Raw genomic sequence first — 57,671 nt, 5'->3', positions numbered from 1 at the left:
GGCGGAGGCGGCGATCGCGCGGAGATCCAGGATGCCGGGGCGGCAGGGAATGAGGACGAAGTCGGCCGCCCGGGCGGCGGCAAGGGACGCGCTCTCGGCGTGCGGGGCGGTGTCGATGATCGCGAACTTCGCGCCATGCTCGGCCGCGAGCTTCAAGGCTTCCGCCAGCCTGGCGGGCTGGACCGAAGTCACCAGCGGGGCTTCGGCTTCGCGGGCATCGTGCCAGCCCTTGGCGCTGGCCTGGGGATCCAGGTCGATGACCAGGGCAGTGTCACCCGCCTGTTCGGCGGCGATGGCAAGATTGAGGGAGAGGGTGGTTTTGCCCGTTCCGCCCTTCTGGGAGAGGATCGCGAGTGTATGCATGGTGATGTGTCGCCATGTAGACATTAGACATGTATACATGACTACACTGGTTCGGGGCGTCTGTCATGGATCTTTTGGCGTGGTTGCTGGGCGCAAAAGACCGGCCGTGGGCTACACATGCCGACATGTCGGCATGTCGTCTCTTTCTCATTGCCGCGACAGGGTTGGCGAGATGATAGCAGCGGGGCAGGGGACCAGTCGGCATGTCGGGCTGCCGGCTTGCCGGCATGCAGACTTGCATACGGACCGGCGTGTCGACATGCCTGCATATCGGCACACACGGCGATCCCGTAGCCGGGGAAGCGATCGGTTACGATCCGATCACGGGCGGGGAGGGGACCATCGGCCTGACAAAGTCGGGCGGGAGAGAGTAGGGCGGTGCTTTCTGCGCACACAGCAGCGCCGCAGCGACGATTGCGTTCTGGGGTGCCTCATGGAGCGCCTGGAGTTCGGAGACCAGGTGCGCCTCGGCCTCTGTTAAAGGCACCCAAAGACGGGCATTGCGGGCCGGGAGCTGCGGCAGCCGGGGATAGGTGCACAGCAGGCGCAGGCCGATGGAGAGGACCGGGAGCCAGGGTTCGAGCGCGGCAGGGAGACGCATTCGGATGCGGTCGGTCATCGGACGGCTCCGGCGGTCGATCACGGTTGTGGATCAGAACGATTGGTCGGACGGCTCCGCAAGCAGACGGTCGAGCGTGGCACGAACATCGGCCAGCGCCTCACGGATCGCCGCGGCGGCCTGGCCGCCCGTTGGGATCTGATAGCCGAGATAGCTTTCCAGGGCGGCGCGCGCAGCTTCGTTCGGATCGGTATCGGTGTAGAGGCACCAGGCCCGCCAGTGCTTCCAGAGACGGCGGGTGAGCTTAGGCCTGAGCTGAGTGAGCCGATCCGGATGAACTTGCAGATGTCCGTCCCGGACAAACCCGCCGGCAGGGGCGGGGAGAGCGTCGTCAACGGCACGCGCCGGTCGGGTGGTGCCGTCATGATTGGCGTAGAGGGTCGCGAGCGCCTCCAGCTCCGCCAGCTTCGCCGTGGCCCGGCGCAACCTGTCCAGGCGGCCTGAAGGCCGCTGCGGCGGCGGTTCCTGAAGCCAGTCGGCGAGGGCGGTCTCCAGCGCGTCGCTGACAACGTCGGTGACGTCGCGACGGGTCGCAACCGCATGGACGCGGACGCGAAGCCAGAGGTGGTGCGGTAAGCGGAACGCCGTGGCGATCGCGTCGGCCATGTGCTCCAGGAGCGTGGTGGGACGAAAGTTCCATTGTAGGCCCGTTGGGTTCGCTGCTCTGCCTGCACAAATGCGGAATTTGAAGCTGTATTTGCCAGAGACAGCCGTTGTTGCATAATCTCGCCTGTTAGGCGAACTACCGCTATCGCGGTATGGCTTGTGTGAAAGGGGCACGGCAGTCTGCCCCCCTGACAGGTCGCAACAACTGAGGGTTTCCCGGCGATGTGGAAGGATTCTGAACAATCGACGCGCCTGGCGGCATTCCTGCTGGCAGTCGCTTTGGTTGCAGTGATGGCCCCGGATCTTGCCTTGGCGCAGGCCGAGGACCCCTTCGCGAAGTCGACGACGTTCCTGAACGAGACCGCGACCTCCGCCAGGAACGTGGTCACGGCGCTGGCCGGAGTGGGCCTGGTCATCGTGATCGCGATGGCCATGGTCGGAAAACTGGCGGTGGGCTGGGCCGTCAAGATCGTCTCAGGTCTGATCGTGCTGACAGGCACGGGCTGGATCGTGACGGCGATCACCGGGCAATAGGCGGGCAGGGCGATGCGCAGGTCGCCGTTGCGGAAAGCCGTGGCGTCGCCGCTGCGTATTGCCGGCGTTTCGCCGGTCACAGGCTGCCTGGGGGTCCTGGCAGCCTTCCTTGGCGGGATTGCCTCCGGGCAGGTGCTCGTGGGTGTCGGGATCGGGGTGATCGGCTACGGCCTGGCGGCCCTGGCCAGTCACCGGGAGCCGCACATCGATATCGTTCTCCAGGAGTGGGGCCGGCGGGTGCTTGCGGTTCCGGGGCGCGGATTGCGGGGATATCCGCCGGCCAGAATGCCACGGCCCTGGGGCGACCGGTCGAACCGGTACGATGCTTGAGACGGCGGACATTGCCCGGGCCTTGGCCCCCCTCGGGATCGCGGCGCTCGGCTATGGGCTGGGAAGCTGGCTGTTGGGGCAGAACGGCGGCCCCCAGGCCGACGGCCGCTTGTCGGATTACCTGCCCTGGCTGGGCCTGGAAGAGGATGGGCGCACGCTCCGTCTCGACAGGGGCGGTCTTGCACAGGTTCTCGAACTGGAGGGAACGGTCTATCTGGGCCGGTCCAGTGACGCGGTGGAGGGGCTGATCGCCCAGCGCGGCGACTGGGTGCGATCGCTGGAACGGCAGGGCGTAAACATCAGAAGCCTGTCGCGACAGAGGCCCCTGGCGTTCGGGGCGGTGGAAGAGGGCGAGGGATATCTGGGCGCGGTGAACGCTGCCTGGAGCGACTATCTCGCCGGCTCCTACGAGCGCAGCCACCACCTGATCGTGACCTCGCCGGCCGGCGAGAAGGCAGCCCTCGAAAAGGCTGTCGCCGGCGTGATCGCGTTGCTCAGCCCTTACGGGCCAAGGGTGCTCGAAAGAGGTGCCGGCAAAGAGCGGTCGGAACTCTTGTCGTTTCTGGCCGAGCTCGTCGGCGGGTTCGATACCGACATCCCGGCCGACGCGCCGTTTCCCGGGGCGTTGGCGGGCGTGTCGCTGGAATATCGGCCGGACGGCGTGTGTATCGCCCGGGACGGCGCCCGGGAGCGCTGGACATCTGTTCTGGGTGTGCAGGGCTGGCCGGAGTTCACCAGCGGGGACCTGGTCAGGGGTGTCATGCGCCGGCGGCTGGACGTTTGCCTGGTGGTCCGCGGGCATCCGGTCCCGCACGGACAGGCGGTGACATGGTCGCTCTACCGGGCGCGCCAGGCGAGGATCTTCCGGACCAACCGCCTGACGATGGACGAGTGGGCGGAGACGAGCGATGAGCTCGGGGCCGGGAAGACCGCTCTTGTCAGAGCCGAAGTGCAGCTCTTCGTGACCGGCGGGAGCGAGGAGGAGATGCGGGCCTCGGTGCGCGAGGTGCGCGAAGAGCTCGGCCGGGCGAGGGTCGCCGTCGTCCCGGAAGGTCAGTTCGGGGAACGAGGCAGCTGGGCCCGGCTGCCGGGCTACGACTATCCGGTACGGCCCTATGAGCTGACGGCGCACAACGTCGCGGATCTTCTGGTGTGGGAAGCGGAACCGAAAGGCTCTGCGAGCTGCGATTTCGGGCCGCGGCCGGCGCGGGTGATCCCGACCGCCTACGGCCGGTCTCCCTACAGCTTCGTCTTCCAGGCCAGCTCGGCCGACCTGGCGCCGCCGCACTGGATGCTGTTCGGCGGAACGGGCGGGGGCAAGACAGTGGCCAGCGCGTTCCTGCTTTCGGGGGCGCTGAGCGCCTATCCGGACTTACGGATCTACGCCTTCGACCGCGATGCAGGTCTTGAGGTTCTCACCCAGGCGCTCGGCGGGCGCTATCTCATGAAGCGCGACGGGCTTGAACTGAACCCGTTCGACGTACCGAACACGCCGGAGCATCGTGCCAGCCTGGAGCGCTTCCTCGCGCTGCTGGCAGAGGTCGATGACGACAAGAGCCTGGTGCAGATCCGGGATTCGGTGATCGACATCATGGGGTCGACCCGCGACGGGAAGAGGCGCCTGGCGGTTGCTATTGGCTGGGCATTTCCGCCGGACTCCGCTGTCCGTCGCGGCCTGGACAAATGGGCCCGCGGTGAACGCTATGGGCATGTGTTCAACGGGCAGCGGGATGCCTTCGATCCGGATGCAGCCCGGTGGACCTGTATTGCCCTGGACGGGGTGGCCAATGACCCCCGGCTCGCAGGGGCCCTGACCTACTACCTCTTCGAGCGGATCCAGGTGGCGGTGGCGAATGCCGGCCGGCCGCATGTGGTGTTCGTGGATGAGTCGGCGACCCTCCTGCAGGAGCCGAGCTTCCGGACGCGGATCGAGGCGCTGCTTCGGACCGCGCGGAAGAACCGCGGGAGCGTCGGCCTGGCGTTCCAGGAAGTCTCCGGGCTGCCGGAGGAGATCGCGCCGACGATCCGGGGGAATGTCTCCAGCATCCTGTTCCTGCCTGGCTCGGCGAAGTACGCCGAGGAACTCCGCCCCTATGGGCTCTCGGATGCTGAAATCGAGTTCGTGCTCGGCAAGGCCGAGACCGCCATCCCGAAAGATATCGCTCGGTATCCGGTCCTTCTGAAGCGGGCCGCCGAGACCGTGTTCCTGGACTTCGACCTTCAGGCATTGGGGCCGTTGCTGCGGCCGTTTCAGGGCGGGCCGCCGGCGGCGGCGCGCATGGTGAAGCTCATGGACGAGCTGGGAGAGGACAAATGGCTGGACGCGTTCATTCGCGGCTGATCTGTGCCGCTGTTTTCGCTGCGATCGGGATGGGGGCGCCCTGGAGTCAGGCCCGGGCGGCGATGGAGGTCCACGATTCACAGAACATTGTGGAATCAGCGAAGGCCGCGGCCGAAGCGGTCAAGCAGACGAAGGAACTGGTGGCCATCAAGGGCTTCATCACCGACGCCAAGGAGACCTTGGGTCCGGCGGTTTCACTGGCGATGTCGATCCCGGGCTGGGTGCGTGAGAGCAGGAACATCCTGCAATGCATCGTTCCGGATCCGGGGACCTGGCTGCCACAAGGGGATGGCGGCCTGGGAAGCCTGTGCGACGCCCAGGAGGCCGTGCGGGAGCATCTGGGGCTGCCGACGTCGGGACAGCTCCAGGGGGTGATCGACAGCGCCTCCGGAGAGGTGAGGGGGGTCTTCTCGGTTGGTGGGGCCAAGAAAGGGATGTGGTCCGAAGAGGCCGACGCGCCGATCGACAGGACGAAGGTGGCGGTGATCGAGGGGCGCCGCAGGGTCGCCTACGAGGATGCGGTGTTCTCGGCTGCAGCGACAGCTCTGGCGCTGCAGAACTCGGTTGGAGCCGTGTCCGGCGAGGTGGAGGCGATCGTCAGTGACACCGCTGGCGTGGACAACATCAATTCGAGGGTCGCGCAGACGAACAGGGCTCTTGCATCGGTCCTGCAGGAGCTGGCGGCCACCCGCGCGATCCTGGCGAAGCTGCTGGAACTGCAGGCGCTGGAACAGCTGAACCGGTTGCCGGTGATGTACCGCGGCATGCCGACCTTCGTGCAGGCCGACAAATGACAGGGCAGGTCGGCCGCCTGATCCTGGCGATAGCTGTGGCAACCGCTGTGGCGGGCTGCTCAGACAAGCAGGGCGTGGTGCAGCCGGGATCGGGCACAGACGACTTCAAGCAAAGCCCCTGCGCCTGCGGCCCTGAGATTCCCCAGCCCGGCCTCGAAAAGTATCGGCAGGAATCCGATGCGCAGCGGGCATGACGATCTGGTGCCGGCCGGCCTGCCCCCGACGAAGGGGCGGGTCCGGGGGAACAGGGTGCGCAGCCAGGACGAGGCATATGTGCGCCGGCTGGAACGGCTGGTGAAGGCGAGCTGGGCCCTGGCGGGCCTGGGCGTCGGCCTGGCGGGATCCATGGGGACGGTGGTCCTGGGGCTCTTCCCGCTGAAGTCCACAGAGCATGTGCTTGTGCAGTTCGACCAGCCCTCAGCCCAGCTTGTCCGGCTGATCCCGGAGCGGATCGATCGCCGGACCGAGGAGCTGCTGACCGAGGACGTGCTGCGTCGATACGTGGATGACAGGGAGACCATCAATCTGGTCGACGAGAACCTGCGCTACGGCTGGGTCCAGGCGCATTCCACCGACCGGGTCTACGCGGAGTTCCGCGATCGGATGACGACCTCCAACGCAGACAGCCCGCTGAACGAGTTCGCTGAAAAGAAGCTGGTCCGCGAGGTGCACATCCTGTCGGCCGGTCCGGTGCCCGGTTCTTCGGGCACCTGGCAGGTCGAGTTCACGACGATCGATCGCCGGGACAAGACGGCGGTGCAACGCGGCGAATGGGTGGCAACGATGCGGGTGTATCGGACCGCGATCGAGGGGGTAGCGGACCGTATAAGGCTGAATCCTCTCGGGCTGCGGGTGGCGGGCTATGCGGTGCGCAAGCGGAGCCTGGGCGGGGAGGCGGGGCTGTGAGGGGGCGATGGGTAGCCGTCGTCGGCCTCGCGTTCGCCCTCGGTGCGGGAGCCGTTGGAGAGGCGGCGGGCCAGAACCTGTCTCCGCCGCAGCCGGGTTCGACGGGGCAGGGGGTGCAGGAGCTGCCGCCGCTGCCGCCGCCCAATCCGGCGGTCGAGGCCCAGATGCGGGGCGAGTTTCCCGCAATGGATGCCGATACCGGGCCCAGCGGACTGATCCAGGAAGCATGGACCACGGCCCGTCCGGAGCGCGGCGTGTACCGCCCGAAATGGGCCCCGACGCGGGTGGTAAAGGTCCATCTTCGGGAGTTCATCACGACCACGATTTCGCTGCCGCGCCACGAGCGGATCGCGGAGTGGGTGATCGGCGATGAGACGCATTTCGGGACCAGGGCCGCGAAGCTTCCATACCAGCAGCATGTCTGGGTGAAGAAGGCCGGCGCGGACTCCAACCTGAACGTCATCACCGAAGCCGGGACCATCTATAGCTTCTACCTGCGCGGCGAGACGTGGAACTCGGGGAACATCGGCTACCAGGTGGTGGAGATCGACCCGGTCGTGCCGGGGTTCAGCACGGAAGAGGTGACACCGGAGAAAAGCGGTCAGGACATCGGGCCGGCAGAGCCGGCGCGGTCTGGTTCGTACATGGAAGCGAGCCTGTCGTCTGCTGCCGGTTCGAGCGGCGGCGAGTGGCTGGCCGACAATCCCTATGACCCGGCGAAGATCCGTCTGGACCGGGTAATGTTCGGGGATGCGTCGATCGCGCCGCAGGCCGTGTTTCGCGACGATCGCTTCACCTACTTGGACTTTGGCGGAAACACAGGGCAGCCCTGGCCTGCGGCTTGGGCTGTGTTCGACGGCATCGATCAGCCGGTCAACACCCGGAAATCCAAGGATGGTCGCTTCTTCATCGTGGAGACGGTGCAGCCGATCACCCTGCGCCACGGCCAGCAGGTCGTCTGCATCCTGCCGGCTGAGGAAGCAGCCCGGCGGGAAGGCAACAAATCGAATGGGCGGACGGCTGGCGGCTACGCGCCCGGTGTGGTCACCGGGCTATGAGCAAGGGCAGCAGCATCGGCGGGGCTCTGGCGCTAGGCCTTGTGTTGCTGTTGGCCGGCTGTGGCGATGATGAGGAGACACCGCCAGAAGATGTCGACGCGGCGCTGAGCGCGGAGCTCTACGAGGTGCCCGAGCTGCCCGAACCGGAGCCTGAGCCCCGGATCGTCCAGCCGCCGGCTCCGCCGCCGCAGCCTGTGATCGTCATGCCGGCGCAGCCCGAGCCGGCGTCGAAGGAAGTGGAAAAGACGCCGCCGCCGCCACCGCCTGAGCGGACATTGCCGCCGGCGCCGCCGCCGCAATTCGATCTTGCTGCACAGAGGCGTGCTGAAACGGCGGCGCGGCGGCTGTCGCAACGTCGACAGGCCGGGCCGGGCTTCGGGGACGTGGCCGCGGCGGCAGTGGCAGGAACGCCGGCGGGCGCTGAATGGGTGAACAGCGACCCGGACTATCGCCGCGAGGATCCGCCGTCGACGACGTCGAGTTTCCCGGTGAATCGGTCGTTCATCCTGACGCAGGACAGGGTGGTGACGGCTGTCCTGCAGTCGCCGATCAACTCTCAGATCGGCGGCTATGTCCGCGCGATGGTGGACATGGATGTCTATGGCGCGGACGGCCGGTACCTGTTGCTCGAAAAGGGCGACGTTGCCCTGGGCACCTATGAAGCGCTGGAGAAGCAGGGTCAGAGCCGGCTTGCGGTGCAATGGTACCGGATCATCCGCGCGAGGGACGGCGCGCATATCTACGACGACGAAGATGACCAGCTCGGCCTGGCCGGCGATGCGATGGGACGTGCCGGGTTGGTGGGCGATGTCGATAACCGGATCACCGAACGTTACGGCTCAGCTTTCGTGACGGCTGTGGTTGCCGCGGCCGCAGCGGCGGCCGTGCCGCCGAACAGTGGCAATCAGAACATAGCTGCCGCAGCTCAGCAATTTGGTCAGTCGGCCGGCCAAATCACAGCGCAGGCGCTGGAAGCGACTGTGGATATCGCCCCTGTGATCAGTGTCGCTGCGGGCGAACGTGTTGTCCTCACATTGAACCGTGACGTGTACCTGCGCCGGCCGGAGCGGGTCGGGGAGGAAGTCGCGGCCGTGACGGAGCCTGGCAGGGGAGAAGGACGATGAGAGCTGTCGGACTGTGGACCCTGGCGCTGCGGATCCTGGTTTGGATGGCGATGCCGCTGTGCCTGATTCTTGCGGTGGTGCTGGCGGCTTTTGCCGCGGCGCCAGTGAGAGCCGAGGAATCGACCACCTTGGTGCTTTCGCAGGGAGCGCCAGCGGCATCGGCACAGACGGTCCAGGCCACCCTGGGCGACCTTGTTTCTGATCCGCGCATGGCAGGGGTCGACGTGGCGAAGCTCGTCGTGAGGGGCATGGCCAGCCCACAATCCGGCAACAACGGAACAGAAGTGAATGTGCAGTGGTACTCGGTCGCTCGTCTGGATGGAGCGCGGGAGTTGCCGCTTGGCTCGCCACTTCGGTCGAGATTCCTTGTGCGAGCCGCCAATGTGCCGGCCGCGACAAGGGTCGCGGCCTATGGCGACGTGAACGGGCTGATCGTTCAAGCGAGGGCCCTTCTTGCACCGGAGGGGAATACGCCAAGCCAGGACAGCGGGCTGGGAGCGGCGCTGACACGTTTGGAGCGGGCTGAGGAGGAGGACCGCAAGCGGGACGGCAGCAGTTCCGGGAAGGGCAATCTTGCCGGGGGTGGCGGGGAGGGTCAGAACCCGATTGCCGCCGCCTACGAGCCCCTGCCTCCGGTCGAGAAGAGCGAGGAGCGCGCAGCCGATCCGACCGAGCCACCGGACTATGCCGTCACGACGGACGGTTGCGGGGTCCGCATCGACCTGGTGCAGGGTGTGGCCGTCGTGCAGAGCCGGGAGACCGCGAACGGCAAGCCGGTCACCGACTGCACGGATTCCTTCGACCGTTTCCCATTGCAGCGCGACTATGCGGTCTGTCCGGCGACCCTGTCGGCGACGACGGCGACACTGCACTACAAGTTGTACTACGAGATCGACGGCCGCAGGGTCTACGTCACCGAATGCACCCCGGACCCGAACCGGGCGGCCGAGATGCAGAAGGTCTGGGACGCCTGCAGCGAGGCGGTTGTGGGTGAGGTCGCCTATCGGCGGTACCGGCTCGCCTTCGTGAACGGCAAGGGCGAGCGGGAGTTCGCCACCGACTGCACCGTCGACAGGTCCGAGCCGCTCTCGACCGCCAGGAAGTATGACGGCTGCCAGCCCGAGTTCGACCTGGCCGCCGAGACCTTCCGACGCGCCTATCAGCTCGTCTATACCTCGCCGGCCGGCGAGGAACGCGCGATCGGCGGCTGCCGCACAACGGACAGCGAGACGCAGCCGTTGAGCCGGACCTGGTCGGGCTGCAGCGAGATCATTGACCGGACCACCAATACGGTGCGGCGCGGCTACCAGCTCGTCTATGCCGACACGAGCGGGGCGACCCGCGAGATCGGCACCTGCCGCGCCGATGACAGCCCGGCAGGCGAGGTCCGGACCGACAAGGACTACAGCGCCTGCGAGCCGATCATCGATATCGACGGCGGCGCGGTGACCCTTGCCTACAAGGAGAGCTATCTGGACGGCACCGGCACCATCAAGGCGCTCGGCGGCTGCAATCCGGACCCGACGACGAAGCGGCCGCTCGATCGCGACTTCGCGAGCTGCGCCGAGAAGGTGGATGCCGCAACCGGCACGGTGACCCGGCAGTACAAGTATCTCTATGCCGACAACAAGGGCGCGGTCCGGACGGTCGGCGATTGCCGGCCCGATATCGGCAATGTCCTGCAGGTGCAGAGCGACTACAGCGTCTGCACCCCGGAGATCGACGCGATCGCCGGCGTCCGGCGCGACCAGGCCCGCGCGTACTACACCAAGGCCGACGGGACGAAGACCTGGCTCGGCGAGTGCAAGCCGACCGACACGCCGCCGGTCCCGCTTTCCAAGAGCTATGAGGGCTGCGCCGAGCTGGTCGACATGGCGGCCCAGACGGTGCGGCGGCAGTACCGGCCAAGCTATACCGGCCGCGATGGGACCGTGGTGAAGGTCGGCGATTGCCGGCCCGATCCGGAGCCCTCCGGCGAGATCGTGGTGCAGCTCGATCACGCGACCTGCGACCCCGTCATCGACGGCGCGGCCGGGACCCGCAAAGGCCAGGTCCGCGCCTATTTTGCCAGCCCCTCCAAGGGCAAGACCTGGATCGGCGAGTGCCAGCCGGGCGATGCGCCGCCGGAGCCGATGACCAAAGCGCATGACGCCTGCCCGGAGCTGGTCGACGAGGTGGCGCTGAGCGCGCGCCGGCAGTTCCAGTGGAGCTACATCGCGCGGAGCGGATCGGTCGTCCGGGTGGGCAGCTGCCGCCCCGATCCGGACCCTTCGGCCGAGGTCCTGGTCCGCCAGGACTATGAGGCCTGCGGGCCGCTCGTCGACGGGGTCGAGGGAACGAAGCGCCGGCAGTTCCAGCCCTTCTTCACCAGTGTGAAAGGTGAGAAAACCACCATCGGCGGCTGCATCCCGGGCGACAACCCGGCAGATCCGATGGACCGGACGACGGAAGGCTGCAGCCTGCATGTCGACGCCGCCGGCGGCGTGGTCCGGACCCGCTACCGCTTCACGTACAAAGACCGGGAGAACAAGGCGCAGTACGCAGGCGATTGCCGGATCGACGTGACCGCGGACGGCCTGGTGCCGCTGGAGCGCAATTTCGGCAGTTGTGATCCGGTCGTCGACAATGACGCGGTGAAGGTCTGGCCGGCCTACAAGCTGGGCTACCGGCTGGCCGACGGCTCCCTCAAGACCTTCGGCGAGTGCGTTACCGACACTGACCAGCTCGTGCCGCTGCTGCGCAACTATGCGGACTGCGAGGTCCGGGTCGACAGCGCCGGCAACAAGGTGTTCCCGAGCCACCGGAAGTTCTTCGTCCAGGACGGCGCGGAGCAGCCGGTGGGAGACTGCACGGAAGATCCCGAGGACGGGGTCGAACTGCAGAAGGGCTTCGGCTCCTGCACCGACAAGGTCAACGTCTCGTCGATGTCCGCCTGGCCGCAATACAAGCGATTTTTCATCGATCGGAAAGGCTCGTCCCAGTATGTCGACGCCGAGTGCCGGCCGGATACGGACACCCGCTACGAGATCAAGTTCGATGAGAAGAACTGCACGCCCTTCGTGAACCTCGCGGTGCGAGAAGTCGCGCAGCGGGTCGAGCTGGTCTATCGCGACGGCGAGGACCGCCGGGTGGTGGTGGAAGGCTGCGGCACACATGAGGGCACGGCCACCTGGGACGTGATCTACGAGACCGCGCCCTGCTCGCTGACCCATGACATGCGGGCCGGCCGGTCGATCCAGGAGCATCGACCGGCCTACAACCGTGACGGCACGGTCTGGCCGCTCGGCACCTGCGAGACCTCCGACCTGGTCTACAGTCACCAGCAGACGGAACAGGGCTGCGCGCTCTATGTCGACCAGGCGGGCGGCTTTGCGATGCGGCAGAGCCGGACGATCATCGTAACACCGTCCGGGACCGTGGAGGTCGCCGCCTGCGAGCCGATCGAAGGTTCCAAGCAAGGTCTGCAGAAGACATGGGAAGCCTGCCAGGGCCGCTATCGGCATGACATGGCCGCCGGCGTCTCCTACGTCTTCACGCACTGGTATCACACCCTGGCCGGCGGCCGGACCTGGGTGACGCCCTGCGAAGAGGACCGCTCCACCAGCTATCCGCATCAGACGGTACATGTGAGCTGGGACCAGGACGATGCGGCCCGGATGTCCACGGAGTTCTTGTGGATGTATGTCGACATGCCGCCGCATCTGGGGCGTCTGCCGCTTGCCGGCCCGGGAATCCTGCCGACCTCGGCGAAGGTGCCCTATACCTACAATCGCACGACGACGCGGCCGACCGATCAGTTTTCCGTCGACGGCTGCCAGCGCTATCAGCTGACCGAGAAGTGGGAGACCTACAACCGCAAGGACGGCTCGGAGGCGCACTACCTGATCGGCCCCGGCGAGCCGATCCCGCAGGGCGGCGAGTGCGGCCGGCAGACTGAGCGTCGCGAGGTCTGGCAGACGGCTGTGGCGACCTTCTCCACCGCCAATGAGCGCATGCTGGTTGCGGTCAACGCCTGCAACGGCGGCGACTGCATCCCGTTCGTGCCCTGGGGCCCGCGCGGCGACCAGACCTGGACCTGGGCGTCGCAGGGCAATCTCCCCGGGCCCTATCAGCTGTGCCGGATCTTCGTGCCCTCTCACATCGGAAGCCGGCCGCAATGCGCGAACGTGATGAAGGTGCAATCGCGGCAGAAGGTCACGCAGGCCTCTGGCGCGGTCACCTACACCGATTGGGTCGATACCGGCGAGACCCGGCAGGCCTCCATGCCGCTTGACGTGCAGGTCGATTACGGCGGCAACGCCGGCCACCAGTGAGACGAGGCGGATCATGCAGCAGATATCAGCTGGATGGAGCCGCCTGCGGGCGGCGGTGGCGGTCGGGATCTGCCTGGCGATCCCCGGTGCCGTACTGGCACAGACAGCGGAATCCCAGAAGACGGTCCTGTACCTGGAGGATCCGCTGGCCGTCGGCGAACCGATGACGGTGCGGGCGGGGCTGGGCGACCTGATGTCGGACCTGCGCCTGCGTGGGGTCGATGCGGCCCAGCTGCTCGTCAAGGGCCAGAGCACCCCGACACCGACAGGGGCGGGGACAGAGATCGTCATCGACTGGTATGCGATCAGCCGCCGTGATGGCGATGGCGAATGGCCCCTGCAGGAACCGATGCGCTCGCGGTTCCTCTCGTCGTCGTCGCTGGTTCCGGAGACCACCCGGCTCTCGGCCTATGGCAATCTGGAAGCTGTGACAGAGGCCGTTCGAACCGCTGTCGATGCGGCTGTCGAGAGGCAAGATGAGGAACAGACGGAAGAGGGTGGGCGAGACGACGCACGGCAAGGTCAGGGACCCGCTGCGGCCGGGGGGGCAGCAGGGTCGACTCTGAGCGGTTCGCAACAGGCGGCGCGGTCGGGAGCAGACACCGAGGATGGAACCTCGACTACGACGGCGGCAACAGGCGGCGCGGGTGCAGAGGTCCCGCAGCGTGGGATCAGCAAGGATGGTTGCGGCTACAGGATAGATCTGGCCGGCGGCGTGGCGGTCGTCCAGACCCGGCCCATGGTCAATGGGCGGCCGGCCGGCGAATGCACGGATTCCTTCGACCGGGTGCCTCTGCAGAAGGACTATACGGCCTGCCGGCCGAACCTCTCGGCCGAGACAGCGATCCTCAGCTACAAGCTGTTCTTCGAGGATTCTGGCGCACGGCGGTTCGTGACCGACTGCGCCGCCGATCCCGCGCGGACCGTGGAGATGACCCGGGTCTATGATGCCTGCCCGGAAGTGATCCAGGGTAGTGCCGCCTACCGCGCCTACCGCCTGGCCTATGTCGACGGCGCCGGCACAAGGCAATGGGCGACGGATTGCGCGGCGGACACCGCGCAGGCACTGCCGGTCGCCCGTGACTATGCTGCCTGCACCCCCGAAGTGAATGCGCAGGCCGGCACCCTCCGCCGCGCCTACCAGCTCGTCTATACGGCCCTGGACGGCACGCCCAGGCAGATCGGCGGCTGCACGGTCGACACAGCGGAGACCATCACCTTGGACCGCAGCTATGCCGGCTGCGACGAGCTGGTGGACACCGCTAAGGGCGAGGTGCGGCGGCAGTACAGGTTCACCTACAGCGACCGGTCGGGGACGCCGGTCGAGGTCGGCGCCTGCCGGCCTGACACGGAGACGGCCGGCCTGGTGCCGACCGCCCGTGACTATAGCGCCTGCGAGGCGGTCCTGGACCTGGACGCCGGCACGGTCGGCTGGGCCTATCAGGCCACCTTCATCGACCGGTCCGGCACGACCCGGGTGGTGCGTGATTGCGCAGCCGATCCGGCGAGTGTGCGGGAGCTGAACCGCGACTTCTCTGCCTGCAGCTCCCTGGTCGACGCCGCCGCCGGCACCGTGCGCCGGCAATACCAGCTCGTCTATGTCGACCGGCAGGGCACGAGCCGCAAGGTCGGCGAGTGCCGGCCGGACCTGTCGCAGACCGTCACCCTGCAGGCCGACTATGCGGCCTGCGAGCCCGATGTGGATGGGATCCAGGGGGTGCGCTGGGCGCGCTTCCGACCGTTTTTCGAGGAGGGGGTCGAGAAGATCTATGCCGGCGAGTGCCAGCGTGACGAGGCCGGGCCGCTGGCCCTAGAGCGCAGCTACCAGGGGTGCAGCGAGATCGTCGATGCGGCGGCCGAGACGGTCCGCAGGCAGTTCCGCTACCGCTACACAGCGCGTTCGGGCGAGATCGTCACGGTCGGCGAATGCCGGACCGACGATACGCCGGCGGGCGAGGTCGCCGTCCAGGTCGACACCACTGCTTGCTCGCCTGTCGTCGACGGCGAGATGGGCGCGCGCTGGGACCAGGCTCGCCCCTACTTCGTGAGCGCGGCCACGGGCAAGACTTGGATCGCACCTTGTCGGCCGATCGACGCGCCCCCGGAACCGCTGCAGAAGAGTTTCGACGTCTGTGACGAGCTGGTCTCCGGCGACGGCGAGACGGTGACCAGCCAGTTTCGCTACCAGTACACAGATCGGTTCGGGACGATCATTCCGGTCGGCGACTGCCAGCCCGACAGCGGGGCAGGGGCCTTCGTCGCGCTGCATGCGGACATGTCGGTCTGCGCGCCCCTGGTCGATCTCGATGCCGGCACCCTGCGCCGCCAGGCACAGGCATGGTACTGGACCGCCGAGCGGACGCGACGCCAGGTGGGGGACTGTGCGCCCGTCGACGGCGCTGTCGAAGCTCTCGGCCAGGACTATGGCGGCTGTACGGTGCAGGTGAACGAGGAGGCCGGCACCGTCCGCCGGGCCTCCCGGGCGACATGGATCGATCACCAGGGGGTGCGCCAGTACGGACCGGACTGCAGCCCGGACCCTTCGTCCGCCGGCGTGGTGCCGATCGAGAAGGCCTATGAGGGCTGCGACGCGGTCATCGACCATGAGGCGGCGCAGGTCTGGGTCAGCTACCGCCGCGGCTACCGCGACGGCAATGGCGAGCTGCAGGCCTTCGGCTCCTGCCTGGAAGACCGCACGCAGCCGGTACCGCTCAGCCGCGACTATCCGTCCTGCGACGACCGGATCGACCTGGAGGCGGGCAGGGTGTGGCAGCGCCATCAGAGGGTCTATGTCGCCGGCGATACGACGGTTGTGGTCGGCGACTGCCAGGAGGATCCGACCGACCAGGTTGCCCTTCAGAGCGGCGACCCGACCTGCCAGCCGGTAATCGACGTCGAAAACATGCGAGTGAGACGTCAGCATCGGCGTTACTACAACGACCGGATCGGCCAAACCCACTATGTCGACGAGGATTGCATCACCGATGCCGGCCATGACGGCTGGGAGCTGAGCTACGACGCGGCGCGCTGCTCGGTGCAGGTCGACCTGGTGGAGATGGTCGCGCGCCTCCGCGCCGAGCTGGTCTATACCGACGATGCCGAGCGCCGAGTGGTGGTCGAGGACTGCGCGCCGCGCGACGAGGGCGAGACCTGGCCGGTCACTCACGAGCGCGGCGCCTGCGGCTACCGGCACGACACCGAGGCGGGCCTGAGCTGGGCACAGCATCGGCCAGGCTATACTCGCGACGCGGAGCGGGTCGAGGTCGGCCCCTGCGAGGATTCCACCGACAGCTACGACCATCTGGAGACCCGCGAGGGCTGCGAGCCCCTGGTGGATCTCGACAACGGCAGGGCCTATGCGCGACAGCGCACAGCCTTCATTGGCGACGACGAGGAGCTGGTAGGTGTCACAGGCTGCGAGCCGGACATCGCGTCAGTGCAGGACCTGCAGAAGGCTGTCGACGTTTGCGAGGAGCGAACCGACGATTTCGACACGGCGACCAGCTTTGCCTTCACCCGGTGGTACCACAGCCTCGACGGCGAGCCGGCCTATGTAACCGACTGCGCCGAAGATCTCTCCGTCGGTTACCCGCACCGCTACCAGACGACAGGCTGGTCCAACAACGACACGGTGCGGGAGAGTACGGAGAGGCGCGTCACCTATATCGAGCCGCCGGGCGGCCGGGTGGACATCCGGCCCGCACAGGTTCTGCCGTCCTCCGCGACCCTGCCCTATACCTACAGCAGGCAGGAAGATCGACAGAACGGGCAGTGGACTTCGGACGGCTGCAACGTTTTTTGGGCGACGGACCGCTACGACATCTACCTGCGCCGCGATGGAAGTCAGGCCGACTATATGGTCGGTCCTGGCACGGCCCAGGGGCCGACGAACGGCTGCACCTATTCTAGCGAACAGGGCGCACGGTTCGAGAGCCTGCCTGACCATCGCGGGGTCAATATGCAGTATGGCTCCTGCGTCGGTGCTCAGAATGCCGAAGTGACGGCTTGTAACGACTACGGCGGGTGTATCGGTTTCCCTTGGGCGGCAATTTGCGCGGGAGGGGAGTACATCAAGACTGCGTACGTCACCATAGACGGCACCGGTCTGACCCACTGCATCCTACGGCGTCGGCCAGACCCTAATACCGGCGCGCCTAGCTACTTCGATCCTATTGCCTGCCGCCGCTGGACGATGGGTCAGACCCGTCAGGTCACGCATTTCCCAGATGGTTCACAAGCATATGGACCATGGGCCGACACAGGGCAGACCAGCTGGCACCATCTCAGGCTGGTCTACCAATAATGCTCGACGACAAGCTCAAGCCGCTCCAGCCCTATCTCCGCCGACGCAACGTGGTGGAGCTGCAGTGCAATGAGCCCGGTGCAATCTGGGTCGAAATCGAGGGCAAGCCGCCGGTCCGCGAGCGGGACCCGGCGCTGAGCCTGGAATATTTCCACGGCCTGGCGCGGGTCATCAGCAACATGGAAGGCATCGCCGACTTCTGGAGCAAGCCGCACCTGGCGGTGATGCTGCCGGGCGGACACCGGCTTCAGCTCTGCCTCGGCCGCTCGGTGACCACCGGGATCGCTATGTCGATCCGGGTCTGGCGGCCGCGGCGCTTCGAGCTGTCCGACTTCGACCTGCCGCCGATCGGCGAGGATCTGGTCATCAGGGCGATCGCCGAGAAGTGGAACGTGATCGTTTCCGGCGGGACCTTCAGCGGCAAGACACAGTTCCTCAATGCCTGCCTGGCGCATGTGCCGGGCAGCGATCGGGTCATCACGATCCAGGACACGCCGGAGCTGGATATCGGCCATGTCGCCAATAGGGTCGAGATGGTCGTCAACCGCCTGGAGACCGACGAGCGGATCGATTACTCGGCCGTGATCGATGCCTGCACACGCCTGCGTCCCGATCGGATCTTCTGCGGCGAGCTGTCGGTCGGGAACAGCCATGTCGTGCTGCGGCTCCTCAACTCCGGCCATGGCGGCTTCTGGACCACGGTCCATGCCTCTGATCCGAATTTGGCCCTGCACGCGATCACCCGGAACATTCAGATGGCCGGCCATGCCAGCAATGGGGTCCGGGAGTTCTTCGAGGCCACGATCGACCTGGTCGTGCAGGTCAGCCGGCAGCGCCACAGCTCGCGGCGTTTCATCTCTGCAATGTGGCAGCCACGGCGGGGCCCTTGGTCGCCGGACTGCGCGGTGAGGCCGCCGGCGGATGCGGACGGCCCATGGGTGTCGCCAGAAGACGACAACGACGTCGTGCTACTGGAGGCTTCGGAATGACGGCGACACCGTGGTCGGAGACCGAGGGACGGGCCCGGCGCTTCGCGCTGATCGGCGTAGCCGCAATCTGTTGTGCGGCAATCGCCGCCTGGGCCTTGGCCGGCGGGACGATCTCAGTGCGGGGACTGGCCGACCAGTTCGCGGCCAATGTGCTCTATGCGCTTCATGTGGGGCGCTATGCCGCCGCCGGCGGAGATTTGGCGGCAATTCCGTCAGCAGGACTGCGCCCGCTGCTTCAGGTGGCGATTGTGGCGCTGGCTGTCGCAGCGGCGCTCGTGTCTCTCGTACTGGCCTGGATGCACTGGAGCCGTCCGAAGGGCTACGGGGAGTCGCGCTGGGCAGTGCCTGGCGACTTGAAGCGGATGGGATTGATCCGTCGAAACACCGGGCCTGTCCTGGGCCGCTACCGCGGCCGGCTGGTCCAGGCGGTGGAGTCCCGCCACGCGCTTGTTCTTGCACCGACACGAAGAGGGAAGACGACCAGCTACGTCATCCCCTCGATCCTGCGCGCCTCCGGAACACTGGTGGTTATCGACCCGAAGGGCGAGCTGGAGCGCATGACCTATAAGGCGCGGGCCGCCAAAGGCGATTGCTATGTGATCGGCTGGGGGGACCCGGATAGCCCGGACCAATGGTCCCCGACCGCTCTTCGGGTGCTGCCGAAAGGCTTGCATGAGCTGGAGCGTCACGCCTTCAGGATCGCGGCACAGTTCTTTCCGACCGGGAAGGGGGGCGAGAACAACTATTTCCAGGAGAGCGCCCGGCGCAATTGCGCCGCGCTGGTTCTCTATGAATGCCTGGAAGGCCGCGCTCGCGGTCAGGATCCGCACCTTGGCGACATTGTCGGCCGCGTCTCGCAGCTGGTCGAGAAGACGACAGGCGAGGGCCAGGGCGATCCGCTGGGCGATGGTCTTCGCGCGATCGCAGGCGAGGCTCGAAACAAGGGATATCCGGACCTGATCCCGGAAGCCCTGAACGTGCTGGCGGCGACGGCCTTCAAGGAACGCTCCTCGCATGTGAATACGCTCGTGACCGGGCTGCAGCTGATGCGGACGAGCGCAGTGCGGCAAAGCACGAGCAAGGCCAGCTTCTCGTGGGAGAAGCTGCGCTCGGAGCCCTGCACGGTCTACCTGCGATATCCCCAGCAGGACGCGGCGGCGTTCGGTCCGTTGACGGCGCTGTTCCTGGAAACCCTGTTCGCCTGGGCGCTGGACCACCCGGCAGAGCGGGGCGAACAGCCCATCCATGTTCTCGCCGATGAGTTTGCCAGCCTGCCGCGGATTCCGCTGATCCAGGATCTTCTGGCGAAAGGTGCCGGCCAGCGGATTTCGATCTCGCTGATCCTCCAGGACCTGTCGCAACTCACGGCTGTTTATGGGTCGGATATTGCCACTTCCATGCGCACAAACTGCAGCTATGTGGTAGCATTCGCCCAGAACAATGTGAGAACACAAGAGGAGCTGAGCAATCTGGTCGGTAAGACCACCCGGATGCGGGCGAGCTACGGGAACAAGCCGATCTGGACCCCGTCGACGATGGATTCCTCGGTGCAGTCGCGCCAGGCGGAAGGGCGCCCGCTGATCCTTCCGCAGGAATGGGGCGAGCTGCCCGAAGAGCGCCAGGTCCTCCTGGTCGACGGGCATATGACGCGACCTGTCCTCATGGATAGTCCGCGCTGGTTCCGCGACCGCGGAATGCGCCGCGAGGTGACGGCATGAGAGGCTTGGCCCTGTTGGTCGCTGCGGCGGCGATCTTGGCGGCGCCGGCGGCAAGTTCAGCGATCGAAGCGCGCTGTTACGCCGAGGCCGCACAGCGTTATCGCGTTTCCGCGGAATTGCTCCGTGCGATCGCCATTGTCGAAAGCGGCGAGGAGGCCGGAAAAGTAGGGTCTCTCGCGGCGTGGGGCGAAGACCTGTGCGCGATGCAGGTGCACAGCCAGCATCTGGAGCGCCTGAAGGAGTGGGGCGTCACCCGCGAGCGCCTGCTGACTGAGCCCTGCACCTGTGTCGCCATCGGCGCCTGGATCCTGAGCGGCGAGGTCGCCGCGGTCGGCGCAGGCTGGCCGGCCGTAGCCCGGTATCACACCGGCCCCCGGTTCGAGACCGATCTGGAAGTGCGCCGGCGGGGCATCGCCTATGCCTGGAAGGTGCACCGGGCGCTTGCCGTGGTGCAGGGCAGGAGGGGTCCAGAGCGGTGACCGCAGAGCCTGCCGGGGAAGGATCGGGATGCCGGTTCAGAACCGTGGCAGAGCTGCTTGACGCGGTGGCGCGTTGGACCGCCCGGGCGGACGGTGCGGAGTTCCTGCGGTGGCTGGCGCAGGAACCGGCGGCCGTGAGGGAACAGGAGCTGGAGCGGCTGATGGGTCTACAGCGAGAGCGCATGGCCACCTTGGCCGCCGAGCTTCGGCAGGGGTTCAAGGACTATCAGAGGCTGCAGTTGGTGCGGCGGGAGCTGGAACAGCGCCGCCGCAAAGCAGGGGAGCGATGCAAATGACAACAATTCGGCATGTCGGCATGTCGGCATGTCGTCGAACCCGGCTGGGCCTGGCCGGGTTGGCGATCGCCTCGGCCGGCATTGGGGCCACCGGGGCGGTACTGGTGACGGCGGGAGAATGGACCGTCCCGCCAGCGATGGCGGCCTCCGAAATGCAGCCGGAAGCGGAGCCAGAGGAGTGCGGACGGATCGTCAGCTACATCGATGTGGCGGTCCGCAACGCGGACACGCCGCGCACATTGACGGGGCTCTACGCCCATGCCCGGCGAAATTGCGCCGGTGACAGGCTGATGAAGTCCATGGGCGTCAACAGCCGCTGAGCGCGGCAGGACGAAGGGAACAGGAAATGGCCGAGCCGACAGAACAGGCAATGCGACAGGCAGAGCGGTATCGAGTCCCGGGTAGCTGGAGAGGCGCGCTGGGAACGACACTCATGGCGGCCGGCCTGGCGCTATCCGCGCCAGGCCTGGCCGAGGAGCAGAATGCCTCGCCGCCGCAGAAGGAGCTGACGCGCGAGGACATCATCCGGGCCATGAACAACGGCCAGTCACAGCGCCCGAAGGCGGACTGGACGTGGGAAGAGATCACTAAGGCAGCCGGCAAAGGGCAAACGGAAGCGGATATTAAGGAACTAGAGAAGAGCGATCCAAGTTCGGACAACTATGTGCCGGTATGGGAAAGGCGTAAACCAGTGACCCCGCCTTGGGAAAAGGAATAGCGTTCGACAGAGGCCGTTATACATGGAGCTCTGCTGATGGATTCGTGCCTCACCTGCCGATCGTTTCAAAATATACTGGAACGGATGGAAAATTTTTCGTTTGATTTCTACACATATATCGATGCTCCGCTCATTGGGCTACTCGGGGCTGTTTTGAGCATCTGGATGATCGTCACTGTCGGCCGCGCGATCGCGGGATCCCCGATCGTATGGCCACAGATTATCACAGACCTCCTGCTGTTCTCTTTGTTCCTGGGCGCCCTGACGATGGCCGAGTTCTGGATGCGGGCAACGGCGATCATTGCCAACCTTGCCGGCGATCTCGGTGCCCATGCGCTTTGGCTGGCGATGGATGGAAAGGTCCCGTCGTCAAACTACAGCGGTATTGCCGCTGTCGTGCATGGCATCGAGCAAGCGGTTGGGACCAAGCTGTTCGACACCGCCTGGGCGGTCATGGGCGACGTGAGCCTGTGGTCCCCGAACCTGCGGGAACTGATCATCGCTGCGGTAGTCGCGACGGTGTTCGTGGGGCTGCTTTTCGTGTTCGTGTTCTCGATCCTCTTCGCCTTCGTGAACATCGCGGCGATCTCGATCCTAGGCCCGTTCATCCTGGCGCTCGGCGCGCTCCCGTGGACGCGATCGGTCTTCTACGAGGCGATGCGGATCTACCTTACAGAAGGCATGCGCCTGTTCGTGGCCTGCGCCATGGCCGGCTTGATGGCCGGAATGGCGGCCTCTCTGGTGAAGACCCCTGACACCATGGGAGATGCCGCTGTGTTTCTGGCGAACGCAGAGAATGTCAGCGGGGTAGTGGGGGCCTTCCTGGTGCTTCTGATGTTCCGGAGGCTGGTCGACCTTCCCAACAGAGTGATCAAAGCGGCGAGCGATACCATTCCGCAGTTCGGCGCCGGCGGAATTGGCAGGCAGTTGCTGAACAGGGCTCGCCCCGTTCCTGCGCCTGCGCCATCCGGGAACCGCTGAGTGTCGAGCAGGTAGAGCGATGTCTGCACAGATAGCTGCGCCCGCCGCGGGCGATCCCGAAGGCGATCTGCTCGACGTCGATGCAGACCTGCGCGCTGCCGTCTGGATGGCTGAGAAAGCGGAGCGCGCCTTCAGCAAACGCTGGGGAATGGCCCATGGCATTCGATTGCATGGGTCTGCCTCGCCGGCCGAGAGATGGAAACTGGGGCTTCGTTGGGCGGCGCGGGCCAGAAAGCAGAGGAGTTGAGATGCAGCAGGTCACTCGTCGTTCGGAATTGGCTGACCAGGTGCGACGGGCCGTTGAGGAATGCCTCGCCGGCGATCCGGAACTGCCGGAGTTCCTGCGGACGCTGGAACAACGAGGGATCGAACTCAGGATCTGCAGCGAGCCGAAACGGAGACGGCTCCTATGGCTCCATGTGATTGTGCTTGGCGAGAAGTTCGCCGGGAGCGCTGTCGGCCTGGTGCCGTCGCAGCTCCGCTACGATCCGGAGCGTCATTGGGAAGCGGTTCGAGACCGGCGACCACTTTCTGCTGCGCGCCTGGCGAAGGGAGTTGCGGACAACTTCGATCGGGAGCGGGGCAAGGCAGAGGGGCCGCCCGGCAAGCCGATCCCAGTCCCGATTCAGGTCATCCCCAGTGTTGCAAAGGAGATTTCTCGGGCCGCGCAGGACCGCGGCGTGAGCCAGGCAATGCTGATCGAGGAAGCCTGGGCATTCTACAAGGAGCGATGCGTGAATTAGCAGGCCCCGAGAAGAGGCGCGCCCGCTCAGGGACATCAAGGCCTATTCCACTCGTCGTCCGCTCGGGGCGCTCGCCCCGGACTATGTTCGCTCCCCGGTGCGGAACGACTGCTGAAGGCAGGGAGCCCGTCCCGCTGTAGAGCGCGCCGGGTGGAGCCCCGGTTAGGCTCACACGATGGCGGCTTGGGTCCGATGGCGCCTGACCGGCCTCGACAACATCTTCACGCTGGATAGAGTTGGCTCCGCCGCCTCGCTGCGGAACAGCCTATCGGGCGCGGACAATGAGCTTTCTCACGGCTGGCTTGAGCCACACAGCGAGCCTTTGTGTCGGCGTCACCGCTTTGGCATTTGGGGTGCCATTGCCATCCGGTCTCGCCGAGATTGTTGTCGGCGGCGCAGGCTTGGCCGGGTTTGTCCTGGGCAAGCGACAAGAGCTCGGCCCGGAACGAGAGCGGGTGCGGAAGCGGCTGCAGGACACGATCCTGAAAAGGTACCAGCAACGCATTTCGGGAAGCGATGGCAATTGGATCGCGGATGCCGAGCTCGCCTCAGCCTGCGCCACCCTCGATGAAACCCTCCCCAAATGCCTGCTGGACCGCCAGGCCCTCGCTGCATCCGCCGTGTCTCCTGCCGGCTTCGTCGGGAGTGGTGTCCGGATGGTCATGGATGCTCTGGCGGAACAGGACCAGGAGCACTTTGGCACCGAAGCGAAAGAGAAGCTGGCATATCGTTTCGCGCACGATGTGATCCGCGCGGGCTTGGAGGAAGCGGCCGGCAACGCGGACTACTACCGCGCCCTGGAAAAGAACCTGATGTTCGAGATGGCCCGCGCGGCGGGGCAGATCCGTGAGCGTGTCGACGAGATCTCGGAAGAGCAGCTTCGCCAAGGGAGGGAACAGACGCGACAGGGTGAGGTCGGACAGGAAAGTCTCCAGATCCTTAAGGAACTGCAGGCCTATATGGGCGGGCAGGCTGCCGCAAATGCGCTCCTGGAGCGCCAGCAGCACGAACTGACCGCCACGAGGGCGGAGCTCCTTGGCCTCCTGCAAGGCATCCTTGGCGAACGGGTGCCGCCCGATCGTGTCGAACAGGCACTGGCGCAGGCACATGCGGCCCTGCAGGAGATGCGCAAAGAGCTCGAGTCCCTGCGCAACCTCGGCAATGAGGCACCGGATATCGAGCCGTTCCTGGCCGAGGCCCGCGCGGCGCTGGAGAGCACCGAGATTGTCGATCTTGCCCGTGCACGGAGTGCGTTGCGCAATGCCCGAAACGCCTACCGGGAGGAGGAGACAGCCCGCCGCGCCCGGGAAGACGTGGATCGCGCACAGCGGGCCCTCAATGCATCCCGGCTCACCGAGGCCGAAGCCGATCTGGCCTTAGCCCAATCCAGGTTTCTGGAAGCGGCCGAGCTCTACGCTGAAGCAGAAAGCGAATTGCTCGGAAACAATACCGAAAGGCAGTGGCTGCTACGGTCTGAACGGGCGAACGCCCTGTTCCGTCATGGTGAACTTTATCCTGGCCTGGCCGCGCTACGCGACGCCGTCGCCGCCTTCCGCCGCGCCCTGGAAGTCTGCAGCCGCGAGGACATGCCCGCCAACTGGGCCGCGATCCAGAACAATCTCGGGAATGCCTTGACGAGCCTCGGCGACCGGCAGGGGGGCGCCGAGGGCATGGCCGCGCTGCGCGACGCCGTCGCCGCCTTTCGCCACGCCCTGGAGCTTCGAACTCGCGAGGACATGCCCGCCAACTGGGCCGCGATCCAGAACAACCTCGGGAACGTCCTGCAGCGCCTCGGCGACTGGCAGGCGGGCGCCCGAAGCGTGGCTGCGCTACACGACGCTGTCGCTGCCTTCGGCCGTGCCCTGGAGGTCTACACCCGCGAGGACATGCCCGCGGACTGGGCCGCGATCCAGAACAACCTCGGGACTGCCCTGCAGCGCCACGGCGACCGACAGGGCGGTTCCGAGGGCCTGGCCGCGCTGCACAACGCCGTCGCCGCCTTCCGCCATGCCCTGGAGGTCCGAACCCGCGAGGACATGCCCGCAGAGTGGGCTGCGATCCAGAACAACCTCGGGACAGCCCTGGGACGCCTCGGCGATCGACAGGAGGGCGCCGAGGGCTTGGCGGCGCTACGCGACGCCGTAGCCGCCTTCCATTACGCCCTGGAGGTCCGAACTTACGAGGACATGCCTGCGGACTGGGCTGCGACCCAGAACAACCTCGGGAATGTCCTGTCGAGCTTCGGCGACCGGCAAGGGGGCGCCGAGGGCCTGGCCGCGCTGCGCGGCGCCGTAGCCGCCTTCCGCCATGCCCTGGAGGTCCGAACCCGAGAGGATATGCCCGCCGGTTGGGCCACCACCCAAAGCAACCTCGGGAATGCCCTGACGAGCCTCGGCCACTGGCAAGGGGGCGCCGAGGGCCTGGCCGCGCTGCGCGGCGCCGTCGCCGCCTTCCACTGCGCCCTGGAGGTCCGAACCCGAGAGGATATGCCCGCCGGTTGGGCCACCACCCAGAATAACCTCGGAACTGCCCTGTGGAGCCTCGGTGATCGACAGGGGGGCGCCGAGGGCCTGACCGCGCTGCGCGACGCCGTCGGCGCCTTCCATTGCGCCCTGGAAGTCCGGACCTACGAGGACATGCCTACAGGTTGGGCGGCAACCCAGAACAACCTCGGGACTGCCCTGGCGAGCCTCGGCGTCCGGCAGGGGGGCGCCGAGGGCCTGGCCGCACTGCGCGACGCCGTCGCCGCCTTCCATTGCGCCCTGGAGGTCCGAACCCGAGAGGACATGCCCGCGGACTGGGCTGCGACCCAGAACAATCTCGGGAATTCCCTGACGAGCCTTGGCGACCGGCAAGGGGGCGGCGAGGGCCTGGCCGCGCTGCGCGACGGCGCTGCCGCCTATTACCGCGCCCTGGAGGTCTACAGCCTCGAGGACATGCCCGCCGGTTGGGCCACCACCCAGAACAACCTCGGGAGTGCCCTGGCGAGCCTGGGCGACCGGCAGACCGGTCCCGAGGGCTTGGCCGCGCTGCACAACGCCGTCGCCGCCTTCCGCCATGCCCTGGAGGTCCGAACCCGCGAGGACATGCCCGCGGACTGGGCCGCAACCCAGCATAACCTCGGGAATGCCCTGCAGCGCCTCGGCGACCGGCAGGAGGGCACCGACGGCCTGGTCGCGCTGGGCGACGCCGTCGCCGCCTACTACCGTGCCCTGGAGGTCCGAACCTGCGAGGACATGCCGAGTGACAATCAAAACACCCAGCGCAATCTAGATCTGACACTTGCGAAAATGGCGCTACTCCAGTAATTTTTGTACTGCTTCAAGTAAGCGCATAATGTATCTTATGGAAAATGCGGCCTATATAATTCCCATTTTTCAGGGTCTTACCGTCAGTTGGCGGATCTTGATTATGGAAAACATGAGCCAACTACCAGCTCGCTTCAGATCGCGCTCGCCGGCAGACCCGTCCGGCAGCCGAACTCTCTCGCACTCTACTTTGCAGCTTTCGCCGGCGCAGCCTCCTGACGCTCTTCGGCGCGGCCGCTAAACTTCCGCTCGCATCCCGCGGCAAGGCGATCGCCGCGAGCAACCATGCCCGCGGAGAGGCTTGTGAAATCTGCACGGACATTTGCCCAGATCGAGGATGACCTGAAGACCGCCTGGCAGATGCACACCGCGGGTCGGCTCGCCGAGGCTGAAGCCGTCTACCGGGCGGCGGTCGCCGAAGGGCACAACTCGCTGAGCCTGGCCATGCTGATGGCCGAGCTGCTCAAGAACACCGACCGCGGCCCTGAAGCCGTCGACTGGTATCGCAAGGCGGTTCAGCTCGCGCCTGCAGGTCTCCCGATCGCGGACGGGCTTGGCGCACTGCTCGCCGATCTGGGGCGGTTTGACGAGGCCATGGAGGTCCTGGACCGCGCCCTGTTGCAGACGCCGAAGGCGCCGAACATCCTTCAGGCCCGCGGCAATGTTCTCGCGCGCATGGGCAGACCGGCTGAAGGCCTGGAATACCTCATGCGCGCGGTGGAACTGGCACCCCGTGACTGGAACATCCGGGCAGCCTGCGGCAATGCGCTGCTGCAGATGCGCCGCTTCCAGGATGCTGAGGCGCAGTATCGGGCCGGTCTTGCGCTCAAGCCCGATGACGTCTCGCTCCTCAACAGCCTGGGTGCTACCTGCCGGTGGCTGGGCAAGCTCGGTGAGGCCGAGCGTTGCTTCCGCCGTGCAATCGAACTCGCCCCCGACTATCCCGAAGCGCTGGCCAATCTCGGGGGCCTGCTCCGACACGCGGGCCGTATCCAAGAAGCAAAGAACCTGCTCCGGAAGGCCCTCGCACTGCGCAGCCCTTGGCCAGGCATCCATTCAAACCTGATCTTCTGCCTGGACTTCGACGGCGAGAGCAGTCTCAAGGAACAACGCGCAGAGCGCCAACGCTGGCACCTGGCCATCGAGAAGCCCCTGGCCCAGCATCGCTATCGACATCGGCCGTCCAGCGATCCGGATAAGCGGCTGCGCATCGGCTATGTCTCCGCGGATTTCAGGGTTCACTCGGCCTCCGACATGTTCGGTGGGGTGCTGCTCAATCACGACCTCGAGCGGCACGATGTCCTGCTCTACTCCAGCACCGACGACGAGGACGAGCGCACAGCCGCCTTCGCCGGACACGCCACGGCGTTCCATCGCGTTCGCGGGCTCAGCGACGAAGCTCTCGCCGCACGCATTCACGACGACCGGATCGACATACTCGTCGACCTGTCCGGCCATTCCGCCGGCAACCGGCTTCCCGCCTTCGCTCGAAAACCGGCTCCGGTCCAGGTCACCGCGTGGGGCTATGCCACCGGTACCGGCCTGCGCACAATCGACTATTTCCTGGCCGATCGGCGCCTGGTGCCGGAAGAGCTGCGCAGCCAGTTCTCCGAGACGATCGTCGAGCTTCCGTGCTTCCTGACCTACCGTCCGCCGGCCTACCTGCCCGCTCCGGGCCCCCTGCCCATGGCCACCCGCAGAGAGGTGACCTTCGGCTGCCTGAACCGGCTGTCGAAGGCATCGGACGAATGCCTCGCCACCTGGGCGGCACTGTTGCGCAGGGTCCCGAACAGCCGCCTGATCCTGAAATGTACGAGCCTGGCCGACCACAATGTGCGGGCTCGGATAATCAAGCTCTTCGGTACCCATGGGGTGCAGAGCTACCGCCTCGACCTGCGACAGGCGACGTCTCATGAAGCCCACCTGTTGACCTATCGCGAGATCGACATCGCACTCGATCCCTTTCCCCACTGCGGCGGCACCTCGACCTGCGAGGCGCTGATGATGGGGCTGCCTGTGGTCTCGCTTTGCGGACAGGTTCCCGTGGCAAGAAATGGCTATGCGCTTCTGGGCGCGGCCGGCCTTGAGGAATGGGTCGCTTGGGACCCAGACACCTACATCGCCAAGGCCGCCACGTTGGCGAAGAACCCTGAACAGCTAAGTAGGTTGAGAAGGTCGCTGCGGGAGCTATTCAGCCGATCACCGATCGGCGACAATGCCGCCTATGTTCGCGCAGTCGAAGCACTCTACAGGACAATTTGGATGACTCATTGCAAATCGGGCGACTTCACACCAATCGGATAACTGTCTCTTATGGAAAATCGCTGGCATATCTCTCACATGCTTGAATATCTTACCTGCGGTCGCGCAAGTGCCGTTATGGAAACTACTTGCCCGTCTGCATATCTGTGAGATTGCTCGCCAGATCCTCAGCAGCGACAGGAGCCGACTGAATGGACCGTCCTAGCCTCAGCTACCGATCGGAATTATTCACAACCGACTCCAGGGGCTCAGGTCAGCTGTCGGCGGCGTAGCGGACGATGACCGCGAACTACTTCCAAAGCGCCCACCACGGATGAGATTGGCTCCGTTGCAACAAAAGCGTCCCGCCACCCTGTCGCTCAGTAAAATAATCACCGACAAGCGCGAGACATCCAGACCACTCTACTCGGAGGACGGCCAAGCCACGATAGCTGTCACCTGCACCCGGAGTGCCTTCCTTTCGCTCATTCAGATAGACATAGTACAACCGGTCCCGATTGATTCCTGCATCCCGGTCTGCGTGGACTACCAGCGTGCGGGAGGTAGACTCCGCGCTATCGAGGATGAGCACGATGTGCAATAGCGAATGCCGAACTGTCAGGGTAACTTCCCGCTTTCCCGTACCCCTAGGGCCTTGGAATTCAAGGCTGCCGGACCACTGGCCCCCAAGATAGGGAAAAATCCATCGTTGGACTCCGGACACCCATCGCCACACTGCGTAAGGGACGATCATTAGCACGGATGCGCCGATGAATGATGACCGGGTGATCCAGTTGAAATCCGCGACTGCATCTCCGGCGCCAACCACCCCCACGTACACAGCCGCTAAGACCATCAATGTTACCAAAACAATGATAACGGCAAGAAGGTTGCGAACCGGTAGAAGGTGTAGCATGCCAGCCGGCCCCACTATGATTTACGACTATTTAGAAATCAAATGAGCAACATCGACCGCATATTTGCGTCACTATTCGAGACCTTGGGCGGCCAATCGTCAATTATAACCTGCCTATACACGGGGCATGAAATCCCGTCTTTCTGTCTACCTATGCTAAGATTCCCCGAGCCAAAGATTGGACAGCCACTTGATGAATCGCTAGCCGATCATTTCCGTTCAGCTATCGCGTTCAACCCAGCGGCGCATGATGGAGCAATCATGGTTGGTAGGGAAGATGCATCAAGACCTTATAGAATTTCTGGATGGTCGTATCGACTGATTCCGATCGGCACTGCCAATAGGGAATTTCCAAACCGCGGTTCAGCATTCAACAGCTGTCTCGCAATGTCCACTGTCCCGAAAGTCGACACCCTCTACCTTAGTAGCCGGGACGGAACATACCGCTTTAAAGAAGGGGGCGTTCTTCAGATCCGGCACTAGATATTTTCATAGCCGCGATCTTTTTATTGTCACTTTACTTTTCTCGTTCCGATAAAGTGTCGTCTGCAAATTGTTTGTAGGCCGTGGCAGGGTCCGAAAGGAAGGTATCCGCTACGCGGCCCCCCCATACCTGGAGCGCCTCACGAGCCGCCTCAGGCAGTTCCTCCTTTGCTCGCCGCCAATCATCCATTTTGATCTCTTTGTGATTCGCCGGGGCATCTACCCGGAGGACGTTTTCCGGCCCGACCAGCAAGCCCGCCTGACCCAGCGCGTTGAGGGATTGAAGTCGCATGGCAGCAAAGATGATGTCTCGCCAGGCAAACATCCCTCCCAGCACGATCTTTTCCCGATCCACTGTGTAGGGATCATCGCCGCAGCCCAGGCTCAAAATGCGGATGCGCTCCCGCGGTATATCGAAACACGACAGCGCGTCGACCAGCGCGATCATGACCGGATTGCTGGCCCACACGCCTCCGTCGACAAATATGTACCCGCCCTCCTCAAGCGGCCGAAAATAAGTCGGTGCCGCGGCCGTCGCTGCCGCCACCTTTGTCATTGGTTCCCGCGCATCGCTGCGGAAATCGGGATGATGGGGTGTCTTGAAAATATAGACTTCGCCATGGCGACCGTCGAAGGACGGCACGCAAAGACGGTTCATAGATTCACCAAATTTTCGATCGCCCAGCCGCTCGTGCAGCAATTGCATCAGAGTATGCCGATCGTATCGGTAACCCGCGTAACTGCAGATGGTCCTCGCCCAGATCTGCAGGCGGCCAATCAAGCCGCTACGCGGAGGAGGGAATATTTCACCACCGCGAGAGATATAGAGCTCGGAAAGGTCCGCAGCCGTCAGTCCAGCGCCAAGCCCGATGGCAAGGACACCGCCCGTCGACGTTCCCGCGACAAGGTCGAAGCATCCGGCCACCGACCTGCCGTTGAGGTAGCGTTCTTCCAGTCCCGCCAGAAAAACGGCTGGGAAGATTCCGCGGATGCCACCGCCATCAATGGAAAGGATGCGAAAGTCCCGATCCTTCGGCCAAGGGAGTGGAACGCGGCGCTGGCGAAGTGCTCCGGAAGATCGCTTTGGTGGGTGGCGCGAGGCGTCTGGCATGGTGGTGGAACTTCCATATTTGGATGGCGGCCGCCCCCAGTCCATTCACCAGTCGCCCGCCAGCCCTCGTAGCAAGCAAGCCAGTCGATCACCCACGGTACGATCGTGTCCGCAATCGGGTCTGACATCCACCATTCGTCGCCGCAGGGATCAAAAAGGCACAACAGTGGTCGGTTTGGGTCGATGTCGTTTGCATAATGGTGGGGAATCGGCCCCAAAGGGTCTTCCATGCGCCGCTTCAGCGGCGGCTCGATCACTGTCACTCGGGGGTTGAACCCGCCAATCATCCCAGTCTCAAGCTCCTTGGGAAAATTGTAGAAGATGCGGACTGTGTAGCTTTGGCTTAGGGGGCGTAGCGGTCCTTCCCAGCATATCCACCAAGTCGTCTGAGACACGACCTTCAGACCTGGCCAGCGACGGCGCATGGCCGCGTCCTGCTCTGCGATCGACAGAATCAACTGCGACGCCTCCAATTCCCGCCGAAGAAGGTATGCCTGGGTGTGGCGTGGGAACTTGCCACGCCTGTGCTCGTGAACAAGCCGGTGGCCGGCAGCACCAGCCTTCCGCCGGCACCATGCTGGCTATGGCCCTGACGGATCTCGGCGCCTGTGCGATCGTTGAATGCCGCGACGGCCTGCTGAGCAGGAAATTCGCCAAACAGATCCGCCAGGATCTCCCTCATCTCGTGGAGCGGGCAGCCTGCCACCAGTCGCTCGGTTTTGACGACCAAGTCTTCCAAGTCGTCGATGAACTGGCCTTGCGCAGCTAATGTCCCCGGCCAGCGATCTGTAAGAATATCGTCGTTTGGACAGGCCGGGTTCTCAACTTGGATCAGCGATCCATGCACATGCCAACGCCAAAACTCTGCGAGCATCGCCTGGGCCTGATGAAGCAGTTCCTCGGAAAGGCTGCCGGTCTTGTTCGCAGCTTCAGCCACCAGCTTCGCCAACAGAACCGACGGCGGCCGCCGGCCCTGGCGCTGGTCATAGCGGACGTTCCGCCAGCGCTTCAGTAGCTGGAGCACGATCACAGCCTTGGACTTCTGGCTGACATGTGTCTGCCCGGGCAATTCCTCGCTCTCCGCGGCGACTACCTGTTCCAGCCCTCGAGCACGCTCGCTGAAGGCAACAGCAAAATCGTGATCGAGGGGAGTGGCCGCTTTGAACCACTCGGCAAAGCCATATGGGTTGGCGATCAGGGTCCGATCGAAATGACGCGCTTCCTCTGGCTTGCTATGGAATAGGTGCCCGGTACGCTCGGAGCGATGCCATAGACGGACCATTGGCGTTAGGTCCACATGCATGTCCGGGTAGCATACGGTAGTGCACCTGCTCTGGCGCTCTGTCTTGTCATAGTAGCGGGAGCCCGGCTCGCCGCGGATGCTTTCGTAGAGGAGATCCAAAGCTGTCGCTGGGGCAACGTCCGGCGACAGTGACAGTTGGGCTATTGCATCTGCATCGAACTCGTCTGTGGTGAGACGTGAGGCGATTGTCGCCCCGATGGCCATGGAACCCTGCGCATAGACAAGCTCAACCAAACCTTCAAGCGGGCTTCCCGGCCGGTCGATCCAGTCGGCCAGAGCCTGGTAGTGCTGTTCGGCTTTCCCGTAATCGGTCGGACTGAGCTGGATGCGGATGGCCACATCGGCCAGAAGCATGTCCGCTGGCTCTGAAAGCGGCGGTCGCCGCATCACCCCATATTCCAGCATCCCCAATCCCTCTGCTCCAGCGAGCGCTGGTGGAGCCGGCAAATTCCGACGCCCCGAACGGAACGTATGACGCCTCCGAGGAGTTTACAAGGTGTCTATAATTAGGATATTTTGTAAACCGTCATGGCATTGGGAGAAAAATATGATAGGTCAACGACTTAAGGTTGCACGCTCAGCCGTTGGTTTATCGCTCCGTGACCTGGAGAAAAAGATCAACAGCCGGGTGACGGCTCAAGCCATCGGCAAATACGAGCGCAATGAGTCGATGCCGAGTTCCGGAGTGCTCATCGCACTCGCTGACGCGCTTGGCGTGACGGAGGACTATCTCCTTGGCGAACAAACAATGGCACTTGATGGGGTGGAATTCCGGAAGAAGTCGCTCGCCAGCAAGAAGGAGGAAGCTCAGCTCGAGGCGAGGGCATTGCACCTTCTGGAGCGTTACCTCCTCATCGAGGAGATGCTGAACATCTCCCCTGAATGGGATCGCCCGCGCGGCGCCCCCTTCCCGATCGTCAATGATACTGGGGAGGCCGAGCGCGCGGCGCGCAGCGTTCGGGATGCGTGGGATCTCGGAATGGATCCAATCCCTAATCTGGTCGAGTTGTTTGAGGAGCGCGGACTCAAGGTGTTGTCCGTCGAGCTAACGAACATCGACGGATTGACGGCAACGGTCAGGCGACCCGGCAAAGCTCCATTGCCTGTCATCGCAGTCAATAAGACGGCCTGGAGCGAGCGGAAGAGGTTCACCCTCGCACACGAGCTTGGGCACATGGTGCTCGCAGTCGCACATGGACTCGACGAGGAAAGAGCATGCAATCGCTTCGCAGGCGCACTTCTCATGCCCGCCGAGGCGCTTTGGGCCGAAGTCGGCAAACATCGAACGTCAATCAGCCTGGGAGAGCTAGCCAGGCTAAAGGAGTTGTTCGGTGTGAGCCTCCAAGCAATCGCCTACCGCTGTAAGGATCTCGGGATTTTCGATCAGGCTACCCTGACGAGGCTGTTCAAGATTTTCACTCAGCGAGGCTGGCGTCGTCCACCTTTTGAGGAGATTGGAGCCCTTGATCCGAAGCTCGAAGAGCCGCGCCGCCTTGAGCGGCTGTGTTTTCGGGCCCTCGCCGAGGGGGCGATCTCGGAATCCAAGACGGCAGAGATCCTCGGGATCTCCGTACGGCAACTCAATCGCCTCATGGACACCCCTGAGGCTGCCTGAGTCATGAGAGTGCTCGTCTCCGACACCTCCATATTGATAGACTTAGAGCGTGGGGAATTACTGGAGACCGCTTTCAGACTTTCTTTCGAACTTGCCGTCCCGGACGTTCTGTTCCGTCGAGAGCTTGAGCCGTTCGGCGGCTCGAAGTTTCCGAGCCTTGGCCTGCGCGTCGAAGAGCTCGACGCCGTTGGGGTCCAGCATGCGCAGGCCTATCGGCAGCGGGTTCCACGCCTATCAATTCCGGACACCTTCGCGATCACCCTTGCCCAGCGCAACAGTTGGCTGCTCCTCACTGGCGATCAGGCGCTCCGGAAACTTGCGGAATCTGAACAGATCGATTGCCACGGGCTCCTTTGGTTTCTCGACCTGATGTTTGAAGAAGGCGTCAACGGGCAACGCCTATTCAACGGCCTCAGGGCCATTTCCAGCCACCCCAGGTGTCGGCTACCGATACGGGAAGTGAAAGCGCGACTTCAGCGATATCGCCGTTGAGTTGCGCGGCAGTTCATGCCACCGGGTCATCGTCGGTTTCCTTTTCCCTCGCCGCCCCGCATACTATGTCGGCTCTCCTAAAACATCCGCTCGCATCCCGCGGCAAGGCGATCGCCAGGCATTCGGATGAGGCATTGCCAATCGGGCAAATTCACATCAGTCGGATAAATGTCTCTTCTAGCAACATTGCATAACGGCGTTCGATTTCTACGAACATAGCTCCTAGGACAATTTGTTGCGATGATTCCTAGAAATGCGAGCATTCTCTGACAATCCTTGTCGCCCACCTTCTAGGAGGATTACCTTGAGTTTACCGCCCACATAGCTCCAGAACGAGACTGCAAGCAATGGCACACATTTCTCTGTTCTCCTCAAATGACTGGGCCTCATTGAGCCAGGCACGTGAAGAGGGTTTGAAGAATGCGATAAATGAATTTGATCCAGATCGCCTACTCGGCATGAGTGATGAAACCGTCATGGCACATATTTCTGATTTACTGGCCACTGACGTTCCTATTCTTCACAGAGACAAAATCCAAATATCCCACCGTGACGGTACGCGTCAGGTCGACGACTATGGGAGAACCGTTACAATACCAACCACCGAAGTAGATGTCACAGTTCCTCACTCCGGGCCGTCCGATGCCTTCAAAATCCGCCCCTCTACTTACCGTTCCTCTACCCCACGTGCCTTTGTCGCATCTACAGAGCTATTATTCACTGTCGATGCAACCCAGCGCGACCCGAAGCAGGTTCGGCACGACATTGATGCTCAACTCGATGAGATAGAATTTCACCTAGATAAGCTGCGCGCAGATGTTGAAAGACACCGTCCCGAGATGGAAAACCTCGCTCGCCAGTACGTTGCCAAACGGCGCGCCAAGCTCCTCTCTGACCGCAACCTTATCTCCAATATCGGCTATGAGATCAAAGTGCGTCCGGACACACCACGGACCTATGCGCCGCCCGACATCCGCCGAAAACTGGCGCCTACCGTGGCGCGGCAAGGCACAGGTACATTCAAGCCTGAGCCTGCCCTAGATGTTGAGAACTATAAGCACATTCTAAAGGTAATAGCCGATATGGCCATCGTGATAGAACGAAGCCCTTCAGCTTTTAAGGATCTAGATGAGGAAGCATTACGCTTTCTTTTTCTCGTGCCTCTCAACGGACATTATGAAGGCAGTGCATCTGGCGAAGTGTTCAACTATCAAGGAAAAACAGATATTTTAATTCGCGTTGACGGCAAGAACATATTTATTGCGGAGTGTAAATTTTGGGCTGGACCAAAAAATTTTTCCGATACAATTGATCAAATACTAAGATATACTAGCTGGCGCGACACAAAAACAGCCATTATTTTATTTAACAAAAACAAAAATTTCACTAAAGTAATTGATGCTATTCCGAACGCAGTGACCTCTCATCCGAATTTCAGGCGCGAAGGACCGAAAGACGAAACAATTTTCCAATACACGCTCCATCACCCAGATGATCCGGATCGGGAGCTATCACTTGCTATATTGGCATTTGATGTTCCACATCGGTAAGGTTTCTGACGCAACCTGCCGAGAGTTCCCGTATGGGCCTGCTGCACGAGATACAAGCTTCGGTACTGGATGCTGATACCGCAGTCAGCGGCATACTCCTAAAGCTGCGATTCCTGGCTGCCCGCCTCGGCAGTCATCCACTAGAGGACTGGGTCAAGTACGAGACCGATGGATATCCCAAAGATGTCCCCGTCCCGAATTACCGCGCACTCCGGGTCAGCTACACAAGCACTTGGTCGGGACCTTTTGGATCCGGTATCAAAAACGCCCCTATCCCCTCGTATTTGATCGATAAGCACTGTGGTTCACGTTGGATCCACTGGGAGATGCGGCAGAGCATCGCCGCAATTGACGCGCTCATGGCAAGCACCAAGGAGGATAACGTACATCTCCGAATCGACGCGTCCGATCTCATATTGCTTCTCCAAGGAAAAATGTACGAAGGGTATGCATGTAACGCAGTAGAGGGGCGCATTTCGCCCGCAGCAGTAGAAGCAATTAGAGCAACAGTGCGCAGCCGAATACTCGAGTTAACAATCGAACTGGAAAAGTCTGTACCTGATTCTATATCGGTTGCGCTTGGGGCCCCAGTGCCCGAGATGCCGAAGGATTCTGAGGCAGTGACGCACATTGTTAACCAAACCATTTACGGTAACTACAGTGGGGTCACGAACACCGGCAGTGTCAACAACATGCACGTCAGCATCGCACGAGGTGACGGTGATGCAGTTGTTCACGAACTTGCCCGCATGGGGATCGCCGAGGAGGATGCACGAGATTTCTTGAGAGCCTTAGCAGACGATGGCCCACAAGAAATTGAACGTCCCTTCGGCACGCGAGCGACAGAATGGCTCGGCAGAAACATCAGTAAGGCTGCCAATGGTACGTGGAAGATCGGCGTGGCAGTTGCTACGGCTGTTTTACAGGAGGCTGCTCTGCGTTACTACGGTCTCAAGTAAGAGGATCTCGTAGCCTATTCAGAATTCAATAAATCGGCCCGCTGGTTGCGCACATTGTTCACCTTCCGAGAAACCCGCCGGAACTCGATCATCTGCGGATCGCAGGGCACCAGCAGCTCCTGATCGCCGTCGACCAGCCAGCCGTCGACCTGGTCGGCCTTCAGGATCACCGGCATGCGGTGATGCAGCTCCTGCATCGTGGCATTGGCCGCCGTCGTCAGGATGGTCGCCGACACCAGCCGCTCCTCTGTCTCTGGATCCTTCCAGGTTTCCCACAGGCCGGCAAAGCTCAGGATCTCGCCGCCGGCGGCCGTGATGTAATACGGCTGCTTCTGGCCGTCCTCGGTCCGCCACTCGTAGAAGCCGCTCGCCGGCACGATGCAGCGCCGCGCCTTCATGGCCGCCCTGAAAAACGGCTTAGCGGCGGCCTCCTCGGACTTGGCGTTGAAGGTCGAGAGCCTGGCCGCCTCCTTCAGGCTCTTCTTCCAGAAGAACGGCACCAGGCCCCAACGGGCGCGCGCCAGGGCGCGGCCGCCCTCCTCCTGGACGACGATGTCAATCCGCTGAGTCGGCGCGACATTGTAGCGAGGTTCCAGATTCGGGATCGGGTCCGGAAGGATGAGGTTGTACTGCTCATGCACTTCCGCCCAGCTGTAGATCTGGGTGAAGCGGCCGCACATGGTTTGAGCCTCGCGGAAGCCAGGGGCTTCCCTTATCGCTGCGGCACCCGGGCCTGTCCAGGTGCAGCCGACGCCGGCGCCAGCCTGGAGGTCGCCGGATAGCCGCAGCGCGCGAAGCGCGCCGCCCCGACGGTCATTTCTTCAGCTGCGCGAACTTCGAATCCAGGTACTTGCGCAGCTCCTTGCGATCGGCCTCGCTCTGTTGGGCCTTCGCCTCGGCCGCCACCGCGCGCTCCTTGTAGCTCTCCACGTCCTTCGTGACCTGCTCCAGCTTGCGGGTCTGCTCATCCCGCTCCCGCTCCGCAGACTCTGCCCGCTCGGTCATCGCCGCCAGCCGGGATTTCGCTTCGGTTAATTGGTCCTGGACCTTGGCCAACTCGGTTTGCAGCCCTTCGACCTGGCTGTCGCTCTCGGCCAGGACCGCGCGGGCGTCGGCGAGCTCGGCTTCGGCCTTGGTGGCAGCCGACCGGGCGGCCTTCACCGCTTCTGTGACGCGGCTCTCGGCGATCTCGGTAGCTCTACGATGGATGCGGGCGATCGTACTGGACAGCCCGGTCGACAGCTCGGCCATGCGGGTATCGACCTCGGCCTGCAGCTCGGCCGGCAGCTCGATGGGTTCCGCTTCAGCCACCGCCGGGGTCGTGTTCGCTTCCCAGTCCGCGAGGACACCGGCAATCCGGCTCATATTGCCGCCGCCTAGTGCGCGGCGGATGGCGAACGCGGTGAGTGGTGTCCCGGCCGCGGCCATCTCATCGATCTTGGCGCGGATCCGATCCTCGGTGAACTCAACGGGGCGTGCCATGGGGTTTGTCCATTAGTTTGTGGGGGATGTATGATCATAAATAACAAACTAACTAACAAATTAATACCATAAACGCCGCCAGTCAACTACCGGATGTGGCCGGTTCCGCAAGCACGCCGCTGCGCCCGCCTCGAAGATGACGATACAGCGTGGAGGGCGCCACGCCGAAGCGCTCCGCCACCTTCTCGACCGGGATATTCTCGTCGCGCAGCAACGCCCTGGCCTGCACCAGGTCCTCGGCCGACAGCGCAGGAGGTCGTCCGCCGCGCCGACCACGCGACCGCGCTGCGGCCAGGCCCGCACTGGTCCGATCGCGAATGATGGCCCGCTCGAACTCGGCCAAGGCCGCAAAGATGTGGAAGACCAGGCGGCCACCGGAGGTGGTGGTGTCGATCGCTTCGGTGATGGACCGGAATCCGATCCCCCTGCCCTCCAGGTCCTCCACCGTCTCAATCAGCTGCTTGATGGAGCGCGCGAGACGATCAAGGCGCCAGACGACGAGGGTGTCGCCGCCGCGCATGTAGCCCAGAGCCGCCTGGAGTTGCGGGCGCTCCCGCTGAGCCCCGGACGCCTTCTCGACATAGACCTGCTCACAACCGGCGAGGTTGAGCGCATCGAGTTGCAGGGCAGGATCCTGATCCTGGGTCGAGACGCGGGCATAGCCTACAAGCATGTCACCTCCTCCGACGTCTATCTGATCGCCCGCCAGGCCTCGGCCTCAGCCAGAACCCGCCGAAGGTCGGCGATGACGTCCGTGGCGCCGTCGGTAGGATCCGATGCGCTCTCAATGCGCGCCAAGGCCTCCATGAGCTGGCGCTGCACGATTGATAGCCGGCTGTGCATTGAGAGGATAAGACCCCGAGCGCGGCTGTGGTCGCTGGTGTACTCGCCGCGCGGCGATGATCTAACAGCCGTGGCGGCGCGCGCCTTCAGACGCTGCCGGTAGCGCCTTTGCCGCTCTGCGTTCGACAGTGCCATTTGCATACCCCCTCGGACTGAGCTTCCGGCCGAGATGCCGTTGTTACGTAACGTAACGTAACGCACCTCTCAAAACCCATCAAGGGAGAATGTTTTCGGAGATCTAGTTTCAGGAGACAGTTTTGAGATACCGAACGGGGCCCGAACGACCTCCATCGGACCTCCGCGGATCGTCTCCGAAAAACCCTCGTTTCTGAGAGCCCGTGCCGCTGGGATATCTTGTCAGTAGAGGATTTGAAGACCCGGCGGGAAGCTCCGCTCGCGCCGCGGCCGCCTCCGTCTGCCGAACGGCACCAGGTGGGCGGGGACCTTCCAATGCTCACCGATACAATCCACGAGCCCACTGAGATCGGAATAGGGATCGCGAACCTTGATCGGCCCCGCCGGTGTGTCGAGACAGCCATGCTCGGCAGCTTTGGCCATTGTCCGACGCAGCATCTCTGCACCGACACCCGCTCCTCGCAACTGCCGCTGCTGAGGATCCCAGGTAACCAGGCCGTCGTCCCGATCAGTCCAGGAAATGAGCCGGAATTGCACCGGCCCATGCGGCTTCGGCACTTTGACCTTCTTCCGCGCCATCGTCGTTGCCCTAGCCTCCGATCCCGCGGAGGGTCACCGAAACCCTTCGAGCCATACGCCAGATCTCATTCCAGGTTGCCATGACGTCCTCCTCTGCGTCTCGATGCTTGAGGCTGTCCAGTGCCTCGCGAAGCGCCAGACGCTCTGTCGCCGGATCCGCCATCCGTTCAGCCGATGGCGTATCAAGGGGAAAGACGTGGCCGTGGTCGAGGAAGCTCGCCCGTGCTTCCGTCAGTGAATATCCGGCGTTCGGAATCCACTCGAACTTGTCGCCTTCCCTCACCCGAGAGGCCTCCGCTTCGTCCATGCCATCGTCGAACCAACCGCAAATCAGACAGAGCAACGGCTCCAGGCCCTCGTCGAAGTCCGTTCCCAGCACTGGATAGCCGCAGCAGCGACAGACCGGCCGTCCATGTCGGGCCCCGTCCTGCAGCCAGAACCATAGAGCGCGCGCATTCCAAGGCGCTGCCATGTCGAGCGCCGGGCGGTTCACCGACCAGACGAGAGGTTTCAGAGGCCCGATCGCCAGGCTCTCGACCTGGTCGCCCACAAGAATTGCCAGGCAGTCTCTCTCTTCGCGATCCACCTCCGTGCGGTAGCAGGCGAGAACGACGCCCTCCCCCCAGGGATCGACCCGCACCCAATCGCCGATCCGGATCCATTCGGAGACCGGCCTGGTATCGACCGGATCGGGCCCCGCCACGCGGACGATCCCCTCAAGGTATGGAGAGGGTACCAGCCGGCGGCGCCTGTCGTGGAAGGCGACCTCCAAGCTCGTGTGCCGCAGGATCGCGATGCGCCCGAAGCCATGTTCCGCGTGCCGGATCCAGCCGCCTTCCTCGAACACATCCTTCAGGCTCGGTAGCTTCCTGGGCGGCTTCACCTTGGCCCACCGCCTTGCATGCGGCGGAAACCCGGTCTCCTCTTCATCACCATAGGAGAGGTGCATCAGATGCGGCTGCCGGTCCTCGATGGAAACGACCTGGCCAGGTCGGAATCTGCCGGCCGCGACCCAATCGCCGGACCTCAGGCGGGGCTTTGGAAGTACCGCCTTGCGTAGCCAGCGTGCGGGGAAGCGCCTCTTGTTCCGCGGCGGATGTTGCGCTCCATGCAGCAGCATGCGGACCGCCTGCTCCGCCAGCTCCACGACTGGTGGGAATGCCTCGATCCGGCAGACGAACTGCTCATAGTGGGTCAGGTCGTAGAACGCCCGCCTGACCAGCGATGCCAGCTCCTCCGGCGCCTTTTCCAGGACGGCGGCCCGGTGCATGTCATGAGCAGCCTTCCCGCGCCGCAGGTTGGTCCGGCACCAGGCGCGTTCCGCATGGCCCAGCGCCGACCGGAACTCGTCGACTGCGGTGCCATCCCAGCCATCTCTGGCCGCCGTCCTCGCCCGCCGCAGATGCTCCTCGGCCCCGCTGATTTCCCACTGGGTCCGTTCCCGCTCCCGCTGCCGCCGGGTGCTCCTTCTGTGATTGCGGGCCAGCCGGTCAGCCATCGCCAGCGTTCAGGCTCTTTCCTGGTTCAGCCGGAAAAGCCGGGCCAGGATCTCGTCGTCGCTGAGTGCGCCGTCGCGCCAGTCACCACCCCAGCCATAGGCCTCCGCAACGGCCTCATCCAATGCCTGGTGCGCATGGTCGAGCCATGTCGGGCGATCGTTGTACAGATTAGTAAGTGTCCGCTTTTTGAGCAGAGCCTCAGCATTCGCATTCTTCGGCAGGACCCGATCAGGATAACCCGGCACCACTTCGGGCACCCGGTCGACCAAGTCAGGTGGATTCAGCCAGTTCTGGCGCAAATCGTTCAGCTGCGCAGCGGCAGTGGCAATGTCCTTCGCACGCTGGTCAGAAGCATAGTCAGCAGCGGCAATGTTCGGCGTTAGACCCTCCGGGAACGGGAAAGTCTCGAAGGTGGTGGAAGGGGTGTAGCGCGGGCGATCTTCCAACGACGACCCCAACCGCAATGCCCAGATCTCATGAAAGCGCGAATGCAGTATACCGAACGTAGTGTCATCGTCTCTCGCAATTACTACGAGCTGACAATCCGGCAAGACAGCTCGATCAAGCCAGGTAAACAGTCGATACTTCGCCACCCGCGGCGTCGCAATATAACGCTCGTAAGAGCCCAATGCATGCCGAAGCCGTGGCATCGCTTCGCCAAGTCGCCACCAAAACTTGCGTCGCGCTTCTCGCCGTACCTTATCGCGCATAGGCTTCACGTTAGATTCTATATGGGCGAAAGGTGCTTCGAAGACGGACGCCTCCCGGAGAGGCAAGTCGACACCAAAGTCGACAATCCAACGGTCGGACGGCCTGCGGGTCAAATCAAGTCCGTTCGACCATGGGCGAACGACTTCGCTATTCTTGCTTCCATTCGGATTCATCGGCAATTGCAGCCATTCTCGGGCAATATCTCCCGCTATCGTGAAGGGTCCATTCTGCTGTGTCCCAATAAAAGAAACGCCGATGTTCTGGGAAAGACGTAAGGCAGAAGTTAAGTCCACTCCACCCGTCAGGTCCGAATATATTCGCCCTACATTTTCTCCATTGATGGTGGGTATTGCGGAACATTGCCCGCCCGCGTCGAAGCAGACGATGGAAACACGAACGGCTGCGCCTTCTACCGTCCACTCTTCATCGGCCCAAGCACAAAATATCTTCCCTGCTTCGACTATCGGTTTCAGCACTTCTCGGTTGGCGCCACCTCGGATGGAGTTCGTGGCGACGAGACCTGCTTTCAATAGTGATTTAGCCTGAATTGCGTGCCATGCCGCCGCGAACCAATATGCGACCAAGTCAGCCCCTTGCGGGACTGCTGGCCAAGCCCCACGGAGGGAAAGGGTGTAGTCCTCGCCTAGCTCTCCAAGCATCTTCTTGTTGCCGAGGAATGGCGGGTTTCCGACAGCGACATCCGCCGCCGGCCAGTCGGCCGGAGTCCCGTCGTCATTCAACACCGCATCGCGGCATTCGATCGTGTTCAGCGGACGAAGGATCGGATTGCGCGCGGCATCGAAGCCGTTTCGCCGCATCCACTGGATCTCGCCGATCCAGACCGAAACCCTGGCTAGCTCCGCTGCGTAGGGATTGAGCTCGATCCCCTTCACCGCCTCCGGCCCCACTGTCGGGAACGATACCGGCTCCTCGAAAAGATCCGCAGCCTCCAGATTGGCCCGATGCTCCAGGTCCTTTAGCGCCAGCAGGGCCACATAGAGAAAGTTACCGGAGCCGCAGGCCGGGTCCAGGACCCGGAAGTTCCGCAGCCTCTCGATGTATTCGGCCTTTCGCCGGCGCGCGCGCTCCAGCGCCGTGTTCGCCCGGCGCGTCATGGCGCCGGCCTTGGCCGCAGCGCGCGTCCGGGACGCCTCCTTGCGGGCTTCGGCCGCGGCGGCGACATCCTTCTCGATCTCTGCCTTGGCGCTGTCCCATTCCCGGGCCAGCGGCTCCACGATGACCGGCTCGACGATCATCATGATCTTCTCCCGGTCGGTATAGTGGGCGCCCAGCTGCGACCGCTTGTCCGGGTCCAGGCCGCGCTCGAAAAGCGTGCCGAAGATGGACGGGTCGACATCCGCCCAGTCGAGCCGCGCCGCGGCAAGCACCTCGGACAGGTCCTGCTTCTCCAGGGGCAAGGTCCGGTCATCGTCGAAGAGGCCGCCGTTGAACCAGGGCACGTCCTCCAGCCCGAACTCGCCGCCATCCTTCATGGCCGCGAAGAGCTGCGCCAGGTAGCGATCCGCGCGCTCGGGCTCCTTGGCGGACCGCTCCAGGGCCTTCTGAAACAGCTTGCCCGGCAGCAGCTGGACATCCTCGGCGAACATGCAGAAGACGAGCCGGTTGACGAAGTGGGCGACCTGGTCGGGCGGATGGCCGCGCTGCCGCAGGCGAAGCGCGATGCCGGCGAACAGCCTGGCGGCTTCCTCGGTCAGTTTCTGGCGTGTCTTCGCCGGCTTCAGCCGCTCCGGATCCGCAAAGGCGGATTTGAGGAGGTCTCGGACGCGCGCGTCCAGCAGCTCTTCATGGTGGAACTCATGGACCTGCTGGACGGTGTTGGTCCAATTGGTGTGAACCCGATATCGCTGGAAATCGCAGACGATCAGCAGCGGCGGGTTCTCCAGTGCCCCGGAGTACCGCAGCAGCTGCATATAGGCATCGTCGAGGTCGCGGCCGCGGCTCTTATATTCCCAGCCGAAGGCGCCACGCCGCCAGACATCGGCCCATCCCTGGCCGCCGCCAGCCTTGCCTGCCCCCTTCTCGAAGCAGAACCAGCTGCGCTGGGGGTCGGCCGTCTGCGGATCGGCCTCGTCGATCAGCCGGCACAGGTCCACGAAATGCGGCTGCGAGGCCGCGCGCTCGTCCTTGGCGTCCCGCCACTTCTCGACGAACTCCGAGGGCGTCATCGGGTCAGTCCTAACAGCGGCTCATCGGTTGTTCGAGCCCACCTCCACCAATCCGAGCCATTTCCCGGCATACTCTCCCCCCCCTCCCAGTCGCTCCGGCCCTTTGTCCTCTGCCAGATGTGCCGTCGCCCCTCTGCAACCTGGCATTCCCGGCCGTCATGCACCTTGCGGCCCGGCCTCTGCTTCCATCGCACAAGACTGGCAGGCGAGAACAAAGCGGTGGTTGCACTTATTGCATATATTGCATTTGAAGCCTATATAGGCTCCATCCGTAGATGAGGCTCTGAACATGAACATGCTGGCGCATCGCGAGCTTGCCCCTTCTGCCCAGGATGCTGCAATCGCCCGGGCCTCAGGGCAGGTTCTGTCCCGCTATGTGCGGCGGAAGGATCCCTTGCGGCTGCGCGTGACCGATACCGATCAGGCAGAGCCCATAGAGCTCCCTGCAGGCGCGGTGCAGCTGCTCATGGATATCCTGGAAGCGATGGCGGCCGGTCGAGGCGTTACGCTGATTCCGGAGAATGCCGAGCTGACCACCGTCCAGGCGGCCGAAGTGCTCAACGTCTCGCGGCCCTTCCTGATCAAGCTCCTCGAGGAGCAGAAGATCCCCTGCCGCAAGGTCGGAAAGCACCGCCGGATCCGCATGGAAGACGTCATGGCCTACAAGGCGGCGATCGATGCCGATCGCGAGGCCGTGCTGGACCAGCTCGCTGCAGAGGCCCAGGCGAACGATATGGGCTACGACAAGCGGTGAGCCGCTACACGGTCCTGCTCGATGCCAATGTGCTCTACCCGGCCCCGATGCGCGACCTGCTTCTGCAGCTCGCCGTCTCCGATCTGTTCAAGGCGAAATGGAGCGATGACATCCACCGGGAGTGGATGAATGCCCTGCTCCGTGAGGAGCCGCATAGGGACTGGGCCCTGCTGGAGCGCACAAGGTCGCTGATGGACCGAAACGTGCGGGACTGCCTGGTCACCGGATACCAAACTCTGGTGCCTTCCCTTGCCCTGCCCGACCCCGACGACCGCCACGTGCTGGCAGCCGCGATCACGGGCCGGTGCGACGCCATCGTCACGCAGAACCTCAGGGATTTTCCGTCGGAGACCGTTGCACCGTTCGGCATTGAGGCCGTTCACCCGGACGAATTCCTGGCCAATCAGCTGAGCCTGGCACCTGGTTTGTTCTGTTCGGCCATCCGAAAGGTCCGGGCGCGGCTGAAGAACCCTCCCTATAGCGCTGAGGAATACCTGGACATCCTCACCCGGCAGGGCCTGGTCGCCACGGCCGCCGAGTTGGGCAGCTTCTCCCTCCTGATCTGACAACCCCGAACTTGCCCAACCGACGAGCTCTGTCGCTGGGGTCCGGTATGTCTCGAAACGAGCTTTTGCGAGTATCCAGCATCCCGTCGGAGAAGGAGTTTCGGGACATCGCGCAACCCCTTCCTGAAACAGCGGGTGCTATTTTACCGTACAGAAAACGTATGAGTTTCGGCCGAGAACGGATGCCGAACTCGGTCCCGGTGTTCGATCTCTCCCACAAACCGACGTTTGTAGGAGACCGGTCCGCCCCTGGCGTTCGATCACTTCCTCATCATCCGGCCGGTCATCGAACTCCCTGCTAAGGGCTCCGCCCTCGCGCGCTTCGGAAGGATTCGACGGTCTCCCGAGGCTCAGTCGCTCCGCTCCCTGCGCCCGCCGTCGAATCCTCCCTCCGCTTGCTACCCTCCGCTCCGCGCGCACTCGCGGGTTCAGGACGGGGCCTGAACCCCGCCGACAACCAGAGGGCAGACGGACAAGGTCGGTCACAGCCCGTTGCGGAAGCGAGGTGCCGTGGGATGGCGAGAATCAAAGGCAGTGAAGCAGTGCGTGGCGCACTGGCGTTGGCGGTATGCGAGAGCGGGAAGCCGCTGTCAGACATCAGCGATGCCGACCTCCGGAAGGCCGGCTGGACTGAAACCCGGGACCTGGCCCTAGAGCTGGCGGTCAGAGGGATATGGCTCCCCTGCGACCTGGTCGACAGTGTCGATCATTTTCACCCGGAGGACCTGGTCGAGAGCTGGGCGGAGCTCGATGCGGAAACCCGGGCCTTCACGAAATCCCTGGCCGATATCCCGGGGCGGTCGATCCACGAGTAGCGAGGCGCCAAGGACGGGGCGAGCGGGGATTACCGCCCGCGGCCGCCTCGTCCTCGGCCTTGCCGGATGGCTGTCGGCTGGGCGGCGGCCCGTTGGCGCCGGAGTTCATCGGCAAGCACCTGTCGGTCCTCGGCCGACAAGGCTCTCCGATCGGTGGACCTGGTGGCCCTGATCGCGCGACGTATCTCGGCCTGGGTGGGGCCGTCCGGGGAGCGCAGGCCTGCGAGGCGGGCCTGCAGATCCGTGACCGTCTTCTGGTGGGTCGCATGTTCCGGCGCCTGGGCGTCTACAGTCCGACGAGCCTCGGTCGCCGCTATCAGACGGGCGGCGGCCTTGCCGGCTGCCTGCTGGGCGCTCCGCCTGGCCTGGCTGCGCAGGGGACCGACGCCCGTGCCATGCAGCCGCCCAAATTCCTCCGGCCGGGTTTCAAGGTCACGGATAGCTGCTGTCAGACCCCGCCCTTCGACCGCTTTGCGGATCCGGGCTGCGGCCTCCTGCGGGTCCCGATAGACCTGCTCCAGGCTCCGCTGCAGGTCCCGCTCGTCATGGCGTGCGGTCTGAAGCGCGGCTTCTGTCGTGGCGAGTGCCTCCCGCGCCTGTCGGAGGCTTTCCTGGATCGTCTTCTTCTGGTCGGCAGCTGCTTTGCTGGCCTGGAGCCGCCGCGCCACCTCGGCGAGCGGTGAGAGCTGAGCATCCGGATCTGCAGGCTTTTGACCTTGCGGTGCAGCCGGTTGTTGATCCTTGTGGGTGTCCTGACGGCGCAGCTCTGGGCTGCGCGCTGCTGAGGCCTCGGCCTGGGGGACTGGTCCATCCATGGCCTGTTCCAGCAATGAAGGGAACAGACGGTCTTGAACCTGCGCGGTATCCAGGACAGCGGCACGTTGAGCCGGATCGGCCTGACGGCCAAGGACGGTGGCGGGCGGCGCATGATCGGCCACCGTTGTCTTGCTTCTTGCCTCGCTCCAGCGGAGGGCGAGGCCGTCCGGTGTCGCCGCATAGGCCGCGGCGGCATAGACGTGGGCACCGTCTCGGTGGCGGGTCAGTGCGACGGTTGCAAGATGCCGGTCGAAACGGCTGTGATCGAGAATGAACGTCCGGTCGACCGTCGCACCCTGACTCTTGTGGACGGTCGCCGCATAGCCGTGCTGCCAGCCCTGGAATGAGGGGCTGAGTGTGACATTGGCCCCGTTGTCGAGCCGCAGCTCGATCGGGCTGCCGGACTTGGCGGGGCCGATGGCCGTGACGGTTCCGATCGCACCATTGGCGGCGAGCAGCTGCCGCGGTTCACCGCCATAGAGGTTGGAGGTGATGAGGATCCTGTCGCCGGTGGCAACACGAACCTCGCCGTCCTCGCGGCGTATGACCCGGTCGGCACTGGTCAGAAGCCCGAGCTCTCGCATGGACTCACGCGCGTCGGCATTGAGGCGGCCCACATCCTTGTTGGTATAGGCGAGGATCAGAAGGCGCTGATCCGGATCTTCCGCAAGGATGGTCTTGTGATCGTCGATAAGCTGGGCCCGGGCACCGGCAGTGGGATCGAGCCTGAGCCGCACGTCCCGCTCCTGTCGGTCGAGCTCGAAGCGCTGGACGAGTTCGCCGACCGCATGATCGACGCTGCGCCGTGGCTCTTCTCTGGCTTCGACCACATGCAGCGCCAGTTCAACACCATCGACGCCGAGGCGGTCGATCCAGGGCTTGTGTGCTGCGAGATCCGCACCGATGCGCAATGCGGCCTCGGCGCGCTGGTGAAGCGCTTCAACACCCTTCTCCCTGTCGCCTTCGGCAAACGCTCGGCCGGCAACCTGGCGGTCGGAGACATAGTCCAGGACATTTCGAAGAAGGGTCTGTTCGTGAATCGAGAGCTTCCGGCCGAGCGACTGTTCCGCCTCCTTGATCTGCGCATCGCGGTCATAGCCCTCGATGCCGGTCCGGAAGTACCCGCGACTGCCATAGGCTTTGAACGCTTCCCGGGCAGCGTCGGCGGAGCCGGACGCCAGGCGGGCACTTGCCTCCTGCTGCCATGCCTCGCGCTGGCGACGCACCTGGGTCAGCCGGCTCGGTGGCGCTTCCTTTTGAACCGCCCGCAGGGCGCCGCCGGCGGCGATCGGCTGAAGCTGCTCTGGGTCGCCGGCCAGGACGACCTTGGCGCCAACCGCGTCCAGCCGGTGCAGGACACGATCGAGCTGTTCATGCCCGACCATCCCGGCCTCGTCGATCACCACGACGGAGCGGGCACCGACGGCGTCTTTCGTCCGGCGCTCGGTCTGTTTGGCAATCCAGTCGCGTGTCCGGCGATCGAGGACCCGGACCTTCTCGGCGTTCTCGATGGCGGAAGCGCGCGCCATCCAGACCGCCCGCTTGCCCGGCTCACTCTGCTTTTCGGCCGCGAAGCGGGCGCCATGGGCTAGGCTTTCGCGGGTGGTCGCGTCCAGCCGGCCGGTTCGCCTGAGCTCTGCAAAGGCAGATTCTGCTGTGAGCCGCTGTTCCAGGCGATGCAGGGTCGTCGCCTGGATGCCTGTCTCGGCAAGCGCCTGGGCGGCAATCCCCGAGGGCGCCGCACCGAGCACCTGGCGGCCATCGCGCTGCCAGACGTGGCGCGCCGCTTCGAACGCAGTCGACTTGCCGGCGCCGGCGGCGCCGGTCACGACAGCGAGCCGGGTGCCGGTCGTGGCGTGCAGCACTGCGGCCGTCTGCTGATCGGTGAGATCGGCGCCTGTGCGCTTCTTGAACTCGCGTTTGTACCGCCGAAGGACGGCGCCGGCGCGCAGTCGGCCGACCGCTCCGTGCCGGTCGGCTGCCATGCGCGCCGCCGTCTCCAAGAGACGGGCTTCGGCCTGGACCACCGCCCGGGTGCTCAACTGGCGCTCGCCACTCTCCGGATCCTCGGCCACGGTGACGGTATCCGGGTCGAAGAGGATCGCGCGCATGGCGTCGACAGCCGCATCCCGGGACCCTGATCGCTCCACCAGCTCCGCGGCCAGCAGGGTGTCGCTGACCACGGTGCGCTCGCGCACAAGATCGTCCAGGAGCTCCAGGGCCTGCCGGCGTTCGGTAAGGGGCGCCTGGGCCTGGCTTTCAGCGACAGCGGCGCGGATCGCCGCCCTCCCCGCATCGTCGAGATCCAGCTTTTCGAGACGCTGCGCCGCCGACCCCGGCTTGCTGTCGGGGCGCAGGGCGCCGAAGAGCTCGGGATATTGCGCGGCGACGTCGAGGGCCGTTTCCGGTCGCTCGGCATACATGGCGAGCCATCGCTCGCGGGCAAGCGGGCGATGCGCCTTTGCAAAAGTCGCGCGCATCCAGGCCTCCAGGCTCTGATCGGCCTTCTTCGGCAGGGCCGGCAGAGCCGGAAGGAGCGGCGTCTCGCCGGTAGGCGGCAGGCCGAAGCGCTCCACCCACGCCGGGACCTGTTGGAGGGCCAAGGCGAGATCGGCCGGGACGCGCTTGTCGTGTGCCGTGGTGCGATCGCGGATCCAGGCCTTGGCCGCCGCCGCCGACCTGGCTCGCACGGTCCTGTCCCCGACGGCCTTGAGCTCGCGCGCCCGGCTGAGCCGGCGGCCGCGATGCTGGGGACTCTCCGCGGACTGCAGGACCGCGGCGGCCTTCCCGCGCCAGGTCTTCGACAAGGGCACGTCGCCGCCAGTGAGTTTCAGTGCGGCGGCGCCCTCGATCGGTGTGCCGAAGACTTCGGGCCGGTTGTTGGCGTACCAGAATGCGGTGCGATGCGCCTCGGCCGCCATTTCAAGGAACCGGCGGGCGGCCAGCTCTCGGCTGTCGGCGGAAAACCGGGCTGCCGCCCATGAGTCCAGACCCTGGAGGGCGCGCTTGGACGGGGCCGGCAGTGACACCGTCGCCGGCGGTGCGATCGCCGTTGGATCGTCCCCTGCCCGCATGGCCTCCCAGCCCGGCCCGTGCCGGGCGTACCAAACCGGGGCCTGGCGCTCCAGAAGCTGGGGCTTGGGCAATCGGCCGCGGCGTTTCGGCTCGAAGCGGTTGGGCGCGCGCACCGGCTCCGCGCCGGCGACGATCTCGGCCTGCAATTCCGGCCGGTCGATCCGCCGTGTGGCGGTCATTTCGATGCCGTGGCGGGCCGCGACGCGGGCGAAGCGGCGACGCATCTCCAGGATATCCCGCGTCTGGATCTGCAGCCGGCCTTTGCCGGGATCCGACGATTTCATGCCGAGCACGATGTGGATGTGGTCCGGGCCGGAGACCTTCCCCCTCCCCTGACGCAGGTGCGGGACGTAGAAGGCCGGATAGCTGTCATCGGCCCACGGCGCGATGAAGTCCTGCGCGATCAGCTCGGCGACGAGCGGATCGACCCGAACGTCTTTCGGAAAGCTGAGCACGAAATGACCGGTCTGCCGGTTTCGGAGCCGCTCCTGCTCCGGCAGGCCGCGCCGGAGATGCTCGGGCAGCGCCCGGGCTGCCGGCGACAGGTTCTCCTCGTCCGGCATCAGGTTGAGCCGTTCGGCGGCCGCTTCCGGAGTGTGGTGACGGCCTTCGGAATCCCGGAGCAATGTCCCCGGCGGGACATGCTCCGAACCGTCAGCGACATAGCGGGCGGTGGCGATCGCCGCCCGGGCCGATTTCCCGAAGCCGACAACCTTCACTACCGCCTCGCGGCTGGGCGCGGTCATGACCCGCGGCCTTCCCAGAAGCCGACGACACGCCGGGCGGCCGCGACCTGGTCCAGGGCCTCGTCCACCAGCTTTTGCAGCTGCGGCGACACCTCGACGTCGCGGCCTTCCTGGCGGGCGAAATGCAGGGAATGCACGACCTGGTTGATGTTCTGGCCGATCGGCCGGAGCTCGCGAACCAGACGCCGGAGCTGCTCGATCTCTTCAGGGGCTGGGACACGACGCTCGGTGACGGCTGCGCTGATCGCGTTCCGAAGGAATGCGGCACGGCCCTTCTTGTCGCGCGGCAGCTCGTCGGCAATCGCCGGATCGAGCCGGACGCTGACCGTCACCTTCGGTAGACCGGACGCCATTGCCCCTCGCCGCCTCTCCGTTCTCGGCCGCCGTTCGGCCGCCTTGGATCCTGGGGCCATAGCCCCTGCCCGGCCGCAGGCCGGTCCCGCGGAGCGCAGGGACGAAGGCGCGGAAACCGGAGGTTTTGGCGCCTTCGTCGGGGATTTCGTATACGAAATCCCGTACCTGCCTCACTTAGGTCCCTCGGAGGATACCTCACGTCGAATCACAGACCCAAGGATTTCTGCGACTTTCGCGGTGATCAGGCACAGTGCCCCTTCACCGCCCGGGCACGGGCCGCCAGGCGATGCGCCTGGACAGCCCGCTTTGAAGGATGGACAGCAGGAAACGAGGCTTGGCCAGCCACCACCGGCATTGGGACAGGGTCGGAAATCGGCCGGCCAGCGCCTATACGCAGGTGCCGCAGTGCCGGCGTGACGCCGATGCCCGCGGCCACCAGTCGACGCCCGATCGGTCAGCCGCCCGACGCTATTCAGGCGGGTCCGGCTGTGGCATCGAGGGTGCGGGGAAGGTCGAAGCGAGCGGCGAACACTCTCGCCTGACCGGGCTCCAGGAAGAAGAACCGGAGATGGTCCTGGGGAGCGGTTCCCGGTTCTTGGGTGCTATGGTTGAAGGCGGCCCAGCTGCCCGGCGGCAAGTGCGCATCGCACCAGCTGTAGTAGGCGTCGATCGCGTGCCCGAAGCCATCGCGCGGCACGGGGACGTCGATCGTGTGGAGATGGGTCCGGGCGACCAAGGTCCGGCGTGAGACGGACCGGCGGCTTGCTCGACGAGCTCGGTACATAGCGGGAACATGGGGGCACAGTGCGAGCGGCGCCAACCTGTGGAATCTGGATCCTGATCCTGGCCCTGTGGAGCCCGGCGGCGATCACCGGCACCGATCTCCCTGTCCTCGCCGGCCGCGCCAGCGTGATCGACGGCGACACCTTGGAAATCCATGGCGAACGCATCCGACTGAGCGGGATCGACGCGCCGGAATCCTCCCAGCATTGCGAAACCATGGCCGGCGAAGCCTGGCCATGTGGCCGCCGTGCCGCGCAGGCCCTCGATCGCGAGATTGGGACAAGCTTGGTGCGGTGCGAGCCTCAGTCGCGGGACCGATATGGTCGGTTCATCGCGACCTGTTCCGCCGGCGCCGGGGATCTCGGGGCCTGGCTGGTCCGGAGCGGGTGGGCCCTCGCCTATCGGCGATACTCCCTGGCCTACGTGGACGACGAGCGCGCCGCTCAGGTCGATCGAGCTGGAATCTGGAGCGGCCTCTTCACGGCGCCTTGGGACTATCGGGCTGCGCGCCGCTAGGCACGACGGCCAACCTGGCCCGCCAGCTCAGCTCGTTCCCGCCTCCGCCTCTTCCTTATGAACCGGCTCTGCCGGACCGGAACCTTTCGGCGCAGGCGGCGGGAGGTCGTCCGATAGGGTCTTTGCCAGCGAGATGATCTGCTGGCGCACTTCCGGCACCGGGATCCGGCTGAAGGCGCGGCAAAGATCCTGCATTTCCTGATAGAGCAGGGTCGTCTCGACTGCGCTTGTGTCCTCCGGGACCATGGTTTCCAGTTCGGAGAAAGCCGCTCTGGCCGCGCCGTCGGCGTCGTGCAATCCCTCGAAGAAGAAGCCAATCGGCACGCCGAGAGCATCGGAGAGAGCATGAAGCCTCTCGATGGTGATGCGGCTCAGGCCGGACTCGTACTTGTGGATCTGCTGCGGCAGGACACCGACCCGCTCGGCGAGGTCGGATTGTCTCAGGTCTCGCAGGATTCGACCCAATCTCAACCGTGCCGCGACATGGCGGGCGACTCGTGCGTCTTCGGACACATCCCCTCCGGGAATATTTTGCGCCCATGATGATAGGTCCAGTCCGTCAGGAAACGAAACCCGGCGTCACGACATCGGCGGAACCTGTGGCTTCCGACCCTGCCAGCGGGGCGGCGGATCCGACCGTTCGGTCGGTTCCGCCTGCCGGCGATCGCGCGCCTGGTAGATGCTGGCAGCAAGATCGAGTTCGCCGCGCTCGGCCTTTGCCACCATGCCACGGAGATAGCCGCCTGGTGATCGAATGTCCGACCGCTTGGACACGATCACGGCGACCGCGGCGGCCGCCCGTTCCCGGCCCATGACGAGGCATGCCCTGCCCCAGGCGTCCTGGCTGATCCCGAGACCGTGTCTCAACCGGTCCGCCGCTCCGACGATCTCGCGCCAGTCGGCTTTGCTGGCGCTGACGCCTTCGGCGATCAGTTCCGGTACCGCGAAAGCGAGCAGCTGCGGGCTGACGGGTCGCCGCTCGTCCCGGTCGGTGCCGCCGCTCTGCCGCTCCCGGCTTGGGTGCCTGCCGGAGCCGGAACCGCTACGGCCGCCCTGCCGGTCCTGTGCCTTTGGGCTACTGGTATCGCTATGCGATGGGTGGTGGGGTTGTAGTTGTATGTGGCGGAAATTGATTTCCTCCGCGCCGGTAATATCACCGGGAAAAGCATCCGCCTCGCGCTGGCGCTCAGCCACCGCACATGCAGCTTCGAAGGCGGCGGCCGCCTCGACCTGCAACGCCTCCAGGGCCGCGACAGCGCATTGCAGCTCGGCATCGGATTCCGGAACGCCGACCGCACCGGCGCGACGCTCGATGTCGGACCAGGTGGCCGCTTCCGGCAGTTCCGCTTCCATGGCCGCATCCAGGATCTGCGCGACCGCCTTCCGGGCGATGGTCAGTCGCCGCCGGAAGGCGGCGCGGGCCTCGCGCTGGGCCGTCGCGGCCTCCGCCACAGCCTCGAACTCAGCGCGCCTGGCGGCGAGCGGGGACAGGTCGAAGCCGTAGGCAAAGAGGATCTGTCCGTCAGCGCCCCGGCGCCCATAGCGCCGGCCGGTCGGGCTCTCCACCGCTGCGATGAGACCGAGGCGCTCCAGTGCCCGAAGCCGGTTCCGGACCTGTCTGTCCGTGATGCCGAGCTCGTGGCACAGGCAGGCATTGGATGGCCAGACGATAGGCCGGGCGCCATCCCGCCAGTCCTGCGGTTGGGTCCAGCTCCACAAGAGGTCGATTGTTTCCCGCAGATGGGCAGAGATGCCGATATGCGGTGCAGCCCTCTTGAAGGCAGCCAGGATGCGGGCGAGCCGCTGTTCCGTGGTGCCGGCGAAGCGCTCGGCCGCCGCCTCGGTGGCGATCGACATGCGCGAAACCGTTCGGAATCCCGACGATTGTCGGGCCGTGTCGTGCGTCATCAGATTCCCTCGTGTCGGCGGGAACCGCGCACAGCCCGACCCGTTGCGAAAAATGTCCTTTTCCGCTTGCGTCACCGGATGATGCTGTGGGATAGTCAGGACATCAGATCTGGGTCCTGACTTTCCTAGGGTTCCCGAAAAGCCCCGCGGTTGCCGCCGCGGGGCTTTTCCGTTTCTACCTACCCGCTATTTCTGCTCCCCTATTTGGCGCCGCACGATCGGTCTGGATCGTATGGCGAACGCCGTATAGTGTGGCCTGCACCCTATTTACCGCAACATTTCGCGTGCGAACCGCATGTAACCGCGGATTCGACACGCAAGGGCGCGGTCCAGCCGTGCAACGAATCTCCGCCTATCGGCTCCGACTCGCCGCGAAGTTAAGTTTGTAGGTGTTTGCGGTTGCGCGCAATACACGCGATAAACCGCCTGATAGGCGAATTACGTGATCGCCTAGTCCTGGAAGTTAGTCAGTCTGCTGGATCTGCCGTCTGGCCGACGAAGTCCCTTCCGACCGGCCGCAGCCTCTGACGCTAGCCCTTAGAGCGATCAAGCCGTTGAGGGTCGGCCAAAGGCCGCCGATCAGCTCTTTCCCCCGAGGGCTCCGCCCTCTCGGCCCCCGCACCGCTTCGCGGACGCTCAGCTGGGGGCCGTTCACCCGGGCGCTCACCAGGGTTCACCACCAGAGCCGTGCGTGTCGGGGTCTAGGTCCGTCCTGCTCGCCGTCCAGGGTGCGCGCGCAAGCGCGCCGGCCGCGAAGCGGCCGCCCTGGACCGCTCCGCGGGCCGTCCCTGGACGACCCCTGCGTGGCTCCGGGGTTCACCGGAAGAGCGCTCTTAAAGGGGGCGAAGCCCGGATCGGAAGGGAGATCCCGGAGCGTTAAGGTTTCGCGCTGTGGTGGCATAGGGAGAGGCTGGCCGGGGCGTCGGGCCCGGCCAGCGAGGCGCGCGCACAGGCCAGCGGTCGAGCAGGCCGCAGGGTCTGTGAGACGAGCGAAGCGATAGCTCCGGCGGCCGGCGGGACCGGCGGAAGCTAGACCGCCTCGCCGCGATAGTAGTCCGGCCGCTCGGCGATCGCGGCCTCGTAGAGCTGGTCGACCAACAGGGGGAACCGTCGCTCCAGGCGCCGGCGGAGGTTCTGCCGGCGCACCCTTCCTTTCGCTTCGGCCGACCATCGCACCGGCGGCGCCGTCGGCTGGAAGGTGATGCAATGGCTCCAGCCGTCGCCCGGGACGTTGTCCGGCATCTGGCTGCGGATCTCCGCCTCGGCGGACCGCTCCAGAAGGGTCACGCTCCACCTGGTGCGGTGCCGGTCGCCAAAGGTCGCGATGCCCGGCGGCGGGTCGGTATAGGGATTGCCCCAGGCAAGCGACAGAATCATCCGGTCGGGCGGCCGCCGGCTCATGGCCTCGGCCCCCCGCGGACCGTTTCGATGACGGTCACCTCATACCCCGGCGAGAACGCGGCCGGGTCGCAACCCAATAGCTGGTGCTCGCCAAGGTCGCGGGCGGTCGCCGCGTCGGCGGCCTCTATGACGGTCTCGGTCATGGTTCCGGTGTCGCTGCGCCACACCACGACCGCGAAGATCCGCCGGCGGCGGAAGGGATTGAGAAGTCTCGGCATGTCTGGGCCTCCGGGGATGGGGCCGCCTATGCGGCGGCCCGCTCCCCCTCCCCTTCGGCCTCGGCCGGCTGGTTCCTGGCGGCTGCCTCGATGAGGTAGTCGGCCGCCTTCTGGGCCGCGGCCGCGGCCTTGAAGATCAGCCGCTTGTCGTTCTTCAGGGCCTGCAGCCAGTTCGCGATATAGGCGGCATGATCCTCGCGCGGTTCGATGGCAAGCCCGAGCTCGGCTGCGAGGAAGGCGGCGCCGATCTCGGCAACAAGCTCCTCGTTGGCATACCGCTCCTCCCGGGTCTCGCCGGGCATCTCCCGATCAAGCCGGCTGTTATGGCCAGTCCAGTGAACGGCCTCATGGGCGACGGTCTCGTAGTAGGAGGCTGCGCCGTCGAATGCCTCGAACGGTGGCATCTGGATATGATCCAGACCGGGCGAGAAAAACGCCCTCAACCCGCCATGCCGGATGTTGGCACCGATGGCGGCAAAGAACGCCTCCGCTTCGGCAATCGGCGCGTCGGGGTTCGGCGCGCTGTCATGGGTGGCGTAGTAGTGCGGCGGCAAGCCGTCGATCTGCTCGACGTTGAAGACGGAATATCCCTTGCGGAACCGGATCGTCTGGCCTTCGTCCCCGCCGGCCTCGTCGCCTTCGCCTTCCTTCTCGATGGTGCTGGAAAAGGTCACAAGGGCCGACTTCTCGCCCTTCCGGACCTGTCCGCCCAGGGCCTGGGCCTGCTTGTAGGTCATCCAGATCGGCGCGGTGTATCCCTGCACTTCGGCCATAACCCAAAGCATCAGCACGTTGATGCCGCGATAGGGGGTACCGCAAGAACGCAACGGGCGATGGATCGGCCCCGCGACGTGGCCGCCCGACCAAGGCTTGCACCAGGGCCGGACACCCTTTTCCAACTGCGCCACGATTGTTGCCGTCACGCGCTCGTAAACGTCCTGACGGTCGCCATTGTCCCGCTTCCGCGAATACCGCTTGCCCATCGTCTGCCCCTCCATTGGCTCTCAGATCCAAGGCCGGAGGCCTTCCCCCGCCTGTGTCAGGCGGGTTCAGGCCCCGTCCTGAACCCCGAGTTCGCGCGGAGCAGGGGG

At 64.7% G+C, this 57,671-nt stretch carries 46 protein-coding genes (1 of these 46 running past the window's edge); 26 read left to right on the top strand and 20 right to left on the bottom strand.

The annotated features are described in order from the left end of the window. The 3 genes from parA to ACFOGJ_RS24250 all read right to left on the bottom strand — a co-directional run. Window positions 1–363, bottom strand: partial view of a ParA family partition ATPase gene (gene parA, locus ACFOGJ_RS24260; protein ID WP_379905511.1) — the 5' portion only. 282 nt of this gene lie to the left of the window's left edge; 363 of the gene's 645 nt are visible here — the first part of the coding sequence; the start codon lies at window positions 361–363; the stop codon falls past the left edge of the window. A 310-nt stretch (window positions 364–673) separates the two neighbouring features. Then, window positions 674–982, bottom strand: coding sequence for a hypothetical protein (locus tag ACFOGJ_RS24255; RefSeq protein ID WP_379905509.1), 309 nt, complete (start codon window positions 980–982; stop codon window positions 674–676). A gap of 33 nt (window positions 983–1,015) precedes the next feature. Continuing rightward, on the bottom strand, window positions 1,016–1,588 hold the full coding sequence (locus ACFOGJ_RS24250) for a hypothetical protein (protein ID WP_379905507.1): 573 nt from the start codon (window positions 1,586–1,588) through the stop codon (window positions 1,016–1,018). A 222-nt stretch (window positions 1,589–1,810) separates the two neighbouring features. Between ACFOGJ_RS24250 and ACFOGJ_RS24245 the strand changes: the two genes are divergently transcribed. The 18 genes from ACFOGJ_RS24245 to ACFOGJ_RS24160 all read left to right on the top strand — a co-directional run bounded on the left by ACFOGJ_RS24245 (window position 1,811) and on the right by ACFOGJ_RS24160 (window position 28,827). Then, on the top strand, window positions 1,811–2,122 hold the full coding sequence (locus ACFOGJ_RS24245; protein ID WP_379905505.1) for a TrbC/VirB2 family protein: 312 nt from the start codon (window positions 1,811–1,813) through the stop codon (window positions 2,120–2,122). 322 nt (window positions 2,123–2,444) lie between these two features. Further along, window positions 2,445–4,793 (top strand): VirB4 family type IV secretion system protein, encoded by a 2,349-nt coding sequence (locus ACFOGJ_RS24240; RefSeq protein ID WP_379905503.1) that lies wholly within the window; start codon window positions 2,445–2,447, stop codon window positions 4,791–4,793. Beyond that, window positions 4,766–5,587, top strand: coding sequence for a hypothetical protein (locus ACFOGJ_RS24235; protein WP_379905501.1), 822 nt, complete (start codon window positions 4,766–4,768; stop codon window positions 5,585–5,587). The genes ACFOGJ_RS24240 and ACFOGJ_RS24235 overlap by 28 nt, the downstream gene beginning before the upstream one ends. Window positions 5,588–5,764: 177 nt before the next feature. Beyond that, the gene (locus tag ACFOGJ_RS24230) at window positions 5,765–6,493 is read left to right on the top strand and encodes a VirB8/TrbF family protein (protein WP_379905499.1); all 729 of its coding nucleotides are present in this window, start codon (window positions 5,765–5,767) and stop codon (window positions 6,491–6,493) included. 113 nt (window positions 6,494–6,606) lie between these two features. Further along, complete coding sequence (locus tag ACFOGJ_RS24225) at window positions 6,607–7,551, top strand: TrbG/VirB9 family P-type conjugative transfer protein (RefSeq protein WP_379905497.1); 945 nt, start codon at window positions 6,607–6,609, stop codon at window positions 7,549–7,551. Next, a complete protein-coding gene (locus tag ACFOGJ_RS24220) occupies window positions 7,548–8,675 on the top strand; it encodes a TrbI/VirB10 family protein (protein ID WP_379905495.1) in 1,128 nt (375 codons plus the stop codon). Before ACFOGJ_RS24225 ends, ACFOGJ_RS24220 begins: the two co-directional genes overlap by 4 nt. Continuing rightward, window positions 8,672–12,988 carry a hypothetical protein gene (locus tag ACFOGJ_RS24215; protein WP_379905493.1) on the top strand — a complete coding sequence of 1,439 codons (4,317 nt, stop codon included), beginning with the start codon at window positions 8,672–8,674 and terminating at the stop codon, window positions 12,986–12,988. Before ACFOGJ_RS24220 ends, ACFOGJ_RS24215 begins: the two co-directional genes overlap by 4 nt. Before the next feature lie 55 nt (window positions 12,989–13,043). Further along, window positions 13,044–17,291, top strand: coding sequence for a hypothetical protein (locus ACFOGJ_RS24210; protein WP_379905491.1), 4,248 nt, complete (start codon window positions 13,044–13,046; stop codon window positions 17,289–17,291). Next, window positions 17,291–18,280: an ATPase, T2SS/T4P/T4SS family gene (locus tag ACFOGJ_RS24205; RefSeq protein ID WP_379905489.1), complete on the top strand. Its 990-nt coding sequence runs from the start codon at window positions 17,291–17,293 to the stop codon at window positions 18,278–18,280. The genes ACFOGJ_RS24210 and ACFOGJ_RS24205 overlap by 1 nt, the downstream gene beginning before the upstream one ends. Further along, window positions 18,277–19,998 carry a type IV secretory system conjugative DNA transfer family protein gene (locus ACFOGJ_RS24200; protein WP_379905487.1) on the top strand — a complete coding sequence of 574 codons (1,722 nt, stop codon included), beginning with the start codon at window positions 18,277–18,279 and terminating at the stop codon, window positions 19,996–19,998. Before ACFOGJ_RS24205 ends, ACFOGJ_RS24200 begins: the two co-directional genes overlap by 4 nt. Before the next feature lie 5 nt (window positions 19,999–20,003). Then, a complete protein-coding gene (locus tag ACFOGJ_RS24195; protein WP_379905485.1) occupies window positions 20,004–20,477 on the top strand; it encodes a lytic transglycosylase domain-containing protein in 474 nt (157 codons plus the stop codon). Window positions 20,478–20,521: 44 nt separating this feature from the next. Further along, entirely contained in the window at window positions 20,522–20,773 is a 252-nt protein-coding gene (locus tag ACFOGJ_RS24190; RefSeq protein WP_379905483.1) for a hypothetical protein, read from the top strand. Next, on the top strand, window positions 20,770–21,093 hold the full coding sequence (locus ACFOGJ_RS24185) for a hypothetical protein (protein WP_379905481.1): 324 nt from the start codon (window positions 20,770–20,772) through the stop codon (window positions 21,091–21,093). The genes ACFOGJ_RS24190 and ACFOGJ_RS24185 overlap by 4 nt, the downstream gene beginning before the upstream one ends. 113 nt (window positions 21,094–21,206) lie before the next feature. Next, window positions 21,207–21,491: a hypothetical protein gene (locus ACFOGJ_RS24180; RefSeq protein ID WP_379905479.1), complete on the top strand. Its 285-nt coding sequence runs from the start codon at window positions 21,207–21,209 to the stop codon at window positions 21,489–21,491. A 36-nt stretch (window positions 21,492–21,527) separates the two neighbouring features. Beyond that, the gene (locus tag ACFOGJ_RS24175; RefSeq protein WP_379905477.1) at window positions 21,528–22,472 is read left to right on the top strand and encodes a type IV secretion system protein; all 945 of its coding nucleotides are present in this window, start codon (window positions 21,528–21,530) and stop codon (window positions 22,470–22,472) included. Window positions 22,473–22,720: 248 nt separating this feature from the next. Beyond that, a complete protein-coding gene (locus ACFOGJ_RS24170) occupies window positions 22,721–23,215 on the top strand; it encodes a hypothetical protein (RefSeq protein WP_379905475.1) in 495 nt (164 codons plus the stop codon). A gap of 281 nt (window positions 23,216–23,496) precedes the next feature. Next, on the top strand, window positions 23,497–26,523 hold the full coding sequence (locus ACFOGJ_RS24165; RefSeq protein ID WP_379905473.1) for a hypothetical protein: 3,027 nt from the start codon (window positions 23,497–23,499) through the stop codon (window positions 26,521–26,523). 303 nt (window positions 26,524–26,826) lie between these two features. Then, the gene (locus tag ACFOGJ_RS24160) at window positions 26,827–28,827 is read left to right on the top strand and encodes an O-linked N-acetylglucosamine transferase, SPINDLY family protein (RefSeq protein ID WP_379905471.1); all 2,001 of its coding nucleotides are present in this window, start codon (window positions 26,827–26,829) and stop codon (window positions 28,825–28,827) included. 247 nt (window positions 28,828–29,074) lie between these two features. Here the strand turns inward: ACFOGJ_RS24160 and ACFOGJ_RS24155 are convergent, their stop codons facing one another. The 3 genes from ACFOGJ_RS24155 to ACFOGJ_RS24145 form a co-directional block, all read right to left on the bottom strand. Further along, a complete protein-coding gene (locus ACFOGJ_RS24155; RefSeq protein ID WP_449288606.1) occupies window positions 29,075–29,518 on the bottom strand; it encodes a Cap15 family cyclic dinucleotide receptor domain-containing protein in 444 nt (147 codons plus the stop codon). Window positions 29,519–30,197: 679 nt separating this feature from the next. Beyond that, entirely contained in the window at window positions 30,198–31,274 is a 1,077-nt protein-coding gene (locus tag ACFOGJ_RS24150; RefSeq protein ID WP_379905469.1) for a CBASS cGAMP-activated phospholipase, read from the bottom strand. 454 nt (window positions 31,275–31,728) lie between these two features. After that, entirely contained in the window at window positions 31,729–32,982 is a 1,254-nt protein-coding gene (locus ACFOGJ_RS24145) for a nucleotidyltransferase domain-containing protein (protein WP_379905467.1), read from the bottom strand. Between the two features lie 142 nt (window positions 32,983–33,124). Between ACFOGJ_RS24145 and ACFOGJ_RS24140 the strand changes: the two genes are divergently transcribed. The 4 genes from ACFOGJ_RS24140 (at window position 33,125) to ACFOGJ_RS24125 (ending at window position 37,193) form a co-directional block, all read left to right on the top strand. Beyond that, window positions 33,125–34,192, top strand: coding sequence for a helix-turn-helix domain-containing protein (locus ACFOGJ_RS24140; RefSeq protein ID WP_379905466.1), 1,068 nt, complete (start codon window positions 33,125–33,127; stop codon window positions 34,190–34,192). Between the two features lie 3 nt (window positions 34,193–34,195). Further along, window positions 34,196–34,684, top strand: a complete 489-nt coding sequence (locus ACFOGJ_RS24135; protein ID WP_379905464.1) for a hypothetical protein — start codon at window positions 34,196–34,198, stop codon at window positions 34,682–34,684. Window positions 34,685–35,031: 347 nt separating this feature from the next. Beyond that, window positions 35,032–36,234: a hypothetical protein gene (locus tag ACFOGJ_RS24130; protein ID WP_379905462.1), complete on the top strand. Its 1,203-nt coding sequence runs from the start codon at window positions 35,032–35,034 to the stop codon at window positions 36,232–36,234. A 32-nt stretch (window positions 36,235–36,266) separates the two neighbouring features. Continuing rightward, complete coding sequence (locus ACFOGJ_RS24125; RefSeq protein ID WP_379905460.1) at window positions 36,267–37,193, top strand: AbiTii domain-containing protein; 927 nt, start codon at window positions 36,267–36,269, stop codon at window positions 37,191–37,193. Window positions 37,194–37,207: 14 nt separating this feature from the next. On the opposite strand, the gene ACFOGJ_RS24120 is transcribed toward ACFOGJ_RS24125, so the two are convergent. From ACFOGJ_RS24120 to ACFOGJ_RS24090, 7 genes are all read right to left on the bottom strand, one after another. Then, entirely contained in the window at window positions 37,208–37,873 is a 666-nt protein-coding gene (locus tag ACFOGJ_RS24120; protein ID WP_379905458.1) for an SOS response-associated peptidase, read from the bottom strand. Between the two features lie 133 nt (window positions 37,874–38,006). Further along, complete coding sequence (locus tag ACFOGJ_RS24115; protein ID WP_379905456.1) at window positions 38,007–38,675, bottom strand: DNA-binding protein; 669 nt, start codon at window positions 38,673–38,675, stop codon at window positions 38,007–38,009. A gap of 82 nt (window positions 38,676–38,757) precedes the next feature. Further along, window positions 38,758–39,348 carry a recombinase family protein gene (locus ACFOGJ_RS24110; protein ID WP_379905454.1) on the bottom strand — a complete coding sequence of 197 codons (591 nt, stop codon included), beginning with the start codon at window positions 39,346–39,348 and terminating at the stop codon, window positions 38,758–38,760. A 17-nt stretch (window positions 39,349–39,365) separates the two neighbouring features. Beyond that, window positions 39,366–39,653, bottom strand: a complete 288-nt coding sequence (locus ACFOGJ_RS24105) for a hypothetical protein (protein WP_379905453.1) — start codon at window positions 39,651–39,653, stop codon at window positions 39,366–39,368. Between the two features lie 222 nt (window positions 39,654–39,875). Further along, window positions 39,876–40,232 (bottom strand): hypothetical protein, encoded by a 357-nt coding sequence (locus ACFOGJ_RS24100; protein WP_379905451.1) that lies wholly within the window; start codon window positions 40,230–40,232, stop codon window positions 39,876–39,878. Between the two features lie 10 nt (window positions 40,233–40,242). Then, complete coding sequence (locus ACFOGJ_RS24095; protein ID WP_379905449.1) at window positions 40,243–41,730, bottom strand: CPCC family cysteine-rich protein; 1,488 nt, start codon at window positions 41,728–41,730, stop codon at window positions 40,243–40,245. A 9-nt stretch (window positions 41,731–41,739) separates the two neighbouring features. Next, window positions 41,740–44,628: a class I SAM-dependent DNA methyltransferase gene (locus ACFOGJ_RS24090; protein ID WP_379905447.1), complete on the bottom strand. Its 2,889-nt coding sequence runs from the start codon at window positions 44,626–44,628 to the stop codon at window positions 41,740–41,742. Window positions 44,629–44,917: 289 nt separating this feature from the next. Between ACFOGJ_RS24090 and ACFOGJ_RS24085 the strand changes: the two genes are divergently transcribed. From ACFOGJ_RS24085 to ACFOGJ_RS24075, 3 genes are all read left to right on the top strand, one after another. Beyond that, window positions 44,918–45,382 (top strand): excisionase family DNA-binding protein, encoded by a 465-nt coding sequence (locus ACFOGJ_RS24085; protein ID WP_379905445.1) that lies wholly within the window; start codon window positions 44,918–44,920, stop codon window positions 45,380–45,382. Further along, a complete protein-coding gene (locus tag ACFOGJ_RS24080) occupies window positions 45,379–45,948 on the top strand; it encodes a PIN domain-containing protein (protein WP_379905443.1) in 570 nt (189 codons plus the stop codon). Before ACFOGJ_RS24085 ends, ACFOGJ_RS24080 begins: the two co-directional genes overlap by 4 nt. 515 nt (window positions 45,949–46,463) lie before the next feature. Continuing rightward, the gene (locus ACFOGJ_RS24075) at window positions 46,464–46,763 is read left to right on the top strand and encodes a hypothetical protein (RefSeq protein ID WP_379905441.1); all 300 of its coding nucleotides are present in this window, start codon (window positions 46,464–46,466) and stop codon (window positions 46,761–46,763) included. Between the two features lie 29 nt (window positions 46,764–46,792). On the opposite strand, the gene ACFOGJ_RS24070 is transcribed toward ACFOGJ_RS24075, so the two are convergent. After that, a complete protein-coding gene (locus ACFOGJ_RS24070) occupies window positions 46,793–51,400 on the bottom strand; it encodes an AAA family ATPase (RefSeq protein WP_379905439.1) in 4,608 nt (1,535 codons plus the stop codon). Next, window positions 51,397–51,732, bottom strand: coding sequence for a hypothetical protein (locus tag ACFOGJ_RS24065; protein WP_379905437.1), 336 nt, complete (start codon window positions 51,730–51,732; stop codon window positions 51,397–51,399). The genes ACFOGJ_RS24070 and ACFOGJ_RS24065 overlap by 4 nt, the downstream gene beginning before the upstream one ends. Before the next feature lie 826 nt (window positions 51,733–52,558). On the opposite strand from ACFOGJ_RS24065, the gene ACFOGJ_RS24060 reads away from it, so the two are divergent. Next, window positions 52,559–53,053, top strand: coding sequence for a thermonuclease family protein (locus ACFOGJ_RS24060; protein WP_379905435.1), 495 nt, complete (start codon window positions 52,559–52,561; stop codon window positions 53,051–53,053). Window positions 53,054–53,080: 27 nt separating this feature from the next. Here the strand turns inward: ACFOGJ_RS24060 and ACFOGJ_RS24055 are convergent, their stop codons facing one another. The 5 genes from ACFOGJ_RS24055 to ACFOGJ_RS24035 all read right to left on the bottom strand — a co-directional run bounded on the left by ACFOGJ_RS24055 (window position 53,081) and on the right by ACFOGJ_RS24035 (window position 57,578). Beyond that, window positions 53,081–53,566, bottom strand: coding sequence for a helix-turn-helix domain-containing protein (locus ACFOGJ_RS24055; protein ID WP_379905433.1), 486 nt, complete (start codon window positions 53,564–53,566; stop codon window positions 53,081–53,083). A 66-nt stretch (window positions 53,567–53,632) separates the two neighbouring features. Then, window positions 53,633–54,961, bottom strand: coding sequence for a plasmid replication protein RepC (gene repC / locus ACFOGJ_RS24050; RefSeq protein ID WP_379905431.1), 1,329 nt, complete (start codon window positions 54,959–54,961; stop codon window positions 53,633–53,635). A gap of 1,029 nt (window positions 54,962–55,990) precedes the next feature. Next, window positions 55,991–56,362, bottom strand: coding sequence for a hypothetical protein (locus ACFOGJ_RS24045; RefSeq protein WP_379905429.1), 372 nt, complete (start codon window positions 56,360–56,362; stop codon window positions 55,991–55,993). Continuing rightward, a complete protein-coding gene (locus tag ACFOGJ_RS24040; RefSeq protein ID WP_379905428.1) occupies window positions 56,359–56,580 on the bottom strand; it encodes a hypothetical protein in 222 nt (73 codons plus the stop codon). Before ACFOGJ_RS24040 ends, ACFOGJ_RS24045 begins: the two co-directional genes overlap by 4 nt. Window positions 56,581–56,606: 26 nt before the next feature. After that, the gene (locus ACFOGJ_RS24035; RefSeq protein WP_379905426.1) at window positions 56,607–57,578 is read right to left on the bottom strand and encodes an ArdC family protein; all 972 of its coding nucleotides are present in this window, start codon (window positions 57,576–57,578) and stop codon (window positions 56,607–56,609) included. Window positions 57,579–57,671 lie beyond the last annotated feature (93 nt).

Source organism: Marinibaculum pumilum (genome assembly GCF_042646425.1).
GTDB lineage: Bacteria > Pseudomonadota > Alphaproteobacteria > Ferrovibrionales > Ferrovibrionaceae > Marinibaculum > Marinibaculum pumilum.
The sequence above is the reverse complement of the archived record's forward strand: the minus strand, read 5'-3'. Positions and strand labels throughout refer to the sequence as shown.

Excerpts from the sequence above, each read along its gene's own strand:
- ACFOGJ_RS24255 (WP_379905509.1), bottom strand. The coding sequence starts at position 982 with ATGACCGACCGCATCCGAATGCGTCTCCCTGCCGCGCTCGAACCCTGG.
- ACFOGJ_RS24250 (WP_379905507.1), bottom strand. The coding sequence starts at position 1,588 with ATGGCCGACGCGATCGCCACGGCGTTCCGCTTACCGCACCACCTCTGG.
- ACFOGJ_RS24245 (WP_379905505.1), top strand. The coding sequence starts at position 1,811 with ATGTGGAAGGATTCTGAACAATCGACGCGCCTGGCGGCATTCCTGCTG.
- ACFOGJ_RS24240 (WP_379905503.1), top strand. The coding sequence starts at position 2,445 with ATGCTTGAGACGGCGGACATTGCCCGGGCCTTGGCCCCCCTCGGGATC.
- ACFOGJ_RS24235 (WP_379905501.1), top strand. The coding sequence starts at position 4,766 with ATGGCTGGACGCGTTCATTCGCGGCTGATCTGTGCCGCTGTTTTCGCT.
- ACFOGJ_RS24230 (WP_379905499.1), top strand. The coding sequence starts at position 5,765 with ATGCGCAGCGGGCATGACGATCTGGTGCCGGCCGGCCTGCCCCCGACG.
- ACFOGJ_RS24220 (WP_379905495.1), top strand. The coding sequence starts at position 7,548 with ATGAGCAAGGGCAGCAGCATCGGCGGGGCTCTGGCGCTAGGCCTTGTG.
- ACFOGJ_RS24215 (WP_379905493.1), top strand. The coding sequence starts at position 8,672 with ATGAGAGCTGTCGGACTGTGGACCCTGGCGCTGCGGATCCTGGTTTGG.
- ACFOGJ_RS24205 (WP_379905489.1), top strand. The coding sequence starts at position 17,291 with ATGCTCGACGACAAGCTCAAGCCGCTCCAGCCCTATCTCCGCCGACGC.
- ACFOGJ_RS24200 (WP_379905487.1), top strand. The coding sequence starts at position 18,277 with ATGACGGCGACACCGTGGTCGGAGACCGAGGGACGGGCCCGGCGCTTC.
- ACFOGJ_RS24185 (WP_379905481.1), top strand. The coding sequence starts at position 20,770 with ATGACAACAATTCGGCATGTCGGCATGTCGGCATGTCGTCGAACCCGG.
- ACFOGJ_RS24180 (WP_379905479.1), top strand. The coding sequence starts at position 21,207 with ATGGCGGCCGGCCTGGCGCTATCCGCGCCAGGCCTGGCCGAGGAGCAG.
- ACFOGJ_RS24175 (WP_379905477.1), top strand. The coding sequence starts at position 21,528 with ATGGATTCGTGCCTCACCTGCCGATCGTTTCAAAATATACTGGAACGG.
- ACFOGJ_RS24170 (WP_379905475.1), top strand. The coding sequence starts at position 22,721 with ATGCAGCAGGTCACTCGTCGTTCGGAATTGGCTGACCAGGTGCGACGG.
- ACFOGJ_RS24165 (WP_379905473.1), top strand. The coding sequence starts at position 23,497 with ATGAGCTTTCTCACGGCTGGCTTGAGCCACACAGCGAGCCTTTGTGTC.
- ACFOGJ_RS24155 (WP_449288606.1), bottom strand. The coding sequence starts at position 29,518 with ATGATCGTCCCTTACGCAGTGTGGCGATGGGTGTCCGGAGTCCAACGA.
- ACFOGJ_RS24150 (WP_379905469.1), bottom strand. The coding sequence starts at position 31,274 with ATGCCAGACGCCTCGCGCCACCCACCAAAGCGATCTTCCGGAGCACTT.
- ACFOGJ_RS24145 (WP_379905467.1), bottom strand. The coding sequence starts at position 32,982 with ATGCTGGAATATGGGGTGATGCGGCGACCGCCGCTTTCAGAGCCAGCG.
- ACFOGJ_RS24140 (WP_379905466.1), top strand. The coding sequence starts at position 33,125 with ATGATAGGTCAACGACTTAAGGTTGCACGCTCAGCCGTTGGTTTATCG.
- ACFOGJ_RS24135 (WP_379905464.1), top strand. The coding sequence starts at position 34,196 with ATGAGAGTGCTCGTCTCCGACACCTCCATATTGATAGACTTAGAGCGT.
- ACFOGJ_RS24130 (WP_379905462.1), top strand. The coding sequence starts at position 35,032 with ATGGCACACATTTCTCTGTTCTCCTCAAATGACTGGGCCTCATTGAGC.
- ACFOGJ_RS24125 (WP_379905460.1), top strand. The coding sequence starts at position 36,267 with ATGGGCCTGCTGCACGAGATACAAGCTTCGGTACTGGATGCTGATACC.
- ACFOGJ_RS24120 (WP_379905458.1), bottom strand. The coding sequence starts at position 37,873 with ATGTGCGGCCGCTTCACCCAGATCTACAGCTGGGCGGAAGTGCATGAG.
- ACFOGJ_RS24115 (WP_379905456.1), bottom strand. The coding sequence starts at position 38,675 with ATGGCACGCCCCGTTGAGTTCACCGAGGATCGGATCCGCGCCAAGATC.
- ACFOGJ_RS24110 (WP_379905454.1), bottom strand. The coding sequence starts at position 39,348 with ATGCTTGTAGGCTATGCCCGCGTCTCGACCCAGGATCAGGATCCTGCC.
- ACFOGJ_RS24105 (WP_379905453.1), bottom strand. The coding sequence starts at position 39,653 with ATGGCACTGTCGAACGCAGAGCGGCAAAGGCGCTACCGGCAGCGTCTG.
- ACFOGJ_RS24100 (WP_379905451.1), bottom strand. The coding sequence starts at position 40,232 with ATGGCGCGGAAGAAGGTCAAAGTGCCGAAGCCGCATGGGCCGGTGCAA.
- ACFOGJ_RS24095 (WP_379905449.1), bottom strand. The coding sequence starts at position 41,730 with ATGGCTGACCGGCTGGCCCGCAATCACAGAAGGAGCACCCGGCGGCAG.
- ACFOGJ_RS24090 (WP_379905447.1), bottom strand. The coding sequence starts at position 44,628 with ATGACGCCCTCGGAGTTCGTCGAGAAGTGGCGGGACGCCAAGGACGAG.
- ACFOGJ_RS24085 (WP_379905445.1), top strand. The coding sequence starts at position 44,918 with ATGAACATGCTGGCGCATCGCGAGCTTGCCCCTTCTGCCCAGGATGCT.
- ACFOGJ_RS24075 (WP_379905441.1), top strand. The coding sequence starts at position 46,464 with ATGGCGAGAATCAAAGGCAGTGAAGCAGTGCGTGGCGCACTGGCGTTG.
- ACFOGJ_RS24070 (WP_379905439.1), bottom strand. The coding sequence starts at position 51,400 with ATGACCGCGCCCAGCCGCGAGGCGGTAGTGAAGGTTGTCGGCTTCGGG.
- repC (WP_379905431.1), bottom strand. The coding sequence starts at position 54,961 with ATGACGCACGACACGGCCCGACAATCGTCGGGATTCCGAACGGTTTCG.
- ACFOGJ_RS24045 (WP_379905429.1), bottom strand. The coding sequence starts at position 56,362 with ATGAGCCGGCGGCCGCCCGACCGGATGATTCTGTCGCTTGCCTGGGGC.
- ACFOGJ_RS24040 (WP_379905428.1), bottom strand. The coding sequence starts at position 56,580 with ATGCCGAGACTTCTCAATCCCTTCCGCCGCCGGCGGATCTTCGCGGTC.
- ACFOGJ_RS24035 (WP_379905426.1), bottom strand. The coding sequence starts at position 57,578 with ATGGAGGGGCAGACGATGGGCAAGCGGTATTCGCGGAAGCGGGACAAT.